The 57,671-nt window shown below is 37.1% G+C and carries 59 protein-coding genes (1 of these 59 running past the window's edge); 31 read left to right on the top strand and 28 right to left on the bottom strand.

Going from position 1 to position 57,671, the window contains the following annotated elements:
• Nucleotides 1-925, bottom strand: partial view of a phosphoenolpyruvate--protein phosphotransferase gene (gene ptsP, locus I5515_RS00295; RefSeq protein ID WP_199964219.1) — the start only. 1,931 nt of this gene lie to the left of the window's left edge; only the first 925 of its 2,856 coding nucleotides appear in the window; the start codon lies at nt 923-925; the stop codon falls past the left edge of the window.
• Between the two features lie 320 nt (nt 926-1,245).
• Nucleotides 1,246-2,106 (bottom strand): alpha/beta fold hydrolase, encoded by an 861-nt coding sequence (locus I5515_RS00290; protein WP_199964218.1) that lies wholly within the window; start codon nt 2,104-2,106, stop codon nt 1,246-1,248.
• 141 nt (nt 2,107-2,247) lie between these two features.
• On the opposite strand from I5515_RS00290, the gene I5515_RS00285 reads away from it, so the two are divergent.
• Complete coding sequence (locus I5515_RS00285; RefSeq protein ID WP_199964217.1) at nt 2,248-2,703, top strand: hypothetical protein; 456 nt, start codon at nt 2,248-2,250, stop codon at nt 2,701-2,703.
• A gap of 39 nt (nt 2,704-2,742) precedes the next feature.
• Here I5515_RS00285 and I5515_RS00280 read toward each other — a convergent pair whose 3' ends face one another.
• From I5515_RS00280 to brnQ, 3 genes are all read right to left on the bottom strand, one after another.
• Nucleotides 2,743-2,985 carry a hypothetical protein gene (locus I5515_RS00280; protein ID WP_016137912.1) on the bottom strand — a complete coding sequence of 81 codons (243 nt, stop codon included), beginning with the start codon at nt 2,983-2,985 and terminating at the stop codon, nt 2,743-2,745.
• A 266-nt stretch (nt 2,986-3,251) separates the two neighbouring features.
• Complete coding sequence (locus tag I5515_RS00275; protein ID WP_199964216.1) at nt 3,252-3,671, bottom strand: GlcG/HbpS family heme-binding protein; 420 nt, start codon at nt 3,669-3,671, stop codon at nt 3,252-3,254.
• A 191-nt stretch (nt 3,672-3,862) separates the two neighbouring features.
• Nucleotides 3,863-5,164: a branched-chain amino acid transport system II carrier protein gene (gene brnQ / locus I5515_RS00270; protein WP_199964215.1), complete on the bottom strand. Its 1,302-nt coding sequence runs from the start codon at nt 5,162-5,164 to the stop codon at nt 3,863-3,865.
• A gap of 351 nt (nt 5,165-5,515) precedes the next feature.
• Between brnQ and map the strand changes: the two genes are divergently transcribed.
• Entirely contained in the window at nt 5,516-6,310 is a 795-nt protein-coding gene (gene map, locus I5515_RS00265) for a type I methionyl aminopeptidase (protein WP_199964214.1), read from the top strand.
• Nucleotides 6,311-6,352: 42 nt separating this feature from the next.
• Here the strand turns inward: map and I5515_RS00260 are convergent, their stop codons facing one another.
• Entirely contained in the window at nt 6,353-7,252 is a 900-nt protein-coding gene (locus tag I5515_RS00260) for a LysR family transcriptional regulator (protein WP_199964213.1), read from the bottom strand.
• Nucleotides 7,253-7,496: 244 nt separating this feature from the next.
• Between I5515_RS00260 and I5515_RS00255 the strand changes: the two genes are divergently transcribed.
• A complete protein-coding gene (locus I5515_RS00255; protein ID WP_199964212.1) occupies nt 7,497-7,820 on the top strand; it encodes a hypothetical protein in 324 nt (107 codons plus the stop codon).
• Between the two features lie 47 nt (nt 7,821-7,867).
• Here the strand turns inward: I5515_RS00255 and grxD are convergent, their stop codons facing one another.
• Complete coding sequence (gene grxD / locus I5515_RS00250) at nt 7,868-8,209, bottom strand: Grx4 family monothiol glutaredoxin (protein ID WP_005306190.1); 342 nt, start codon at nt 8,207-8,209, stop codon at nt 7,868-7,870.
• A gap of 227 nt (nt 8,210-8,436) precedes the next feature.
• On the opposite strand from grxD, the gene I5515_RS00245 reads away from it, so the two are divergent.
• Nucleotides 8,437-9,645 carry an aspartate aminotransferase family protein gene (locus I5515_RS00245; RefSeq protein ID WP_199964211.1) on the top strand — a complete coding sequence of 403 codons (1,209 nt, stop codon included), beginning with the start codon at nt 8,437-8,439 and terminating at the stop codon, nt 9,643-9,645.
• 52 nt (nt 9,646-9,697) lie between these two features.
• Here I5515_RS00245 and I5515_RS00240 read toward each other — a convergent pair whose 3' ends face one another.
• The 3 genes from I5515_RS00240 to I5515_RS00230 form a co-directional block, all read right to left on the bottom strand.
• Nucleotides 9,698-10,129 carry a CBS domain-containing protein gene (locus tag I5515_RS00240; protein WP_004791938.1) on the bottom strand — a complete coding sequence of 144 codons (432 nt, stop codon included), beginning with the start codon at nt 10,127-10,129 and terminating at the stop codon, nt 9,698-9,700.
• Nucleotides 10,130-10,273: 144 nt separating this feature from the next.
• Entirely contained in the window at nt 10,274-10,648 is a 375-nt protein-coding gene (locus tag I5515_RS00235) for a DUF2750 domain-containing protein (RefSeq protein WP_199964210.1), read from the bottom strand.
• Between the two features lie 279 nt (nt 10,649-10,927).
• On the bottom strand, nt 10,928-11,161 hold the full coding sequence (locus I5515_RS00230) for a hypothetical protein (RefSeq protein ID WP_003652111.1): 234 nt from the start codon (nt 11,159-11,161) through the stop codon (nt 10,928-10,930).
• Between the two features lie 216 nt (nt 11,162-11,377).
• Between I5515_RS00230 and I5515_RS00225 the strand changes: the two genes are divergently transcribed.
• The 6 genes from I5515_RS00225 to I5515_RS00200 all read left to right on the top strand — a co-directional run bounded on the left by I5515_RS00225 (nt 11,378) and on the right by I5515_RS00200 (nt 15,669).
• Nucleotides 11,378-11,737: a hypothetical protein gene (locus I5515_RS00225; protein WP_005046658.1), complete on the top strand. Its 360-nt coding sequence runs from the start codon at nt 11,378-11,380 to the stop codon at nt 11,735-11,737.
• A 98-nt stretch (nt 11,738-11,835) separates the two neighbouring features.
• On the top strand, nt 11,836-12,162 hold the full coding sequence (locus tag I5515_RS00220) for a hypothetical protein (protein WP_199964209.1): 327 nt from the start codon (nt 11,836-11,838) through the stop codon (nt 12,160-12,162).
• 120 nt (nt 12,163-12,282) lie between these two features.
• Nucleotides 12,283-13,395 (top strand): signal recognition particle-docking protein FtsY, encoded by a 1,113-nt coding sequence (gene ftsY / locus I5515_RS00215; RefSeq protein WP_199964208.1) that lies wholly within the window; start codon nt 12,283-12,285, stop codon nt 13,393-13,395.
• Nucleotides 13,396-13,583: 188 nt separating this feature from the next.
• A complete protein-coding gene (locus tag I5515_RS00210) occupies nt 13,584-14,180 on the top strand; it encodes a nitroreductase family protein (protein WP_199964207.1) in 597 nt (198 codons plus the stop codon).
• 217 nt (nt 14,181-14,397) lie between these two features.
• Complete coding sequence (locus tag I5515_RS00205) at nt 14,398-15,066, top strand: DUF2057 domain-containing protein (protein ID WP_199964206.1); 669 nt, start codon at nt 14,398-14,400, stop codon at nt 15,064-15,066.
• A gap of 78 nt (nt 15,067-15,144) precedes the next feature.
• Nucleotides 15,145-15,669: a GNAT family N-acetyltransferase gene (locus tag I5515_RS00200; RefSeq protein ID WP_199964205.1), complete on the top strand. Its 525-nt coding sequence runs from the start codon at nt 15,145-15,147 to the stop codon at nt 15,667-15,669.
• An 11-nt stretch (nt 15,670-15,680) separates the two neighbouring features.
• Here the strand turns inward: I5515_RS00200 and I5515_RS00195 are convergent, their stop codons facing one another.
• The 8 genes from I5515_RS00195 to I5515_RS00160 form a co-directional block, all read right to left on the bottom strand.
• Nucleotides 15,681-15,980 carry a cyd operon YbgE family protein gene (locus tag I5515_RS00195; protein WP_199964845.1) on the bottom strand — a complete coding sequence of 100 codons (300 nt, stop codon included), beginning with the start codon at nt 15,978-15,980 and terminating at the stop codon, nt 15,681-15,683.
• Nucleotides 15,981-16,082, bottom strand: a complete 102-nt coding sequence (gene cydX, locus I5515_RS00190; protein WP_000270276.1) for a cytochrome bd-I oxidase subunit CydX — start codon at nt 16,080-16,082, stop codon at nt 15,981-15,983.
• A 10-nt stretch (nt 16,083-16,092) separates the two neighbouring features.
• Nucleotides 16,093-17,238, bottom strand: a complete 1,146-nt coding sequence (gene cydB, locus I5515_RS00185; protein ID WP_199964204.1) for a cytochrome d ubiquinol oxidase subunit II — start codon at nt 17,236-17,238, stop codon at nt 16,093-16,095.
• Nucleotides 17,235-18,821: a cytochrome ubiquinol oxidase subunit I gene (locus I5515_RS00180; RefSeq protein WP_199964203.1), complete on the bottom strand. Its 1,587-nt coding sequence runs from the start codon at nt 18,819-18,821 to the stop codon at nt 17,235-17,237. The genes cydB and I5515_RS00180 overlap by 4 nt, the downstream gene beginning before the upstream one ends.
• Nucleotides 18,821-19,015 (bottom strand): cytochrome oxidase putative small subunit CydP, encoded by a 195-nt coding sequence (gene cydP / locus I5515_RS00175; protein ID WP_199964202.1) that lies wholly within the window; start codon nt 19,013-19,015, stop codon nt 18,821-18,823. The genes I5515_RS00180 and cydP overlap by 1 nt, the downstream gene beginning before the upstream one ends.
• Before the next feature lie 373 nt (nt 19,016-19,388).
• A complete protein-coding gene (locus tag I5515_RS00170; protein WP_005306154.1) occupies nt 19,389-19,997 on the bottom strand; it encodes an OB-fold-containig protein in 609 nt (202 codons plus the stop codon).
• Between the two features lie 25 nt (nt 19,998-20,022).
• A complete protein-coding gene (locus tag I5515_RS00165; protein ID WP_003652095.1) occupies nt 20,023-20,331 on the bottom strand; it encodes a Rieske (2Fe-2S) protein in 309 nt (102 codons plus the stop codon).
• Nucleotides 20,332-20,347: 16 nt separating this feature from the next.
• On the bottom strand, nt 20,348-21,352 hold the full coding sequence (locus I5515_RS00160; protein ID WP_199964201.1) for an adenosine kinase: 1,005 nt from the start codon (nt 21,350-21,352) through the stop codon (nt 20,348-20,350).
• A 404-nt stretch (nt 21,353-21,756) separates the two neighbouring features.
• Between I5515_RS00160 and I5515_RS00155 the strand changes: the two genes are divergently transcribed.
• The 3 genes from I5515_RS00155 (at nt 21,757) to I5515_RS00145 (ending at nt 28,229) form a co-directional block, all read left to right on the top strand.
• Complete coding sequence (locus I5515_RS00155) at nt 21,757-23,865, top strand: TonB-dependent receptor (protein ID WP_199964200.1); 2,109 nt, start codon at nt 21,757-21,759, stop codon at nt 23,863-23,865.
• 252 nt (nt 23,866-24,117) lie between these two features.
• Nucleotides 24,118-27,057 (top strand): insulinase family protein, encoded by a 2,940-nt coding sequence (locus I5515_RS00150; protein WP_199964199.1) that lies wholly within the window; start codon nt 24,118-24,120, stop codon nt 27,055-27,057.
• Between the two features lie 20 nt (nt 27,058-27,077).
• Nucleotides 27,078-28,229 carry a phospholipase A gene (locus I5515_RS00145; RefSeq protein WP_199964198.1) on the top strand — a complete coding sequence of 384 codons (1,152 nt, stop codon included), beginning with the start codon at nt 27,078-27,080 and terminating at the stop codon, nt 28,227-28,229.
• Between the two features lie 38 nt (nt 28,230-28,267).
• Here the strand turns inward: I5515_RS00145 and I5515_RS00140 are convergent, their stop codons facing one another.
• The 3 genes from I5515_RS00140 to ilvA form a co-directional block, all read right to left on the bottom strand.
• Nucleotides 28,268-29,605, bottom strand: coding sequence for a TrkH family potassium uptake protein (locus I5515_RS00140; RefSeq protein WP_199964197.1), 1,338 nt, complete (start codon nt 29,603-29,605; stop codon nt 28,268-28,270).
• A gap of 17 nt (nt 29,606-29,622) precedes the next feature.
• Nucleotides 29,623-30,273: a potassium channel family protein gene (locus tag I5515_RS00135; RefSeq protein WP_199964196.1), complete on the bottom strand. Its 651-nt coding sequence runs from the start codon at nt 30,271-30,273 to the stop codon at nt 29,623-29,625.
• Between the two features lie 145 nt (nt 30,274-30,418).
• Nucleotides 30,419-31,966: a threonine ammonia-lyase, biosynthetic gene (gene ilvA / locus I5515_RS00130; protein WP_199964195.1), complete on the bottom strand. Its 1,548-nt coding sequence runs from the start codon at nt 31,964-31,966 to the stop codon at nt 30,419-30,421.
• 101 nt (nt 31,967-32,067) lie between these two features.
• Between ilvA and rpiA the strand changes: the two genes are divergently transcribed.
• Together rpiA and I5515_RS00120 are read left to right on the top strand one after the other, a co-directional pair.
• Nucleotides 32,068-32,739: a ribose-5-phosphate isomerase RpiA gene (rpiA, locus tag I5515_RS00125; protein ID WP_049836852.1), complete on the top strand. Its 672-nt coding sequence runs from the start codon at nt 32,068-32,070 to the stop codon at nt 32,737-32,739.
• Entirely contained in the window at nt 32,739-33,419 is a 681-nt protein-coding gene (locus I5515_RS00120; RefSeq protein ID WP_199964194.1) for a SprT family zinc-dependent metalloprotease, read from the top strand. Before rpiA ends, I5515_RS00120 begins: the two co-directional genes overlap by 1 nt.
• Here the strand turns inward: I5515_RS00120 and I5515_RS00115 are convergent.
• Nucleotides 33,416-34,939: a hypothetical protein gene (locus tag I5515_RS00115; protein ID WP_199964193.1), complete on the bottom strand. Its 1,524-nt coding sequence runs from the start codon at nt 34,937-34,939 to the stop codon at nt 33,416-33,418. The genes I5515_RS00120 and I5515_RS00115 overlap by 4 nt on opposite strands.
• A 188-nt stretch (nt 34,940-35,127) precedes the next feature.
• Between I5515_RS00115 and argC the strand changes: the two genes are divergently transcribed.
• From argC to I5515_RS00085, 6 genes are all read left to right on the top strand, one after another.
• The gene (gene argC, locus I5515_RS00110) at nt 35,128-36,183 is read left to right on the top strand and encodes an N-acetyl-gamma-glutamyl-phosphate reductase (RefSeq protein ID WP_199964192.1); all 1,056 of its coding nucleotides are present in this window, start codon (nt 35,128-35,130) and stop codon (nt 36,181-36,183) included.
• A gap of 75 nt (nt 36,184-36,258) precedes the next feature.
• Nucleotides 36,259-37,017, top strand: a complete 759-nt coding sequence (locus tag I5515_RS00105) for a DUF6776 family protein (protein WP_199964844.1) — start codon at nt 36,259-36,261, stop codon at nt 37,015-37,017.
• 9 nt (nt 37,018-37,026) lie between these two features.
• Nucleotides 37,027-37,440 (top strand): ATP-dependent Clp protease adapter ClpS, encoded by a 414-nt coding sequence (gene clpS / locus I5515_RS00100; protein ID WP_002121129.1) that lies wholly within the window; start codon nt 37,027-37,029, stop codon nt 37,438-37,440.
• Nucleotides 37,441-37,457: 17 nt separating this feature from the next.
• Complete coding sequence (clpA, locus tag I5515_RS00095) at nt 37,458-39,734, top strand: ATP-dependent Clp protease ATP-binding subunit ClpA (protein ID WP_199964191.1); 2,277 nt, start codon at nt 37,458-37,460, stop codon at nt 39,732-39,734.
• Between the two features lie 3 nt (nt 39,735-39,737).
• Nucleotides 39,738-40,100: a YnfA family protein gene (locus tag I5515_RS00090; RefSeq protein WP_042896083.1), complete on the top strand. Its 363-nt coding sequence runs from the start codon at nt 39,738-39,740 to the stop codon at nt 40,098-40,100.
• A gap of 422 nt (nt 40,101-40,522) precedes the next feature.
• A complete protein-coding gene (locus I5515_RS00085; RefSeq protein ID WP_199964190.1) occupies nt 40,523-41,578 on the top strand; it encodes a 3-deoxy-7-phosphoheptulonate synthase in 1,056 nt (351 codons plus the stop codon).
• 47 nt (nt 41,579-41,625) lie between these two features.
• Here the strand turns inward: I5515_RS00085 and I5515_RS00080 are convergent, their stop codons facing one another.
• Complete coding sequence (locus I5515_RS00080; RefSeq protein ID WP_199964189.1) at nt 41,626-42,543, bottom strand: alpha/beta fold hydrolase; 918 nt, start codon at nt 42,541-42,543, stop codon at nt 41,626-41,628.
• Nucleotides 42,544-42,545: 2 nt separating this feature from the next.
• On the bottom strand, nt 42,546-43,106 hold the full coding sequence (locus I5515_RS00075; RefSeq protein WP_199964843.1) for a PadR family transcriptional regulator: 561 nt from the start codon (nt 43,104-43,106) through the stop codon (nt 42,546-42,548).
• A gap of 135 nt (nt 43,107-43,241) precedes the next feature.
• Here I5515_RS00075 and I5515_RS00070 point away from each other — a divergent pair, with 135 nt between their 5' ends.
• The 4 genes from I5515_RS00070 to I5515_RS00055 all read left to right on the top strand — a co-directional run bounded on the left by I5515_RS00070 (nt 43,242) and on the right by I5515_RS00055 (nt 47,614).
• The gene (locus I5515_RS00070; protein WP_199964188.1) at nt 43,242-45,266 is read left to right on the top strand and encodes an NADPH-dependent 2,4-dienoyl-CoA reductase; all 2,025 of its coding nucleotides are present in this window, start codon (nt 43,242-43,244) and stop codon (nt 45,264-45,266) included.
• Between the two features lie 71 nt (nt 45,267-45,337).
• The gene (locus tag I5515_RS00065) at nt 45,338-45,745 is read left to right on the top strand and encodes a nuclear transport factor 2 family protein (RefSeq protein WP_199964187.1); all 408 of its coding nucleotides are present in this window, start codon (nt 45,338-45,340) and stop codon (nt 45,743-45,745) included.
• A 38-nt stretch (nt 45,746-45,783) separates the two neighbouring features.
• Nucleotides 45,784-46,500: an SGNH/GDSL hydrolase family protein gene (locus I5515_RS00060; protein ID WP_199964186.1), complete on the top strand. Its 717-nt coding sequence runs from the start codon at nt 45,784-45,786 to the stop codon at nt 46,498-46,500.
• Between the two features lie 19 nt (nt 46,501-46,519).
• Nucleotides 46,520-47,614 carry a YheT family hydrolase gene (locus I5515_RS00055; protein ID WP_199964185.1) on the top strand — a complete coding sequence of 365 codons (1,095 nt, stop codon included), beginning with the start codon at nt 46,520-46,522 and terminating at the stop codon, nt 47,612-47,614.
• Between the two features lie 55 nt (nt 47,615-47,669).
• Here I5515_RS00055 and I5515_RS00050 read toward each other — a convergent pair whose 3' ends face one another.
• Both I5515_RS00050 and I5515_RS00045 read right to left on the bottom strand, forming a co-directional pair.
• Nucleotides 47,670-48,515 (bottom strand): metal-dependent hydrolase, encoded by an 846-nt coding sequence (locus I5515_RS00050; protein WP_199964184.1) that lies wholly within the window; start codon nt 48,513-48,515, stop codon nt 47,670-47,672.
• 242 nt (nt 48,516-48,757) lie between these two features.
• Nucleotides 48,758-49,225, bottom strand: a complete 468-nt coding sequence (locus tag I5515_RS00045; RefSeq protein ID WP_199964183.1) for an internalin — start codon at nt 49,223-49,225, stop codon at nt 48,758-48,760.
• Between the two features lie 223 nt (nt 49,226-49,448).
• On the opposite strand from I5515_RS00045, the gene I5515_RS00040 reads away from it, so the two are divergent.
• From I5515_RS00040 to eno, 3 genes are all read left to right on the top strand, one after another.
• Complete coding sequence (locus I5515_RS00040) at nt 49,449-51,086, top strand: CTP synthase (RefSeq protein WP_199964182.1); 1,638 nt, start codon at nt 49,449-49,451, stop codon at nt 51,084-51,086.
• Between the two features lie 30 nt (nt 51,087-51,116).
• Complete coding sequence (kdsA, locus tag I5515_RS00035; protein WP_003652054.1) at nt 51,117-51,974, top strand: 3-deoxy-8-phosphooctulonate synthase; 858 nt, start codon at nt 51,117-51,119, stop codon at nt 51,972-51,974.
• A 61-nt stretch (nt 51,975-52,035) separates the two neighbouring features.
• Nucleotides 52,036-53,325: a phosphopyruvate hydratase gene (gene eno, locus I5515_RS00030; protein WP_199964181.1), complete on the top strand. Its 1,290-nt coding sequence runs from the start codon at nt 52,036-52,038 to the stop codon at nt 53,323-53,325.
• A 194-nt stretch (nt 53,326-53,519) separates the two neighbouring features.
• Here eno and I5515_RS00025 read toward each other — a convergent pair whose 3' ends face one another.
• Complete coding sequence (locus I5515_RS00025; protein WP_199964180.1) at nt 53,520-54,197, bottom strand: DUF421 domain-containing protein; 678 nt, start codon at nt 54,195-54,197, stop codon at nt 53,520-53,522.
• 366 nt (nt 54,198-54,563) lie between these two features.
• Between I5515_RS00025 and I5515_RS00020 the strand changes: the two genes are divergently transcribed.
• The gene (locus I5515_RS00020) at nt 54,564-54,941 is read left to right on the top strand and encodes a hypothetical protein (RefSeq protein ID WP_199964179.1); all 378 of its coding nucleotides are present in this window, start codon (nt 54,564-54,566) and stop codon (nt 54,939-54,941) included.
• 24 nt (nt 54,942-54,965) lie between these two features.
• On the opposite strand, the gene I5515_RS00015 is transcribed toward I5515_RS00020, so the two are convergent.
• Complete coding sequence (locus I5515_RS00015) at nt 54,966-55,646, bottom strand: hypothetical protein (protein WP_199964178.1); 681 nt, start codon at nt 55,644-55,646, stop codon at nt 54,966-54,968.
• A gap of 613 nt (nt 55,647-56,259) precedes the next feature.
• Between I5515_RS00015 and ftsB the strand changes: the two genes are divergently transcribed.
• Together ftsB and ispD are read left to right on the top strand one after the other, a co-directional pair.
• Nucleotides 56,260-56,649, top strand: a complete 390-nt coding sequence (ftsB, locus tag I5515_RS00010; protein ID WP_004643028.1) for a cell division protein FtsB — start codon at nt 56,260-56,262, stop codon at nt 56,647-56,649.
• The gene (gene ispD / locus I5515_RS00005) at nt 56,615-57,331 is read left to right on the top strand and encodes a 2-C-methyl-D-erythritol 4-phosphate cytidylyltransferase (RefSeq protein ID WP_199964177.1); all 717 of its coding nucleotides are present in this window, start codon (nt 56,615-56,617) and stop codon (nt 57,329-57,331) included. Before ftsB ends, ispD begins: the two co-directional genes overlap by 35 nt.
• Nucleotides 57,332-57,671: the final 340 nt, after the last annotated feature.

Below are 57,671 nucleotides of genomic sequence, written 5' to 3'. Positions count from 1 at the left end.
TTTTTGTTAAGTTCACCAAATGAGTCGCTGGTCTAGCATGTAATCCATGTGCATTGGCTAATACAACTGAACGGTGTGGCCAATCTGGAATAACATCTGCACCAATAATTTTAGCAATTTCATTTGGTGCTTGTGTTTGATCTAGTTGTGCAACTTGTTCTGGATTAAATAAAATATCAATAAGTCGGTTAAATCTTTGACTATCTAACTGCTCATTGGCAGCAATACAGACTAATGTATTTAGTTTTTGCCCACCTACATCTAGAGCATGGCGGGGTTTTACAATACTGATTGCTGGTTGTTGAACAAATTTACTGCTAGAAATAGACCAGATCTGGTCTTGTAACTGGATAACTTGATCCGGATCGAGTGAGCTTAGAAAACCACATTTTACGAAATTGTGTTTTTTTAGAATTTGAGAGGCTGACCACAACAAATCTTCAATATCTTGAGATTCAATTTCAGTTTGAATTAAATTTTCGTGCAGAGTTAAAGATAGGGGTTGAGCTTGTAATAGTTCAATAATTTGCTCAGGTTGAGTCGCATTTTTTACCTGTTCACTTACATCCTGCATTAAAGCTCTAGTTAATATTTGTAGTACTTGTAAATGTTCATCAGACTTTGCTGCAATAACAACAGCTAAATAAATCGTGTTTTCCCCATCCCATATTATTCCTTCAGGGAAGTGAGCTAATCGAATACCTGTTTCTAAAATAAATTCACGAGATTGCGGAGTGCCATGTGGAATTGCAATTCCTTGACCTAAATAGGTAGCACTTTGCTGTTCGCGATTGACGAGTCCTGTTATATATTCAGGTGTAACTAACCCATCTTTTACTAATATATCTACTAGACACTGTAATGCATGCTTTTTATCAACAGCATGTTGATTCATATGAATATGTCGAGGCTCTAGTGCTAGCATATTTATCCTTGAACAATTTCTTTGGTTTTAGCTAAAACAGAAAAAAAGAAGCTGTTTGTATTAAAACAGGTTAGTTTCCCCATTTTTAAACAACAGCTTCAGACAAATTACCATAGCAGAACTTTAAGGCTATATCGACGTATTTACGTAAAAAATGCTTATTTTAAATACAAAGGAATCAATACTTAATATATTTTAATTTCTTATGGTAACTATAAATTTAATAAAATAATTTTATAAAAAGGGGGATAACAATAATAAAAAAACCTCTAAACCGGATTACGGGTATAGAGGCAAAAAGTAAATGATAGAATTTAAAATTAGTATTGAATTTCTTGCTCTAAGAATGACCACAGTTTTTGATGTGACTTTTTAAACATTAACATGTGCCCAATTGATTTGTAGCCAAGTTTTATAGGGTTTAGTTCTAGCATTTTAGTAGATGCATTAGGGTATAAACTTAATAAATCTTCAACGTTATGTTGAGTGGCAATTTCATCGTCACTTGCCCAAATAGAAGTAATAGGGCAAATAATTTCAGTATGAAAGTCATGAAAGATAGTTTTACCAATAGCATTTTTCACATAACCTGGATTGCTGCAAAACTCTTTCCATTGTTGTGCGACTTTTTTAGGCAAGTTCTCACCCATGCCAATAAATTGAGTAGCACCATAACCTTTTAAAGTACTAGAAATTGGAAAGATAACGTTAAACATGACAGGGGCCAAAAACTTGGTTTTACCTTTAAGCCCTTTTACATGGCCAGTAGAACCTGCTACCGCAACAACTTTCGCTACTTTATTAAAATTTGGCACAATTCCTAACAGTTGCCCGCCCGCACTATGGCCAAGTAAAGTAACTTTTTCTGCTTGTGTTTTTTCTAATAAAGTATCAATTGCGCAAGGAATATCAAGCATTCCCCAATCATTAATACTTGCATCACTTTGCTTTAAAGGCCCATGCAATGAATCTCCAATTCCACGGAAATCAAAGCTTAATACGTCGTAACCTTCTTGGCTTAACCATGTAGCAAAAGGATGATAAAAATTTTTAGTAATACCCGTGGCGGGGCAAATCAAAACAGGATTTGCCGATTTTTTTGATTGAGTTGGATAAAATTGTGCAGCAAGTTGATAACCATCTTCACAGGTCATCCAAAATGATTCAAAAGTGTTATCCATAATATTACGTAATGATTAGCTTGTTAATAACTTTAATTTACATGAGTTCTAAAATGATACTTGATTAAAATGTGACTATAAAGTCAGGATTTATGCTATACAGCTCGTTAAATTTTAATAAAACGAATAATTGGGAAAAAGATGGATTTACCAAAAGCTGTACAGTTAGCAATTGTATTTAGTAGCATATTTTTATGGATAGGCATGTTAACAGGGGTGTGGAAATATTGGCAAATACGCCGTTCGGACTTACATCGTGCCCACTATTATGTTGACATCGCTCATCGTAGTAGCTTGCTTTATGCAGCTGCTAGCCTAATTCTTGCTGTATTGAGTTATTTTACTGTTTTAAATGAAAATATTGCTTTATGGTGCGTGTTAGCGAATGTTTTGTTTTTCAGTTTTTCAATATTGGTTTATATCGTACATGGGTATTTAAAGGACACGACAAATCAATTCAAAACACCACATCAGTTAGGTAGATTTAACTTACCTTCATGGTTAATGTCTTTAATGATGGTAGCATTAATTATTACTGAATTATTAGCTACAGCTCTTTTAGTTATTGGAACAATTTTTTTATTTCTGGGTATTTAAAAAATGGATGATCACTCATCCATTTTTTAAATCTTACAATTATTGTTGACTAAGACGTCTTTTAGCTAACTTTCGCATCTTATGATCGACAAAGGCCCACAGACAAAATATGAAAGAAACAACCATCGCATACATAAAGTATTCGGGTTTCAGATTTCCTTTAATCATACCTTGAAACAGTAAAGTCAGCATAAGAGCAAGCGGTGTTACTCCATAAACGACTGAATCTTTGCTGTTCAGAGTGTTAATGAAGACTTGTTTGTTGAAATGTATTGATAACATCTCCATCCCTCCTTGTGGTTGCGCTAAAACCTAATGTTTTAGTCAAGAATAAGTTTTAAGCTTAATGTTGTACTTCTATTTTTAATTCAATTCAATAGCGAATAGAAAATTTTTTGAGCAGTTTTATAAAAACCTCCATGTTTATAAATGCTTAAGGTATTAAAAAAGTAAATATTAAATATTTTTGTGTGAAATACTTATACTCTTAGGAAAGAGAAATTATTTAAATGAAAAGTGGAATAATTTCTCTCTCCTGTCATTTTATTTTAGCTATTTTGCTTTTTAAAAAAGGTATCAATCGCATGTTGAGCAATTTCTGCGTCTTCAAAAGACTGAACACCAGATACACCGATAGCACCTAAAATTTGACCTTCATGAATAATCGGTTTTCCACCTTCTAGCATCCCTTGAGCGCTGGGCATACTTAAGAAACCAAGACGGCCACTTTGTAGAAGTTCTTCGTAAAATTTTGATGGTCTACCTGATATTGAAGAGCATTTTGCTTTTTCTAAGCATAAATGTGAACTTAAAGGAGAGGCGCCATCTAAACGTTTCATGAGTAATAAGGAGCTTGTTTCATCAACAATAGCAATGCTGACTTTAAAGTTGTTTTCAATTGCATATTTTTGAGCTTCTTCCATTAAAAACTCTGCATCTGCTAATGTTAAGTAATATTTAGTTTTCATTGTTGCTCTTCTTTCCTGAGTAAGCTAAAAATTATTTTAGTGTAATTTTACAGTAAAAATTGATTATATATATAGTTGATTTGTCATTGAAAGCTAGTATGGAAATAAAATGCCGGTTGGGTAAACACAGCATTCTATTCAATATATAAAATCATGTTTGGATAAAACTCGATTTCAAGAAAGCCACTAGATTAAATGTTTTTGAATTTAACTTTGTCGATAATAACGGTAATTACAAGAACAACTAAAGATGGGATCAACCAAGCTAAGTTTTGTTCATTTAATGGCAAATGTTGAAGAAATTCAGGTAAATAATCACCGAAACCTGCAACTTTAAGACCATCAACAATACCGAAGATTAAAGCAATACTCGTTACTGAACCGACAATAAAAGAAGGTTTGTGCCAAAATTTCCAAAAGAAGCTCAGCATAATCACCACAATTGCAGGTGGATAGATTGCACTTAAAACGGGTACTGATATTGCAATCAGTTTGGTTAAGCCAAGATTAGAAATAATGAAAGAGAAACCAACTAAAATAAATACTAAAAGCTTGTATGGTAATTTAGTTAACTGAGCAAAGTATTCACCACACGCACAAGTTAAGCCAATTGCTGTAACCATACAGGCTAGAAAAATTAGTCCAGTTAAGAATAATGAACCCATATTTCCAAAGGCATGTTGAACATATGCATGTAAAATTACTGCACCATTTGCTGCATTTGGTGCAACTTCATGGCTACCTAAACCTAATTTGAACAAGCTTAAATAGACTAAAGTAAGACCGGCACCTGAAATAAGGCTGGCGATAATTGCATACTTAGTTACTAGCTTTTTATCCGTTACGCCGCGAGAGTAAATAGCTTGAATAATTACAATACCAAATACGAGTGCGCCTAACGTATCCATGGTGAGATAACCATTTACGAAACCTTCCGAAACTGGACTTGTAACGTAATGGTTAATTGGAGCAGGTACGTAACCAGAAGGTATCATAACTGCTGCAATGCCTAAAATTGCTAAAGCAATAATTTTTAGCGGTGCAAGTACATGTCCAACTGTGTCCAATAACTTGTTTGGGTAAAGTGAAACTATAGTTACAAATGAAAAATAAATTGCGCTATAGATTAAAAGACTGCTACTTGATGTTCCAAAATAAGAAGAAAAACCAATTTCATAAGAAACAGTAGCTGTACGTGGGGTAGCAAATAAAGGGCCAACTGATAAATAACAGACAACAGTTAAAATCAGACTTGCTACTCGACCTAAAGGAGAGCTAATAATTTCAATGGAACCCTGCATACGAGAGAGTGCCATGATGGTAATTACGGGTAAACCAACAGCAGTAATCAAAAAGCCCATAGCAGCTAGCCATACATGATCACCAGCTTGCTGAGCGACGATGGGAGGAAAGATAATATTGCCAGCACCAATAAAAAGGGCAAAGGTCATAAAACCTAAGGCAATAATATCTCCAGTACGAAGATGTTGCATAAATTAAATTTAATAAAAAAGAAGGAATTTTAGAGCAAAAGAGAGCATGATCAAGTGGTATTTTAAGTGAAAAAGCTTTTTTTAGGAGCTTAGAAAACTTTAAGAGATATTAAAAATATCAACTGGTTAAGGTATCTAGTTGAAAAGTCATTGAAAGAAATCATGAAATCATTTTTTATATCTGACTTTTAAAAGAAATTATGCAAAAATAAAAATACAAATTTCTATTATGAATGTTGAATATTTGGGCATTTAAAGCTTCCAGCCTATCCCACATCCATTCTAAAATGTTCTAAATTAACTTAAATTTTTGTAGGTACTGTAAAAGCAGTGTCTACGAGGATAAACTGAATGAGAGCTTCTACTGTTACAATAAAAACTGAGCAAGATCTGGAAAAATTAAGAATTTCTGGGCGCTTGGCTGCGCAAGTTTTAGAAATGATAGGGGCCTATATTAAACCAGGCGTATCTACTGAATATTTAGATAACCTCTGTAATGACTATATTGTAAATAATTTAAAAGTTATTCCAGCTAATGTGGGATATCACGGTTTTACAAAAACGATATGCACTTCAGTAAATGAAGTTGTTTGTCATGGAATACCATCGCCGAATAAAATTTTAAAAGATGGCGATATCATTAATATTGATGTCGCAATTATTAAAGATGGCTATTTTGGTGATACGAGTCGCATGTATTTTGTGGGTAATGTAAACCCACAAGCGAAAAAACTAGTTGATACAACTTATGAAGCGATGGTTGCAGGTATTCATACGGTTAAGCCCGGAGCTACATTGGGCGATATTGGTTATGCTATTCAGTCGGTTGCTCATCGAGAAGGCTATAGCATTGTTCGAGAATATTGTGGACATGGGATTGGTAAGGTTTACCATGAACAACCTAATGTTTTGCACTATGGGCAGCGAGGGCAAGGCTTGGTCTTAAAAAAAGGAATGGTCTTTACCATTGAGCCTATGGTGAATGCTGGTAGACCGCAAGTGAAAGAGTTAAATGATGGATGGACCGTCATTACTCAAGATCTTTCGTTATCTGCTCAATGGGAACATATGGTTGCAGTGACAGATACTGGCTTTGAGCTATTAACACCATGGCCTGAAGGTGTAGGAAATTATCCTGCAATTTGAAAAATATAAAAAAAGTTCGATAAATTATCGAACTTTTTTATTTTAACGCTCAGAAAGATGTTCTACTAAATAATCAATAAATACTCGGACAGCAGGTAGTAATCCTCGTCTTGATGGATATACAGCATGTAATATTCCATGAGGTGCTTTCCAGTCTGGTAAGATTTGTAGAAGTTGTCCAGACTTCAGGAAATCTTCTGCTGCAGTCTCTGGCAATAAGGCGATACCACAGTTCTGACTCGCCAATTGAGCCAACATGTGTATGTTTGTGCCCATTACAATAGGGCTGACTTTGACTTTCTTTTGTTGATTGTCTGGTCCATGCAAAATGAATTGTTGATCAAGATGATCTTCAGACAAACTTAAAATGCGGTGTTCACTCAGTTGCTCTGGATTTTTTATATCCCCAAATTCATTTAAATATGCCTGACTTGCGAATAAACTTTGCTCTATAAGGGCAAACTGTCTAAGAACTAAACTTGGATCATCATCGAGTTTCGAGCGAACTCGTAAGGCGATATCAATCCCTTCATTAATAACATCCACTCGACGGTTACTAACCATCAGTTGCAAACGGATTTCTGGATATTTTTTTAAGAACGCAGGTAGGATTTTTGGAAGTTGATTTTGGGCAATATCAACAGGCACACTGACCTTCACCACGCCTCTAGGTTGAATACTTAAATGATCCACCAAATCATGAGCAGCTTGTGCAGCATTCATCATAACTTGAGCATGTCTATAAATATCCATCCCAATATCTGTAACAGCAAAATGACGAGAGCTACGTTGGATTAAGCGAACGCCTAAGTTTTCTTCTAAGCTGTACACACGGCGACTTAATTTTGATTTTGGTATATCCGTTACACGCTCTGCAGCACTAAAGCCACCATGCTCAACAACGAGAGCAAAACAATAAAAATCATCAAGATCAGTGAGCATTAAAATATCCTATTTCTGCAACAACCATGAGTTTACATTATTATTTTTGCAACGATAATTCTTATGCTAAATTTTTTTGTAAGTAGGTGATAAAAGCACTATTTAATTATTAGAGGTGAATTTGAAATTATATTGTAATTACTTTGTAATTTTTATGTACGTATTTTAACTACTTTCCCGATTGTCTATAGAACTATTAATCAATTTCTTCTAAACTATAATTTTTCTCTACTTTTCAAATCTAATGCCATATCAATTAATAGAACTTAACGATGCCTCTGCAAATATTGAGTGTCCCTTTTGCAAACAAGCGATAATTGACTGGGCGCAAGAACAATATGTTCAGCCATGTGAGCATACTTTATTTATTGCTATGGATTTAGGATTCGAATTTGTTGCGGATCGATTTGAAGAGTGTATGAACCAGAGTGTGGATGAGTTACACGAAGATCCAAATATGAATATTTTTGAAGCTCTAACGACAACAAGCTATGAAAATTTGATTGTTTTTAAATCTGATTTAGGTATGGAAGGTTTATTTCGCTATGTTGGAGTGAGCGATCTTTAAAATTGAGAGCATAAAAAAGCCAATCTATTGATTGGCTTTTTTATTATTTACGCTTCTGGTGCTGCGCTATATTGTTCAACTAATGGTTTTAATTCACCATTTTGGAACATTTCAAGCATGATATCGCTACCGCCAATAAGTTCGCCATTTACCCAAAGTTGCGGGAATGTAGGCCAATTCGCAATTGCTGGTAAGGTTGCACGAATATCAGGATTTTCCAAAATATTTACATATGCAAATGGACGACCAATTTGACTGAGCGCCTCTACAGCACGTGCAGAGAAACCACATTGTGGAAACTGTGGAGTGCCTTTCATGTAAAGTAAAACGGGATGCTTCGCAATTTGATCGCGGATTAACGCTTCAGTATCACGTGCTTGTTCAGTCATAAATAGATCCTCAACTAATCTAGCAGCATTATAGGGGGTGTTCATGTTGCTTTGCAAACCACCTGATTACTTAAAGTTGCATTGAATATTCAATATTTTATTGTATAAACCGAAGCGATAGCGAAAAGCGGACGAAATTTTAGATAAATGATTGATGAGACTTTTCATTAGAGCCAGTTTTTGCTTATATAAACCCTTCTTAAAACCTCATACAGACAGAGTTCGTTATGACTGATATTACCCTAGCTCCAATACAACCTGATCAACCATCACACTTAATGGCTACCTATGGTCGCCAAGCGATCAGTTTTGTACGAGGCCGAGGGGCATATCTATATACTGAAGATGGTACAGAATATCTAGATGCCTTAACTGGTATTGCTGTATGTGGTTTGGGGCATGCGCATCCAGTTATTGCAGAAGCAATTGCTGAACAAGCTGCAACACTTGTGCACACAAGTAATTTATTTGAAATTCCTTGGCAAACTGCGGCTGCTCAGAAGCTTGCCGAGGTTTCTGGCATGGAAGAAATCTTCTTTTCAAACAGTGGCGCTGAGTCAAATGAAGGTGCGATTAAGATTGCTCGTAAATTTGGTACCCAACAAGGTGTACGTTTGCCGAAGATTATTGTGGCGGAACAATCATTTCATGGCCGTACTTTGGCAACACTTTCAGCAACTGGTAATAAAAAAGTACAAGATGGATTTGCTCCCTTGGTGAATGATTTTATCCGTGTACCATTTGGTGATGTGGATGCAATTCAGGAAGCTGCATTACAGCATCCAGATATTGTTGCAATTTTGATTGAACCAATTCAAGGCGAGGGTGGTATTAATACTGCGCCTCAGGGCTTTAGCTATCTTGAAGAAGTCCGTCATATTTGTAATCAGCATAACTGGCTAATGATGCTAGATGAAATTCAAACAGGTAATGGACGTACTGGTAAATATTTTGCTTATCAACATACCAATATTGTGCCTGATGTCCTGACGACTGCGAAAGGACTTGGAAATGGCTTTCCAGTCGGGGCAGTAATGACACAAGGTAAGGCTGTTGGTCTATTGGGGCCTGGTAGTCATGGTTCTACCTATGGCGGTACTGTATTGGGTTCGCGTGTGGTTTATACAGTAATTGATACAATTCAAAAAGAGAATGCTGTAGAAAATGCGGCAGTAGTAGGACGCTATATTGTTGATCAACTTCGTGCACAGTTAACGGAAAAGAATGTTCAAGTGCGTGGTTTTGGCATGATGATTGGTATTCAATTGCCTAAAGATTGTGCTGAACTCGTTGCCATTGCTCGGGATCAACATAAGCTTATTATTAACGTTACAGCAGGTTCGGTAGTTCGCCTATTACCACCTATTAATATGACTCAAGCACAGGCTGATGATTTGTTAGAGCGTTTAGTTGCTTTGATTAATAGCTATCTTTAAATTTTAGTATTAAAAAATGGGCATTTATATGCCCATTTTTTATTTCAAATCATTAACCAGAGATATACTGTTTTAACTGTTCAATTAAGTTTTTCTGATCTTCCATTGCTGCTTTTACCAAGTCACCAATAGAGATAAAGCCAACTAATTTTTCATTGTCTAATACAGGTAAATGACGTAAATGGCGATCTGTCATTAGCTGTAAACACTCTTCAACTGTATTGTTTAGGCTTACAGTAAGTACTTTAGATGTCATAATTTCAGCGACTGTAGTGCTATATGAAGAACGCTCCATAAGTGTCACTTTTCGCGTGTAGTCACGTTCAGATAAAATTCCGACAACTTTTTCACCTTCGGCTACAACTAATGCACCAATTCCTTTATCAGCCATGATCTTAATTGCTTCAAGGACAGTGGCTTCCGGAGAAATTGTAAAAATATCTTGCTCTGATTTGTTTTTGATTACTTGTGCAACGATTGTCATTTCTTCTGTCCCGTGTTTTATCATTTTGTTTTAAATTAGCTTGATTTTATAAAAATGCAAAGACTTGATAGTCATTCAAATACAAGTTTTACACTCAAGCGTTCAAAAAGCATTCTAATAGCGGTTAAGAACCTAAAGAAAACTTTAGGCTCTTTGCCAGTGTGGATGTTTAAAAAAGAAATGATGCATTTGCTGAGTAGATAATTTCAACTTCCTATGAGAAGAATTAAATAAAGCAGGTGTAACGTTGAGTCGGGTTAATGTTGGTAATAACGATTCGTGAAAATCTTTGGGGGTAATTCTTCTCGGTTTGTAATGGGGCCAATGTTCTTTTGCGTAGCGGTGAGCTTGCAAGCCATTGAGCCAGAATGGAAAAATAAAGCCTTCCTGATCTGATTTAATTGCCCAACCTTCATGAAATAGTCCCCAAAGAACTCCGCAATACATCATGGTTCTTAAAATATAAATCTGAATCATCAAGTCTTTTGAAACCGGTTGTAGATTGCTTAAACTATTCATTGTCAATTTAATGGTTCTTAACTTGTCTTACTTATTATAGAAAAATTAGATGACATTTCAGTTTAAACAGGTATCAAATCGTAAACAAATATTCCCAGCTAAGAAAAACACGACTTGAGCAAGTCAAAGTGATTAAAGCTTTAGTGGAATACAAGACTAACAAATTGCTTTTAAAAGCCACTTGGGTCATGACTGAATTGGAGAAGTAAGACTGTAGATAAATTGATAACTTTCGGGTTTTTATGGGTATAAAAAAAACGCCACCTAAGTGACGTTTCTTTATGCTTGCATTGTGGCTAACTTTTGCCAATATTGTGCTTTAAGTGAATCACGTTCAACACGGAAACCTTGATAATACAATTCTGCTAAGAATAGAGCGGCTTTACCGTGCCCAGCGCGAGCAACTTCTTCTAACTGTGTAACTGCATCTTGAAAATTCATTTGAGAATGAATTGTGTTTACAGCAGTTGCGTATACATGTTCTAAATCATGATGAGAGATACGTTGAATCATATAAAACTCCTTATTGTAATTATGATTACTTTTTCTAAAGGCCACTGCCTTTAAATTAATTTAACTTAGAATTATTAAACTAATATTACAAATTGATGGATTTGTCAACTATTAGTATATATCACTTAGTTCACTATTAGGATACATGATTAAACATTATTCACAAATAATTTTGATTAAAATCAATATGAGAATAAAAGACAAGGAGAATAAAATATGACAAATACAATCGACGGCTTTGTTTTTGATACTCCGCCTAAAGAGGAACAAATCATAGAACTGGCCCATTATCACCGTAAATTATTAGATGAAGCTATCTTTCATCAGGAAATCCATTTAGGGGATTATTGTCTTGCACAGCGTAAAAGGGTATTTGATTTTGCTGGACATTTGGAACCCACCCAAAAAAACTGGTTTTATCAAGTTTATGATGGGGAGCTTCGAAAAATTGCCGACGAAGATGAATTACATCCAGCAGATGCAGAAGAAGGATTAAGTATTTTTGCGATGTTTTTAGTCCTGGTGATTATTGCAGCAATTTTATACTTTTCTGTCATTCGTTCACTAATAAGTTAAGCATACTATCCAGTAAGGTATGTTTATCAACTTTACTGGATGTTTGATCTTGTGCTTATGAGCATTGAACCCTACACTACACTAATTCGAGGTAGGTCATGCTCATATTCAAACAAAATTTTCTTAAATTAAAGTCTGAGTTAAAAATTGATCAATGTTTTAACCTATTTGTGGTTATTGTCATTAGCTGTATTTTTGTGCTGGCATATTTAGCATTACTTCGGCCGATTAGTCCGGATCAATATCAAAGAATTAAACAACTTTCTCATCAGGCGACTTATCCAAGAACTCAAGATATGGCTGAGTTGCTTATAGCTCAGTCAGAAATTCATCGGGCAGAGTATTTAAAGTTAATGCATGCTTACCAATTTGAAGATGCTCATATTAAGCAATATCCAGCACTCGCTCAGGAAGATACTCAGTAAATGAGTGAATCAGACTAAATCTTGGTTTCCAAAGCTTTTTGAGCACTATTGTGGCAGGCAAAATTTTGAATTTATGCTAAACTTTATCTTTTTAAACACGCTGCTTTTCAAGGAATCCGCATGGAGCAACAATCGAATCTGCAAAATAAATTCTTGATAGATGCTGAGATCGGTGATGACGATGTCACATTACCTAATTTACCTGCTATCGATGTTCCCATCGTTGAATCTCCTGTTAAATCACAAGAAAATATTGAAGTAGCCAAGGTTGAGGTAGCTTCTACAGATACAGCGGTTGAACAACCAAAATCTGGTTTTTTTGGCCGGATGAAAGAGGGTTTAACTAAAACTCGTCGTAATTTCGCTGATGGTATGGTCAATATCTTGATCGGTGGAAAGGAAATTGACGATGAGTTACTGGAAGAAGTCGAAGAGCAATTATTAGTTGCAGACATTGGTGTTGAGGCAACTAAAACGATCATTACCAATTTGACAGAGCGTACAGCTCGTGGTGACTTGATCTATTCCCACTCTCTTTATAAAGCGTTACAAGAAGAGTTGGTCGCTTTGTTGGCTCCACGTGTTAAGCCTTTACACATTGACCCTAACAAGTCGCCTTTTGTCATTTTGATGGTTGGTGTAAATGGCGTTGGTAAAACAACAACTATTGGTAAATTAGCGAAGCGTTTGCAAGGTGAAGGTAAAAAAGTGATGTTAGCTGCTGGGGATACATTCCGTGCGGCAGCAACAGAACAGTTACAGATTTGGGGTGAACGTAACGATATCTCTGTTGTAGCACAAGGTCACGGAGCCGATAGTGCCTCTGTTATTTTTGATGCCTTTGAGAGTGCTCGTGCTAAGGGAATTGATGTATTAATCGCAGATACAGCAGGTCGTTTACATAATAAAAGCAACCTGATGGAAGAACTTAAAAAAGTTAAACGCGTTATGCAAAAAATTGATGCAACTGCACCTCATGAAATTATGTTAGTAGTAGATGCAGGTACAGGTCAAAACGCGATTAACCAAGTGCAAGAGTTTGACCAAGCTGTTGGTTTAACTGGTATTACAATTACTAAGTTGGATGGAACTGCTAAAGGCGGCGTACTCTTTAATATTGCAAGTCGTACCCATGTGCCAATTCGTTTTATTGGTGTTGGTGAAAAAATTGATGATTTAAGACCATTCTCGGCTAAATCATTTGTTGCTGCATTGTTTGAAACTGATAAATAATTAGTTCTCAGCAATAAAAAAGCTTCACTAAATTGTGGAGCTTTTTTATATTTATATCTTCTTTTATTGTTGCGAAAATAAAACGAACTGTCATATTTTTAATGCTGATTATGAAAAATGACTTTAATACACTGTATTCATTCCCAAACAACGGCCCATGGTCAATCAAATAGGTAGGAAATAACAAAATGTCTACTTTCTTAGATAAAATTAAAAACCGTCGTACTATTTATGCAATTGGTAAAAATGTTGCATTAGATCGCACTAAAATTGAAGAAACAATTCGTGAGGCGGTTAAACATAGTCCATCATCATTCAACTCACAATCTTCACGTGTAGTAACCCTTTATGGTGAATCACATGCTAAATTTTGGAATTTAGTTCGTGAAGCATTACGTAAAATTGTTCCTGCAGATTCTTTTGCGGGTACAAATGCAAAAATTGACAGCTTTATTGCAGGTGTCGGTACTGTATTATTTTATGAAGATCAAGCTGTTATTAAAAGCTTGCAAGAGCAATTTGAATTATATGCAGATAACTTCCCAGTTTGGTCTGAGCATTCAACTGCAATTGCTCAGTTTGCGACTTGGACAGCACTTTCAGAACTAGGCTTAGGCGCTTCTTTACAGCACTATAACCCAATTGTTGATGCTGATGCTGCACAAGCATTTGATGTACCAGCAAACTGGAAATTACGTGCTCAATTAGTATTTGGTTCAGTTGAAGCTCCAGCAGGCGAAAAAGCATTCATTAATGATGCTGATCGTTTCAAAACTTTCAATTAATTGAAATTAAAAAAGAGTACCTATTGAGGTACTCTTTTTTTATGTTTTGAGAATTAATGAAAGGACTAAATAAAACAGATACTGATTAAATTCAATAATATATTTAAAAATAATAAATTAGAGAATTAGCGGATCACTGCACTGTCATAAAATAGTCACAATCATATTGCATATTGCTCATGGTTTCATAGCTTATCAAATATAGAGAAAGAGACAGATGACTTTAAGATTAAGTGTTGCTGCAATTGGTTTATTACTCAGCGGTTCAGTATTTTCAGCAGTTACAATTACAGCGCCAGAGGAAATTGTAATCCTTGCTGTGAATGGTCAAGAAGTCAATTCTGGGTTATTTCGTTCATCTAAAAATAATTATAAAGTCGATGCGGGTGAAACTAGCTTAAGTGTGCGCTACCAAGAATATTTTGAACATTTAAATGGTGAGCATGACATTGTTAAATCTGGTGTGGTTACGATTCAAACACCTACATTACAAGATGGGAAAACTTATAAGCTTTCGATGGTAGATGTGCCTAAAGATTATGAAAATGCGAAAAAATATGCTGAACAACCAACAGTTGCTTTGTACAGTGCAAATAATGAATTAATTGTAAAACAAACTGGTGCAAACAATGAAGCAAAACCATGGTTTGCAACTGGTTTGCTGGGTAAAGTAGCGGATTTCACGACTAAATCATCTAAGTCACAGCCTGATGCAGTTTATGCTTCTGCTAAACCCGCATCTACAGTTGCTGTACCAGCTCCGACGTCTATGCCAGTAACGGGTGTAGCACAAACAAATGATCAACGGTTGGTGGAAACTTGGCAGAAAGCTTCTAAAGCTGAACGTCAAAAATTTATGGCATGGTTAGCTGGACAATCAAATTAATCAATTGCTATTTAAAATAAAGCCGATTTAATATCGGCTTTATTTTTAGATTTTTTATAAATAGCCTAAGTATATTTTATGAGTAATTTATTTTTCCGTTTAGCCCAATTTTCTGATATTCCACAACTCGTAGATTTGATTAATAAGTCTTATCGCGAACAACAAGGCAGAAGTTGGACAACTGAGCTTGAGTTTGTAAAAGGGCAACGTATTACAGAGCTTCAATTAAAAGAACAACTACAATGTGCGAATTCGACATTATTGGTAGGGGAAATTCACCCTTCTAAAATTGTTGCATGTATTGGGCTCACATTTGAAAATAATCAGATTGAGATTGGAACATTTTGTACAGATCCTCATGTTCAGAATATGAGAGTTGGTCGCTCTGTTTTGGAATATGCGGAGCAATATGCATTGAGAAAAGTTCCTCATCTGCTTAATGCCGTAATGTATGTGCTAGATGTACGTTCAGAGTTGATTGCTTATTATGAGCGCCGTGGATATGTGAAAACTGGTAATGAACTGCCATATCCACTTGAAGCAGATGTAGGGGTGCCAATTGTACCTATTAAGTTGATTGAAATGAAAAAAGACCTCATTTGAGGTCTTTTTATTTAGGTTAAAAGCCAGATGTAGTAGCCTAAAAACATGAGAGGCCATGCTACCCATGGACTAAATAACCACTTCCATAACCAGAATTTTGGTACAAATCCGACGCCATAAATAAAGCCACCAGAAATACCAATCATCACCAGCATAAGCTGGCTATGATTGTAGTGTCCATTTGCATCTAGCATAAGCGAAGGGTACACCAATAAGATTGCAGCAAGAGGCAATGCCAACAGAAAAGAAAGGGCCATTGCGAATGCTTGAGCTTTTCGATAATTTGATGCTGTCATTGCATTTGCCATGATTTATTCCTCATCTAGATTTTGATGATGTTCGATATACAGCGCACTGAGTACACCTGCAAAACATGCCATCAAAATGCCAAGGATCCATGCGAAATACCACATTTGCTTCTCCTTAATACAAGCTATGCGAGTTTGACTCGATGTGTTTGTTGGTAATGACTCCCCACATTTTGTAATAAGACCAACTGGTATAGATCAAAATGAGTGGTACAAAAATGCCAGCAGCTACAGTCATAACACCTAAAGTAAGATGGCTTGACACAGCATCCCACATCGTCAAGCTAGAATTAGGATTAATACTAGATGGAAGCAAGAATGGAAACAGTGCAAAACCTGCGGTTAAAATTGCCCCTACAATCATTAAACTTGTGCCAGTGAAACTTAAACCTGCTTTTGCTTTTGAAGACGCGAAAACTGAAATGATTGCACCTAATATTGCAAGAATTGGGGCAACTTTAGTAATTGGGTAAGTACTGTAATTGTTCATCCAGCCTGGATTATTATTTGTAACCACTTCTTTAGCTAATGGGTTGAGCGCAGCATTTGGATCAATAGCAACCGCATAGCTATAGCCGGGCACTTGACCAAAATAGAGCCATGCCCCAACAACAAGGAAACAAATCAAAAATATAATTGCCATGATTTGGGTTGCTTTGGCAGAGCGCTGCTTTAAAGTGCTGTCTGTACGTAACATTAACCATGCACCACCATGTGCACAAAGCATCGATAGACTGACAACACCACAAACTAAAGCAAACGGGTTGAGAAGAGCAAAAAAACTACCCGTATATTCAGAACGTAATGTGTTATCTAAACCAAAAGGTAAGCCTAGAAACAAATTACCGAAGGCTACACCGAATACCAAGGCTGGCACGGCCCCTCCAATGCATAGACCCCAGTCCCAAGAATTACGCCATTTGGTGTTTTCAAGTTTTGAACGATAGTCAAAGCCAACTGGTCGCAGGAAAAGTGCAAATAAAACCAACAGCAGTGCCCAATACATCCCAGAGAACGCTACAGCATATACCATTGGCCATGCGGCAAATAATGCACCACCAGCGGTAATAAACCATACTTGATTGCCATCCCAGTGCGGTGCAATCGTATTGATTGCAGCACGGCGTTCATTGTCAGTTTTACCCACAAAAGGCATGAGTGCCATCGAGCCCATATCGAAGCCATCAGTAAGAGCAAAGCCGATAAGCAGTACACCAACTAATACCCACCAGATGATTTTTAAGAGTTCGTATTCAATCATGATAGAACCTCCCCATTAACAGCTGCTTTTGGTTCTTGCTTTTCAAAATGGTATTTACCAGTATGGAGGGAGCTTGGCCCTAAGCGAGCGAATTTAATCATTAAATACATTTCAATAATTAAAAGGACTGTATAGAAGGCAGCTAAAGCAATTATAGAGCCCCATACGTCACCAGTACTTAAGCTGGAAGTAGATAGATGTGTTGGTAATATTTCACCAATAGACCACGGTTGGCGACCACCTTCTGCAACATACCAGCCTGTTTGAGCTGCAATCCACGGAAGTGGTAATGCAAACAAGGCATATTTAAGTAACCAAGGTTTATTCTCTGCATTTCTTTTTGCTACTGCCCAAGTTGCTAAAATGAACAAAAGCAACATTAAGAAACCTGAAGCTACCATTGCACGGAATGAAAAGAAGAGTGCGGTTACATTAGGAATGGTATCTTTTACGGCTGCTTGAATATGCTGTTCACTTGCATCAACTACATTTGGCGCATATTTCTTAAGAAGTAGGCCGTAACCTAAATCTTTTTGATTTTTTTCAAATGAAGCCAATAACTCGGGTGAGCGATCGCCTGCACGAAGTTTTTCAAGCTCAGCGTAAGCCAACATACCGTTACGAATACGAACGTCGTGCTGTTGCATGAGATCTTTAAGGCCAGTAACTTCTTTGGTCGTTGAACGAGTTGCGATTAAACCTAATGCATACGGAATTTTCACTGCATAATCTGTTCGCATCTTTTCATGATTTGGCACACCAAATAATGTAAAGGGAGCGGGGGCAGGATGAGTATCCCATTCAGCTTCAATGGCTGCTAATTTAGTTTTTTGGACATCACCTAACTCATAACCAGATTCATCACCGAGTAAAATCACTGATAGTGTAGATGCAAGACCGAAAATAGCAGCGATAGCAAAAGAACGACGTGCAAAAGGAAGATCACGTTTTTTAAGTAGATAATAGCTTGAGATAGCAAGTACAAAAATTGCACCAGTTACATATCCCGCAGATACCGTATGTACAAACTTAACTTGAGCCACAGGGTTAAAGATAAGAGCGCCAAAATCAACTAACTCCATACGCATAGTTTCAAAGTTGAATGCTGCTCCAACAGGGTTTTGCATCCAACCATTCGCCACTAAAATCCAGAGCGCTGACATGTTAGAACCTAGAGCCACCAACCAAGTCACACCTAAATGTTGTACTTTACTTAAACGGTCCCATCCAAAGAAAAATAGACCAATGAATGTCGACTCGAGGAAGAAGGCCATTAAACCTTCAATGGCTAGAGGAGCGCCAAAGATATCACCAACATAATGTGAGTAATAAGCCCAGTTTGTTCCGAACTGGAACTCCATGGTTAAACCGGTCGTTACCCCTAAAGCAAAGTTAATACCAAATAATTTTCCCCAAAATTTAGTCATATCCTTGTAAATTTCTTTACCAGAAATGACATAGGTCGTTTCCATGATGGCAAGGATAAATGCCAAACCTAAAGTTAAAGGGACGAAAAGAAAGTGATACATTGCGGTCATTGCAAATTGAAACCGCGAAAGATCAACCACGCTTTCAGAAATCATCAACGTGTCTCCTTAATGTGGGAAATGTTATCGCCAGCAATATGCTCGGCGACCTGATTGTCGAAATTTTTGGGGATGGTGGGAGCATCAAACCAAATATGTTTAATCGTTAAAAGAAGCACTATTTTTATTATTAGAATAATAGTGATTTCTTTAATTAAGCGACTATTAAGATTTTGAAAATTAAGGCTCATAAATCAAACCTCATTTGATATTAATTTTATTATTAATCAAAATATAATAAAAATAAACAATAAATATATTTTAAATGAATATTTAAATAATTAGTTTATAAAAAACAAATGCTTATTATTTTAAAATAAATACTTTACTAAAATGGTTTGAATTGATTGTTAATCCCTACTAAAACACTTGTAAATAATGAATATTAAGTTGATTAAAATGGTTTGTTTTAATTTAATACCAACTAAAATGATTGTATATAATAATTTATAATTTTATTTCTAACTAAAATAGTCGGAATAATAATTAATTGAAAATAAAATAATAGGCATGTAGAAACCCCTATTAAAGGCAATAAATAATAGACTATAAAATTATTAAGAATTAATCGGGTGCGAAAAGGTCGTTCGATACAGAGATTTTTTTGGCAACATAATGGCTTTTATGCACTCTGACAAGAATGACTTGAGAATATAATTCGAGTTCACCATATTCTGGTTCTACTTGAACGTAGTGAAGTTGCCCAAATTCATCACGTACGCGTGCTTGAGCAGAAAAGCCAGGTCTGGCATTACCACTGGAAATGGTCGCTAAGCGCCCTAAAAGATTATAGTTTGTATGTGTAAGCTTTGGCTTAATCACTTGGTCAAGGCAGTGAATCATGAACACAGTAAAAAAGATTGCGATCACGAGGGCTGGAACTATTAAATAAAATGGTGAAATAAAATAATGTTGTATTGCGAAGAAAGAGAGTTGTAAAAAGTAGCCTGCATAACTGAAATTGATGAGTAAAAAAACGAAAATTAGAGCTTTGGAAAATTTAACATTGAGTAGCGGTGAATTAGACAGCCAATCTGGTGCAATTTTTTTAAGTAACTGACTTGGACGCAGTCCAATATACATACCAATGGTTTCTACCACGCTGAGCAATATCAAAGCCACTACACTTAAGTGAAATGGCATAAGATAGTAATTGAAAAAGAAATCAGCCATGGCAGAAACTCTAATGTTAATAGTTTCAGTCTACGATATAGATACCGCCATCTGAATGTACTTTAAGCTCAACTTTATTTAAAAAATCACCTAAACATGGACCTGAAATACATTCGCCTGTTTCCACAGTAAATAAAGCACCATGGGTAGAGCATTGAATGTATTCTTGATCTTGGTCAAGAAATTGATTTTCTAAATACTCAAGCTCAGTTTGTAGGTGAGGGCATAAATTCTGATAAGCATAGAATGCGCCGTCACGTTGCGTAACAAAAATAGTAGTTCCTTGTAAAGTGTCAAAAGCCCTAGCTTCACGCTCAGGAACTTCTTCCGTCATACAGATCCTTTCCATTTTAAGCACATTCCTTCTGAAAATTTTCAAGAAGTTTAGCATAATCATTTACAGCTAAACGTGGGCCAAATTGAGAAACTACTTCACTCGAAATTAAGATAGCTAACTGCGCCGCGGCATTCAAATCTTGATGATAATTTAGGGCATAAAGGAATGCGCCTGCAAAAGCATCGCCTGCACCATTTGTATCTACAGCTTCTACATGACGTCCAGCAACATGGAAATGCTGAGTTGGGTTAGAAACCAATGCACCTTTGGCACTTTGTGTAATGACTACGGTATGATTTTTAAAACGTAATTGAGCAAGAGCATCTTCTACAGATGTTGTATTTGTATACATTAAAGCTTCTTGCTCATTACAAAACAGTAAGTCTACGCCATCATCCATGAGCTCTTCCAATCCTTCACGAGCGTATTGCACCATAGCAGGATCGGAAAGAGATAATGCAATTTTAACGCCATTTGCTTTTGCAATTTCTCTTGCTTGTTTCACAGCTTTACGAGCCGTTTCACTTGTAGAAAGATAACCTTCAATATAGAGCCATTTTGCTGTTTTTAGTGATTCAAAGTCGATTTGATCTTGAGACAATTCAGCAGTAATACCCAAATAGGTATGCATGGTGCGTTCAGAGTCCGGGCTAATGAGTACCATGCAGGTACCAGTTACACCTTCACTAATCGATTTTGGTGTGGTTTGAATGCCAGCTTCATTTAGACCTTGTAGGTAAATTTCCCCTAAGTCATCATGACCAACGCGGCAACCGTAAAAAGCGCTTCCGCCTAGTGCACTAAAAGCCACAGTCGTATTTGCCGCAGAACCGCCACTTGCTTGACCTTTATAGTCTTGGTGCTGTTTTAACTCAGAATAAAGAGCAGATTGCGTGTCACCATCGGACAACTGCATTGTGCCTTTTTGCAAGCCTTGTTGACTAAGAAAATCATCAGACACTTTAAATTCTTGGTCGATTAATGCATTACCAATTGCAAAAAGATCTACAGTTGCCATATGTGTTGTCACAAAATAAAAAATCAGGTAGCCAAGTTTACACCATTGCTTGGATTTGCTGTAGTTTGTTGAATAAAATTCAGTTAATTCAAGAATAGTTAGAAAATATTGTTGTTTGATTTGGATGCTTATGTGTAGCCCCTTTATCGACGTTTGGAAACTGAAAGGTGGTTATTGAGTGGAGCCGATACTTTGTATAAAAAATGGGATACCTTGAAATAGCTAGATTCCAAAGTAATTTTGATAAAAAATAAAATGATTCTGTTAACTCAAGTCTGATTTAACAAGGCCATGGAACTCATAATTTTAATAAATATTATCAATTAATAATGATTCTTGCTAATATTTACAAATACAGTGTATTTCATTGAAAATTCGCATGAAATTTTTCGTAGCGAACTTACATGAAGCGTTCTATTTTATTTATTTCATCAGTTGGGGTTATGACAAGCCATGTATATGCCGTAGAGGCAGAGCAACAGGCTGTAACGAACCTTCCAACAATTTCAGTAAAAGCTGAGAAGGAAAAAAGCTTAAAACAAGAAGTGGGAGAAGCATCAACTGCAACTAAAGGACTTATGCAATTAAAAGATGTTCCTCAAATCGTAAATGTGGTGCCTAAACAAGTTTTAAGAGAGCAGACTGTGACTTCTATGCAAGGTGCCTTGCAAAACGTTGCTGGTCTGAGCTTTAGTGTGGGTGATGGGCAACGTGATCAGGTCATGATTCGTGGTTTTTCTGCTATAACAGATAACTATGTAGATGGTATTCGTGATGATGCATTGTATTTTCGCGATATGTCGAATGTTGAGCGTATTGAAGTATTAAAAGGGCCTGCTTCTGTATTATATGGGCGTGGTTCTGCGGGTGGATTAGTTAATAAAATTAATAAAAAACCAATGGATGAGTCTTTGCGTGAAGTGAGCCTTATTGGTGGTACAACAGGGCAACGTCGTGCAGAAGTCGATGTGAATGAAAAAGTAGCAGAGAATGTTAAGGTTCGTTTAACAGGTGCAGTTGAAGATTCAGATGGTTATCGTGATCAGTCTTTTTTAAAACGCCAAGCGGTTGCTCCATCTGTACAGTGGGACATTACTGATAAAACTAAACTGTTAATTCAGGCTGACTATTTGCATGATGACCGTTTGGGAGACCAAGGTTTTCCGACCGATCCAATGACCGGTAAACCAGTTAAAACCAATCCTAAAACTTTTTATGGTGCATTAAACGGTAAAGAAGTGGGGGATGTTGATACTGAAATCTCAAGCCAAACCATAAGTTTGGATCATGAATTTAATGATAAACTCAAATATCACGGGGCAGTGCGCCACTATAACTACTCATTAGACCGTAAATATAGTGTGGTTTCTCATCAAGATCCTAAAAAAAATAAATTACCAGCTGACCAAATTCAATTAAGTCAAAGTAAACGAATACGTAATGAAGATGGAGTGTATGTTCAGCAAGAGTTGAGCGCTTTATTTAATACAGGTTTCTTAAAGCACAACATCTTAATTGGTGCTGAATATAGCAAACAACATAAAGATGAACTTGTCTGGAGTAAATTCCGTCAAATTACGAATATATTTAATCCAGAACTCGAAAATTGGGCACCATTAGATACAAGTGTAGCTGCTGGGACTAACAATACTAATACCTTTGAAAATTATGGCATTTATTTGCAAGATTTAATGACATTGACAGACCAGCTTAAAGTCTTAGTTGGTTTACGTTATGATAATTTATCGCAAGATCGTAATGATAAAACAAGTAATAATTTAGATTTAAGCCGCACTGATAATACTTATTCTCCACGAATTGGGGTGGTTTATCAGCCAGTAAGTAATATTTCACTTTATACTTCTTATAACCGATCTTTCCAACCTTTGGCTGATGCATTTGTTTTTTATAAAAACAGTGATGATTTAAAGCCTACTAAAACTGAAAATATTGAAGTCGGTGCGAAGTGGGATGTAAATGATCAATTGAATGTAACCTTGGCTTTATTTGAAATGAGCCAAACAAATATTCAAAACCAAGATCCAGCTAATCCAAATCAAGCACTATTGGCAGGTGAGCAAAAGACCAAAGGTGTTGAGCTTTCGTTAACTGGTCAATTAACCGATCAATTATCCGTATTGGCAGGCTATTCTTATATGGATGGTAAGATTGAAAAGTCGACTCTTGGGTTTACGGGTAATCACTCCGCGCTTACGCCAAACAACACTGCTAACCTGTGGTTAAAATATCAAATTAATGATCATTGGTATGCGGCTGTAGGTGGTCGTGGGGAATCATCACGTTTTAGTGCGCCAGATAACAAAAATGTTTTACCAGGTTATGCTGTTGTAAATGCAGCGTTAGGTTATCAAAGTGAGCGTTATGATGTGAATTTGAACTTAAATAACCTATTTGATCGCGATTACTTTGTTTCAGGACATAGTGGAGCTAATGATTCAAACATGATGGGTGATCCATTAAATGCTCAAATTGCACTTCGTTATCGTTTTTAACTAAGAAATTTTTATAAAAGCTCATCAACTTGATGGGCTTTTTTATTTATTGGGTAATATATAAATAGAATTAAAAGCTTTTGTTCTGGTAGGATAAAACATTCATGGCTATGTGCTTGATATCAAAGCCGTGCCAATGAAAACTAATACTCAACAAAAACGTAGTATTTTACTTGGCTTTTGTTCGCCAATCTCAAGCTGACTCAGGCTATAATGAGACCTATTCACTTATCCGATATGTTAGGAGATCACATGACTGTAGATGTCACTGAAACCATTTCTCAAACTGTTCACCCTGCGTTTCAGTTGCTACGTCAGCACCATGTAGAAGCATTAGATATTTTAGTGTCTGAATATAAACATAAAGTCACAGGTGCGGTGCATTATCACTTGGCAACTGATTATGATGAAAATGTATTTCTTGTTGCTTTTAGAACACAGCCTATGGACTCTAAAGGCACTGCACATATTTTAGAACATACAGCTTTGTGCGGATCTGAAAAGTTTCCGGTACGTGATCCATTCTTTTTAATGATTCGTCGTTCTTTAAATACTTTTATGAACGCATTTACAGCAGCAGATTGGACAGCATATCCATTTGCTACTCAAAATAAAAAAGATTTCCAAAACTTACTTTCTGTTTATCTTGATGCGGCATTTGCTGCCAACTTGAATCCACTTGATTTTGCTCAAGAAGGTATTCGCATTGAACTTGAAAATGGACAACCTGTTTATAAAGGTGTGGTCTTTAATGAAATGAAAGGTGCCATGAGTGCGCCATCCGACCAACTTTATCATCAGTTGGCTCATCATTTATTTCCTGAAACGACCTATCATTACAACTCAGGCGGCGACCCGAAAGATATTCCTGATTTAACGTATGAGCAGTTAGTCGATTTTTATAAAGTCCATTACCATCCAAGTAATGCTGTATTTATGACCTTTGGGAATCAAACAGCCTACGAGTTGCAAGAGCAATTTGAAAAACTAGCGCTACATAAGTTTTCTGCGGGTACAACTTTATATTCTAAGCATGAAAAACGTTTAGCTGCGCCAATTGAAGTAACAGAAAACTATGGCGTTGATAGTGATGATTTAAAAGATAAAACTTATCATGTCTTATCTTGGTTATTACCAGAAGCAAATGATGTGAAATTGCGATTGGGAATGCGTTTGGTTGAAGGGATTTTGTTAGAAAATTCAGCTTCGCCACTGCGTCATTACCTAGAGACTTGTGGTTATGCTCAATCAACAGGTCCATTAATGGGCGTAGACGACAGTAATTTTGAAATGACTTTCTACTGTGGTGTTCAAGGTTCAAACCCAGAACATGCACAAAGCTTTAGAGAGGGTGTTTTAAATATTCTACGGGATGTGGCTGCAAAACCAATTGATAGTAATTTAGTCGATGCAATTTTGCACCAGATCGAGTTGCATCAGCGTGAAATTAATGGTGATGGTACACCATATGGCTTAAGCCTCATTTTAAATGGCTTAAGCGGTGCGATTCACCATAATGACCCAATTCAAATTTGGGATGTTGACAGCGCAATTGCACAAGTTAAAGAAGAATTGAAAGACCCAATGTGGTTATCAAATCTGATTCAAACACATTTACTAGACAACCCACATCGCGTGCAGATGACCCTAATTCCAGACCCGACCAAGTCTGTAAAAGAGCAAGAGGCAGAAAAAGCACGTTTAGCTGCTATTGGTGAAAAATTAACAGACGCTGATAAGGCTGAAATTATCGCTAATACAAAGGCTCTAGAGGAACGTCAGGATACTCCAGACAACCTTGAACTATTACCAAAAGTAGGCTTGGAAGATGTACCTGCTGACTTGCATATTGTGCAGGGGCAATTGCGCGAAATTCTTTGCAATCGCATGGATACGCCGTTGAATTTGTATCATGCTGGTACGAACGGTATTTACTATCAACAAGTCCTTATTCAAATTCCTGAAGATATTGTAAGGTCACCTTACTTCAATTTGCTTTCTATCTTGATGGGCGAAGTGGGTGCCGGTGAATATGATTATCTTGAACTACAAAACTTACAAACGGCTGTAAGTGGTGGCTTAGGAATGGGCGCTTCATTACGTAGTAAAGTTGACGACAAAGATAAAATTAGTGCTTGGTTAACTTTAACGACTAAATCATTGACTCAGAAGTTTGATGCAATTCATTTATTAAAATTAGCATTTGAACAGCTTCGATTTGATGAAAAAGAGCGAATTATTGAGTTATTGCAACAACGTAAAACACGCTGGCAATCTCGATTATCTGGAGCGGGCCATAGTTACGCAATGCAAATCGCATCACGTAATATGAGTGCATTGGCTCAACGCGACTATCAAAACACTGGTTTAGGTGCATTAAACTGGTTAGGTGAGCTTGTTACTAAGATTACTCAAGACCCTGCTGCATATGATGATTTAATTGCAGAATTAAAGCGTATTCATCGTAAATTATTGCAAGCACCTAAACAGTTCTTGCTTGTATGTGAAGAACACCAGTCTGAACGTTTGGTTGAAGAAATCCAAAATGTTTGGGATAAACTAAACGTTGATACAGCTGCAACAGAGTTAACTCACGTAGAACAAGCAAATGATAATAATCATGAAGCATGGTTAATTCAGGCAAATGTTCAGTTCTGTGCTTCAGCCTATCAGGCAGTGGATGTGTCGCATCCAGATGCAGCTCCCTTAATGGTATTGGCGGCTTATCTACGTAATGGATTCTTACACAGTGCTATTCGTGAGAAAGGCGGTGCGTATGGCGGCGGAGCAAGTTATGATGGAAATGCATGTTCATTCCGTTTCTATAGTTACCGTGACCCACGTTTAGCAGAAACTTTTAAAGACTTTGAAGCAAGTGTGCAATGGTTGTTAAATACGGAGCAACAGCCTCATCAGCTTGAAGAAGCGATTCTTGGACTAGTTGCAAGTATGGATAAACCAGGCTCACCAGCGGGTGAGGCGATTACTGCATGTTATGCATTGTTGCATGCAAGAACACCTACTTTCCGCCGTATCTTACGTGAGAGATTGTTGAATGTAACATTAGATGATTTACAACGCGTTGCTCGTCAATATTTAGTTGAGCAAAACCCTGTAAAAGCTGTAGTTGCACCATTTGCAAAACGTGATGAATTGCAGCAATTAGGTTTTACCATTCAACAAGTTAATTAAAATAAAAATTGGAGATGAACATGGCGTTCAGACAATTTGAACGCACATCTTTACAGCTAAGCATGGGAATCGTGCTTAGCTGTTCGTGTGCGTCTGTGACATATGCTGATAGCTTGGCACCTGTAACTCCTGCGACAGTAGATGCATGTGTTGCTCTTGCTTCGAATGCTGATCGTCTGGCTTGTTATGACTCTGTATTTAAACCATCAGCTTTACCAGTTATTCAAGCTGCTGCTGTACCAGAGCCAGTTAAAAAAATTGATGCACCTGCTGTTCAACCTGAAACCTTTAAAGAAAAGGTGGTGGATACAGTGAGTAATATCAAAATAATTGGTAAAGCACCAAAACTTGAACCTACTACTTCTTTGTTAGATCAACGTTGGGAGTTGTCTGAAAAAAGTAAATTAGGTGTGTGGAACATTCGTGCTTATCAGCCGGTCTATTTACTACCTGTATTCTGGACCAGTGACAAGAATGAATTTCCACATAGTCCTAACCCAAATAATACGGTGACAGAAGATCAAAATCTGAAATCAACAGAAAGTAAATTTCAGATTTCTTTAAAGACCAAAGCTTGGGAAAATATTTTTGGCAATAATGGCGATTTGTGGCTAGGGTATACACAATCTTCACGTTGGCAAACCTTCAATGCTGAAGAGTCTCGTCCTTTCCGTGAAACGAATTATGAGCCTGAAGCAAGTTTAATGTTTAGAACGAACTACGAGCTGCTTGGTTTGGATGGTCGTTTACTCGGAGTGACTTTAAACCATCAATCAAATGGTCGTTCAGATCCGTTATCTCGTAGCTGGAACCGTGTCATCTTTAACGTGGGTCTAGAGCGTGGCAATTTTGCTGTAATGCTTCGTCCTTGGGTGCGTATTAATGAAGCGGCTAAAGATGATAACAACCCTGATATTGAAGATTATATAGGACGTGGCGATTTAACCGCTTTTTATAAGTGGAAAGAGAATGACTTCTCTTTAATGTTACGTCACTCTTTAAAGGGTGGTGATAACTCTCACGGTGCTGTCCAATTCGATTGGGCTTTTCCAATTAGCGGTAAATTGCGTGGACACTTCCAGTTATTTAATGGTTATGGTGAAAGTTTAATTGATTATAACCACCGTGCAACTTATGCAGGTTTGGGTGTTTCACTCTTGAACTGGTACTAAATTGCCATGAAAAAGCCGCTTTAAAAGCGGCTTTTTTATTATCCAATTTGAATATTGGCTTGAGGGTGCTTGAGTCGACTTTTTTTCGGGGTGGCAATTAAATAAGCCAGAGTTAATGGGCCAAGTCGCCCAGCAAACATGAGTAAACTTAAAATGAATAAACTACCATTATGTAACTCTGGCGTGATTCCACGAGAAAGCCCCACAGTACAAGCTGCGGAAACAACCTCAAATAATAAGTTCATAAAGTCTGCTTTAGGTTCTAAAATTAAAAGAACAAAGAACCCAATAAATATGAGAATGCTGGTAATCGCGGTAACGGCCAAGGCCTTATAAGTCGTTTCGTGAGAAACAGAGTGATTGAAGATCCTAATTTCATCGGTACGTCTTAAAAAGGAAAGTACACTTAAAACTAATATAACAAAAGTACCGACTTTGATACCGCCAGCAGTACTTAGTGAACCGCCACCAATAAACATCAGTAACATCATAAGCAAAGAGCTGCTATTGGTCATTGCACCTGTATCAATGGTATTAAACCCTGAAGAACGCGGAACAGTCGCTTGAAACCAAGCATGTAAAGCTTGATCACTTACGTTAAGCATTCCTAGTGTATGAGGGTTTTGTGCTTCCATAGCCCAGATTAAGATAAAGGCTACTAAATTAATAATGGCAATAGTAGTTAGAATGAGTTTGCTGTTTGGGCTTAGTTTTTTCCATTTTTTATTTTGCTTAATGTCCATGAGAACCAAAAAGCCAAGTCCACCTATTGTGTAGAGTAAACTCACTGTAAGGCAGATTATATAATTATTTTGAAAACTCATTAAACTATTATTAAATAATGAAAAACCAGCATTGTTAAATGAGGAGATACTATAAAAAAGCGCATAGTACAATCCGCGTGCAAAGCCGTAAGTGGGTGTAAAAGCAGTAGTGAGAATAATTGTACCAATAAGCTCAAAAATAAGGGTATAGGTCACAACCCCTTTAGCAACAAAAGTAACTTTTGATAGGCTTGTTTGACCGAGACTATCTTGTGCCATCATTTGTTGTTTAAGACCAACTTTAGGTGACAAACTTAATGCAGCCAATATAGCAAAAGTCATAAAGCCCAAACCACCTGATTGAATCAGCAACAAAATAATGGTTTGCCCGAACAGGGTAAAAGACTCATGAATATTTAAAACAGATAAACCAGTAATTGTGACTGCTGATGTGGCTGTAAAGAGTGCATCCATCCAGCTCACATGACCTGTATTGGCAAATGGCAGTTTGAGCAATAAAGTGCCAAAAATAATGAAGCCCAGAAACCCCAGTGCCAAGAGTGAAGGAGGGCTTAAATTTAATGTTTTATGGGGTTTGGGATATATAGACATATTCTAGATTTCGCCTCTTATATGAAGCAATTAGAAAGTTTCTTTAACTGCGGTAAATGACCTTCTAAAATAAGAATATCATGCGTTTGCAAGGTGAAATTTTCTTCGGTTTCAAATAAAATTTGCTGCTGTCTTTTTACCAGCAATGTTTTGATCTGTGGTGCTTGCTGCATAATGCCATATAAGTTAATACCATTAAGTTTTTCAGGAATTTCAATTTTTATAATGTAGTGGTCATCTTCTAAAGACATATAGCGACTCACCATTGGATAGTTTAGCGCCTGAGCAACTCGTACCCCCATATCTTCTTCAGGATGAATAATTTTATTGATATTGAGATGCGACAAAATAGTGTGATGTGCTTTAGTTTTTGCTTTTACCCAAATTTTATCCATACCAAGATTTTTTAAATTCAGTACACACAAAATACTCGCTTCAATATCTTCACCAATTGCCACAACAACTGCATCGCAATTTTGAATATTGAGTTCATCAAGTACATGTTCGTCGGTCGCATCGGCAATGACGGCATGAGTTAAAACGTCGGCAAGATTTTCAACATTCTTTTTTACCGTATCAATGCCAATAACATCATGATTTAATTTTGTGAGCTCTTGAGCAACCGTTGCTCCGAAGCTCCCTAAGCCAATGACTGCAAACTGTGCCATATTGGTCCTTGTTTCCTGATTAGATGTTTATTTTTAAGGATATTTTCTTTGAGATAAAGAGAGGCAATGTAAATATGATGGGAATATTAGAATAATGATATAAATAAGCCGACAAATTCGTCGGCCTATTCATCAAAATCGAAAATTATTTCAAGAAACGCTTATAGCCAACATTATTCGTAATTTCTGCATACGGATAACTAATCTGTTCAAGAGTTTCAATTAAACCATCAGGATTTTGTTTTGCATCTGTCGCTTGTAAGCCTACTAAAACACGTCCTTCTGCCGCACCATGATTACGGTAATGGAATAACGTAATATTATGGGTTGGTCCTAAACGAGTTAAGAAGGTTAAGAGGGCACCTGGGCGTTCAGGGAACTCAACACGGAACAATCTTTCATCATCTAAATTTGCATGGCCACCAATTAAATAACGAATATGTAGTTTGGCAACTTCATCATCAGACAGGTCATCTACCACATAATTTTGTTGCTTTAATTGTTCCAAAATTTCATGACGCTCTGCATCACCACCTTTTAAGCTAATACCGACAAATACTTGTGCTTCATCTGTATTATTTGCTCGGTAGTTAAACTCGGTAATGTTGCGTCCTTGTAAAGCACGACAGAAACCTAAGAATGCGCCTTTTTCTTCAGATAGTGTCACTGCATAAATAGCTTCACGCTGTTCGCCTAGCTCAGTACGTTCAGCAATATAACGTAGGCGATCAAAGTTCATGTTGGCACCGCATACAATCGACACCATATTCTTATTGCTGATTTTGTGTTCGTGAATATACTTTTTAATACCAGCTAAAGCCATTGCACCAGAAGGTTCAACAATGCTGCGGTTTTCGTCAAATGTATCTTTAATTGCTGCACAGATTTCATCTGTGTTTACCGTCACAATATCTGGTTCAACAATAGGACCAGAGTTATCAGACTTGCGTAGACGAATAATATCAAATGGTAAAGCACCAATTTGAGCAACCGCTGTACCATCTGCAAACAAGCCCACATGTGGCAAGATTACGCGCTCATTTGCTTCTAAGGCTGCTTTTAAACAAGCAGATTCTTCATATTCAACGCCAATAATTTTTACATGAGGTGCAACTTCACCAAGGTAAGCTGCTACGCCTGAAATAAGGCCGCCACCACCTACAGCAACAAACACATATTCGACATCACGCCATTGACGTAATATTTCATTGGCAATGGTACCTTGACCAGCAATGACAAGTTCATCGTCATAGGGTGGAATAAATACAAGGCCTTCAACTTCGGCACGTTGTTGTGCATATTTATTTGCGATATCAAAGCTATCGCCATGTAACACGACTTGGCCGCCTAAGCGTTTAACTGCCTGAACTTTAATGTCAGGAGTCGTGCTTGGCATAACAATAATGGCTGGAATTCCTAAGCGTTGACCAGACAATGCTACACCTTGAGCATGGTTACCAGCAGAGGCACAAATTACCCCACGTTCGAGTTGTTCTTTGGGTAATTGGCTAATTCGGTTATAGGCGCCACGTAATTTAAAAGAAAAAACAGGCTGTAAATCTTCACGCTTAAAACGAATTGTATTATTTAATTTTTGACTAATTCGTGGAGCTGCTTCGAGAGGCGTTTCAATTGCAACATCATAAACCGTTGCTTGTAAAATTTGTCGTACCACACGAGACAGCATGTTCATCTTCCCTATAACAGTTTAAAATAGGAAATTATTGTAGCAAACCCTTGCGCATTTGCGCCGATTATTGGTGCATAAATGTCAAAAAATAGTTGAGTGATGTCATGAGTCTATATGCAACCCAAGATGAAAAGAAACAAGCTGCTGCGAAAGCTGCTTTAAAACACTTACCCAAAGGTGGCATTTTGGGGGTTGGGACTGGAAGTACAGTAAACTTTCTAATTGATTTACTGCCTGAATTACAATTAGAAGCTGCTGTGGCAAGTTCTCAAGCAACTGCTGATCGTCTTAAAAAATTAGGTATCGAAGTTGTAGATATGAACCATGTGGGTGGTTTAGATGCCTATGTTGATGGTGCAGATGAAATTGACCGCCATATGCATATGATTAAAGGTGGTGGTGCTGCGTTAACACGCGAAAAAATTGTAGCTTCAATTGCTAAGAAATTTGTTTGTATTGTTGATGATTCAAAATGGGTTGATCAACTCGGACGTGACTTTCCACTTCCAGTAGAAGTTATTCCAATGGCTCGTTCTGCTGTGGCTCGTAAGTTGGTAAGTTTAGGTGGTGACCCAGTTTATCGCGAAGGTGTAGTAACAGATAACGGTAATGTGATTTTAGATGTATTTAATCTTAATATTTTAAATGCACTTGATTTGGAAAAAACCATTAACAATATTCCAGGCGTTGTGACTAATGGTATTTTCGCTCTAAACCCAGCAACGATTGCAATTGTTGCCACAAATAATGGTATTGAAGAGCGTACCGCACAGTAATGTCTGCAAACATGCCAGAAATTAAAATCGTTCGACACGTAAGAGCAAGAAAATTGCGCTTACGTGTTGAGCCAGCTTCAATACGCCTCACCGTGCCTTTGTTTTGCAGTAAGAATCAAATTCAGCTTTTTTTGGAGCAGTCTGAGCAATGGCTGATAGAGACGTGGAAAAAGCAACAACACGTTCAATCTAGTTCACTTGAAATTCCTTCAGAAATTTATTTTTTTAATAAAGAGCAACCAGTTCAGGTCATTGTTCAAAAACAGCATCGTGTTTTTCAATTTGATTGGGAAAGCAGTTGTTTATTTATTAAAGATACCCAGCCATATTTGGCATTACAAAGTGCAGTTATTGCCTTTGCAAAACAAGAATTACCAAAGCTTTTAATAGAGTTAAGTAAGCACACTCATTTGGCTTATAGCGATTGTGCAATTCGCCGTCCCAAAACTCGTTGGGGAAGTTGTAGCAGTCAGCATAATATTATGCTACATGCAGGATTGGTGCTCATGCCACACGAGATTGCTCGCTATGTCGCTATTCATGAGTTGGCTCATACTAAACATTTTGACCATAGTCCGGCTTTTTGGGCAGAAGTTGAAAAATACGATCCATATTTTCAAAAACACCGCAGACAACTTAAATCTAATCCATTGCCTGCATGGTGGTATGTTTCAACTTAACTAAAACTACATTCTAATTGTGGTGTTTGTAAGTTATCTGGTGCTTTTCGGCTATCTAAACCAGCTTTAGCACTCACGATTTTATTTGCTTTAATCGATAATTGTATAAAGTTGTATTGCTGCGTTGAGTTATTGGGTTCGGCTGAACTTGAGTTGAGTAAATAACTTGAGCTTGCAGCATCTGTTTGCAATAAATTGTCTGTACTATCCGCACTTAAAGCAGAGCGATAAGTCTGTGATCCTTTAATAAGTTCGATTTGACCATTTGCACGGAAATTAAGCTGGCAACCTGTTGATGTATCGTCATAGTGACCAATTAAATAGTCCGTAGCAGGTAGTTTTGGGTCAGAAAGATTAATGCTCGTTAAACCTTGTTTACAAGGATATGCAGAACCGTTACAGGTCGCTGTAATACCGCTAAAACCTACAGCACGACGATAATCACCAGCACCGTCTATACGGACAAAGTCAGTTGTATTTCCAGCAGGTACGATCCCTGAATATAGTTTCTTTTGTAGTAGATCATAACCTGTTTGGTCTAAACTGGATTGGCTTTGAGCATCTGCTAATTTAAAAGTAGCGGTTTTTAAATTGGTTGCAAAATTATCGCGTGTTGCTTTTTGGTTAGCCGCGATATCTAACAGTGTATTTTTAACTGGATCAATATTATCAGGAGCGGGTGTAAAAATAGGAGTGAATGTTGTTTGATCGCCATTAAGTTTTTTACCATCTAAAAAGCCATCTTTTAAATCGGTTGCCAAACTTTTAATGAGTTCTTGATATGTGTTTGTTCCCCCATGAAAAGTTGACCAATATTGTAAGTAGCCAAAGCTAAGGTAGCTATCTACATATGTACTAGGTTTTGTAGTTGAATACCGCAATATAGTTAAAAAAGTGAGAGGATTGGCAGGACTTAAACTTGGAATGTCGGCATCTTTGAACGCATTAAGCAGAGATCTATAAACGTCTTGAGAAGCTAAATCTACATGTAATTGTTCAACGCGGGTTGGGTCAATTGTCTCTTGAGGGAGTTGCCCTGAACGTATCACAGCTCGTTGGTAAACTGCTTCACTGCTTGGACTTATAGATAGAGTTCTGCCACTTACGCTGCTTGGTGTAATAAATGCATGATAAATACCAGAGAAATTTTGGTATGTTGAAGTAATTGGATCAAATACTTGAGATGAATCTTGAGTCGTAATTTCTACGCGATATAAACGATTTAATTTAGCGGTAGGAATTTTGACATTAAAGCTGTTTAAACTTGCAATTGAAGTATCTACTAAAACAGAGTTAGTGGTGTTGTCATATACTTTTAGTTGGATGTTACGTATTTCCACAGGAGATTTAACAGTAACATCAGTCGTTGCCTCAGGAGTAGGATCAACGGGTGTTGGAGTGCTTGGTGAGTTGCCACTACTACTGCCTCCACCTCCACAACCTACAAGTGCAGCACTTAAAATTAATGTACTCAAGCCGAGGTAAGTGTGTAATTTTGTTTCTTTTGATTGATGAAGCATCCTAGCTCTCCAAAATTAAATCTGATATTTATTTGCTTGCTGATATTTGTTTAGTTATGACAGTTGAATAAGTGCTATCTAATTGTCACTAAAATTAAAAAAATTAAAATTACTAAGCATGAAATGGTTTTGTAAGCTTGGACATCCTGTCATACTACTGCACAAGTATAGATTCAAAAATTGAGGTAATGCACGTGATTTCTGTCGGAATTGTTGGTGGAACGGGTTATACAGGCGTTGAACTATTACGTATTTTATTACGACATCCTAAAGCGCAAGTTCGAGTTCTTACTTCACGTACAGAAGCGGGTAAACCAGTTGCAGATATGTTCCCTAATTTACGTGGACATACTGATCTTCAATTTTCAGATTTAAACATTGATGATTTAAAAAAGTGTGATGTTGTATTTTTCGCTACACCTCATGGTGTTGCGATGCAGCATGCAAAAGAATTGATTGCAGCTGGCACTAAAGTGATTGATTTGGCTGCTGATTTTCGTTTGCAAAATCTTGAGCAGTTTGAGAAGTGGTATGGCATGGAGCATGCATGCCCAGACGTTCTGGAAAGCTCAGTATATGGCTTGGCTGAACTAAACCGCGAAAAAATTAAACAGGCGCAAGTTATTGGTAACCCAGGTTGCTATCCAACCACTGTTCAATTGGGATTAGCTCCACTTTTGAAATCAGCACAAGCATTGATTGAAACAAAAAATATTATTATTGATGCGAAATCAGGCGTTTCAGGAGCAGGTCGTAAAGCAAGCTTAGGCATGATCTATAGTGAAAATGCTGATAACTTCAAAGCTTATGGAGTTGCAGGTCACCGTCACCATCCGGAAATTGTTGAAGCATTAGAAAATATTTCTGGACAAAAAGGTGGTTTTGAAGGGCTCCTGTTTGTTCCTCATTTAGTTCCAATGATTCGCGGTATGCTCAGCACAATTTATGTTGATTTGACAGAAGCTGGTAAACAAACTGATATTCAGGCATTGTATGAGCGCTTTTATGCAAATGAAAAATTTGTTGATGTGATGCCTGCTAACAGTTCGCCTGAAACACGTAGTGTGCGCGGTGCGAATGAGCTTCGTATTGCTTTATATAAGCCGCAGCCGAATAAACTTATTATTCTTGCGGTACAAGATAACCTTGTGAAGGGTGCATCTGGTCAAGCTGTACAAAATATGAACCTTATGTTCGGCTTTGATGAAGATGAAGGCTTACAAGGGATTGGTTTATTACCATAAAAAACTCTTTTTTGCTTCACACACATTTAAATTTCGATTTAAATGTGTGTCTTGACTCTGATCTTAAACACTGAGATGACGATGCAAAACTCTGGACAGACGACTTCGGCAGAAAGTTCGTTGCAAAAGAAAAAATTTTTAAATACCAATAAACCTTTGTTTATTGGCGCGGCTATTTTAATGAGTGGTTGTCTTGCGCTCGGCTATACAATTGGTCACCGTCAAGGTCTGACTGTTGTAGGTTACGATGCAGATGCAGAGCAATTGGTTGATGTCGTGCAAAAGCAAAAAACAGCTTTAGATGCAGTTAATAAAAGCCTGAATGCTGCGGTACAAGAGCGTGATGTTGCTGTAACAAATGCAAATGATCTGTTTAAAGCCCTTAATCAGGCGAATGCTGATAAAACGCAACAAGAAGGTATGAGTAATATCTACCGTGATATCTTGAGGCAGCGTGGTGGTTTAAGCTTGACGATTCAAAACTTGGCGATCAAACCTTTACCTGAAAATGCTTATGAATATCAATTAGATTTAGTGCAGGTGAGCCCAAGTAAGCGCCGTGCTTCAGGATCTATTGAGATAAGACTCATTAAAGATACAGAAGTTTTGGTTGTACCACTTGAAGCTAAAAACTTTAACTTTACTGATTTTGAGCGTTTAACAGGTCGTTGGACAATGCCTAAAGGTTTTATACCTCAATTTATTGAGGTGCGTTTAACAGGCGGTTCTGATACACCAGTTATTAAACGTTTTAGTTGGCAGCGCGGTAAACCTGTCGAAACATCTTCTGCTTTTGTGGCAGAAATTCCTCAAGCTGAACCAAATTCACAATAGTAACATCCTATGCGAACAAATAAGCGTCAAACAAACTTAAAAGATATCAAAGCTTCTTTTCAGCAGTCTGGATATGTCGATTGGCACTTCCATCCACGCTTAAGTGATTCGCAAAACGAAGATCATGACGGAGAGGTTGTTGTACAAACAGCACCTCCTGAACTCAAGCGTCCGCCATTATATGCAGTCGTATTAATGAATGACGATTACACGCCAATGGACTTTGTAATTGAAATTTTACAACAATACTTTGCAATGAATCTTGACCAAGCAACTCAAGTAATGCTAACAGTACACTATGAAGGTAAAGGTATTGCTGGGGTATATCCAAGAGACATCGCGGAAACCAAGGCAAACCTTGTTAATAATTACGCTCGATCGCAAGGTCATCCATTACTTTGCCAGATTGAGCCTAAAGCATAAAAGCATAAGGGGGTTACATGCTCAGTCGTCAATTAGAAGTATCATTACGTTTGGCTGTTAGCATGGCTCGTCAAAAGAGACATGAGTTTCTTACAGTTGAACACTTATTATTAGCACTACTCGACAACGATTCGGCCGTGAATGCATTAAAAGCATGTGGGGCTGATATAGTTTCTTTACGTAAAGAATTAGAAGAATATGTAGAACAACATACTCCTAAGCTTGGCGAAAATAGCGAGCAGGCGCCTCATCCAACAGAAAGTTTTGACCGCATTTTGCAACGTGCTATTTTCCATGTGCAATCAAGTGGTGGCGATCGTACTGTTGAAGGTGCGGATGTTTTGGTCGCAATGTATTCAGAGCGTGATTCTTTTGCTGTGTATTTGCTTAAACGTCATCAAATCAATCGTTTGACCTTGACTCAATACTTGTCTCATGGAACACGTAAAGATGAAGTGCAAGTTGAAGAAGAAGTTGAAGATATTGAGGGTGAAACGAGTACGGGCAATGCAGGACCATTAGAGCTTTATACGCTGAACTTAAACGTTGAAGCGCAAAAAGGCAAAACTGATCCACTTATTGGTCGTGAAAAGGAAATTGAGCGTACAGCACAAATTCTGTGCCGCCGTCGCAAAAATAATCCATTACTTGTAGGTGATCCGGGCGTTGGTAAAACCTCGATTGCTGAAGGTTTGGCATGGTTAATTGTGAATGGTAAGGCACCTAAACCTTTGAGTCAGGCTGAAGTCTATAGTTTAGATATTGGTGCATTAGTTGCTGGAACCAAATATCGCGGTGACTTTGAAAAACGTTTAAAACAATTGCTTAATGCTTTGAAGAAAAATCCAAATGCGATTTTATTCATTGACGAAATTCATATGATCATTGGCGCGGGCTCAAGTATGGGCAGCACAATGGATGCTTCGAATTTGATTAAACCCGCATTGGCTAATGGTACTTTACGTTGTATTGGTTCAACGACGTTCCAAGAATATCGTCAGGTTTTTGAAAAAGACCATGCGTTATCACGTCGTTTCCAGAAAATTGATGTCAATGAGCCAAGTATTTCTGAAACAATTGATATTTTGCGTGGCTTAAAATCTAAATTTGAAGATTTTCACCACGTACAATATGACGATAAGGCATTAGTATCAGCTGTAGAGCTTTCAGCTAAATTCATTAATGATCGTTTCTTGCCAGATAAGGCGATTGATGTGATTGACGAAGCTGGTGCTCAGCGTCGTTTGAAAGCTGAAACTGATGATAGCTTGATTACTGTAGAGAATATCGAAGATATCGTTTCTAAGATTGCTCGTATTCCACCTAAAACTGTTTCTAAAGATGATAAGTCAGTGCTTGAAAATCTTGAGCGTGATTTAAAACGTGTCGTGTTTGGTCAAGATGAAGCGATTACTGCATTAGGTTCAGCGATCAAATTATCTCGTGCTGGGTTGAAATCACCAGATAAGCCAGTAGGTAGTTTTGTTTTTGCTGGCCCAACAGGGGTTGGTAAAACAGAAGTGACTAAACAGCTAGCAAAATTGTTAGGTGTAGAGCTTGTTCGTTTCGATATGTCTGAATATATGGAACGTCATGCAGTTTCACGTTTGATTGGTGCACCTCCGGGTTATGTGGGTTATGACCAAGGTGGGTTGTTAACTGATGCGATCCATAAGAACCCGCACTGTGTTTTATTGCTAGATGAAATTGAGAAAGCACATCCAGATGTGTTTAATCTCTTGCTACAAATCATGGATCATGGTGCTTTAACGGATAACAACGGACGTAAGTCAGACTTTAGAAACGTTATTATTGTTTTGACTACAAATATTGGCGCAGAAAGTATTTCTCGTGCGAGTATTGGTTTTACTGAACAAGATCATAGTTCTGATAACCAAGAAGCGATGAAGCGTGCTTTCTCACCAGAGTTTCGTAACCGTCTAGACAGTGTTATTCAATTCAAGTCGTTACCAACAACTGTTATTGAGTCTGTGGTTGATAAATTCTTGACAGAATTACAAGCTCAACTGGATGACAAACAAGTTGTACTTGATGTCGATCAAAGTGCTCGTGATTGGTTGGCAACAAACGGTTATGACCGCTTGATGGGTGCACGTCCAATGCAACGCCTCATTCAAGAACACTTGAAGAAACCATTAGCTGAAATGATCCTGTTTGGTGAACTTGCAGATCATGGTGGTAATGTGGCTGTTTCAGTGAAGAATGAAGATGGCAAAGCTGTCGGCTTGAAACTTGAAGTTTTTGAAGATCATCATACGGCAGAACCAGCATAACTTATGTTAATTGATAGTCTTACTATAACCCGAATACTGAGTGTGTTCGGGTTATTTATTATCACAGCAATTGCTGAAATTCTTGGTTGTTATTTCCCTTATTTGATTTTAAGAGAAGGCAAGTCCGCTTGGCTGTGGCTACCTACAGTTTTGAGCTTGGCTGTCTTTGTATGGCTGCTGACCCTACATCCAGCGGCTTCTGGGCGCATTTATGCTGCATATGGCGGTATTTATATTTTTACTGCATTAATGTGGCTGCGTTTTGTTGATCAGGTGGGATTAACAAGATGGGATATATTGGGTGGCCTAATTGTGCTTTGTGGAGCAGGCTTAATTATTTTACAGCCTCAAGGGTTGATTCGTTAATATAATGAGTGAATCGAATCTTAAGCGTGAAAATAAGAAGTTTTTTAAAAAAAAGACTTGTCAAAGCCCTCAACAATGCGTATTTTAGATTTTAGGAACATTTTTTTATATTTGAGATAAAGATGTTAAATCTATCTGTGAACACAAACGCATATTATTATTTTTGGCAATTTAGATAGTTGCCTGAGCGTATTCGGGCATGAGAAAGTTGCCCATCACAGTTAATACCTGATCGGCAACCCCGATCAGGTTTTTTTATGCTTTATCTTTTTGAATCGAGGAACTTAAAATGAACAACATGACTTATTCGTATTTTAGCAACTTTTATTGGTTTTACTTTTGCTTACCTTTACCAACGAATAGATCCAAAACGCTCAAATAAATGATCGGACTGAATAGATTGCAGTCCCAAGGAAAAACCAATGAATGCCCTAAATACTTTATTGACACAAAGCAATACAAAAGAAACACCAGTTAGTTTACCTATCCAGTTAAAAGCAAAATATCCGCTTGCACACTCTTTCGTGCGTCAAATTGCCGAACACCGTCAAACTATTCAAAATATTCTTAACGGCAAAGATTCTCGGTTAATGGTAATTACAGGGCCTTGTTCCATTCATGATCCGGTTGCAGTACTTGAATACGCTGAAAGATTGCAGAAATTACAAGAAAAAGTAAAAGATCAGATTTTTATCGTGATGCGTGCATACATTGAAAAACCGCGTACAACTGTAGGTTGGAAGGGTTTTATGTACGATCCAAATTTAGATGGCTCATCAAATTTACAACTTGGTTTAGAGAAGTCTCGTGAACTTTACCTTCAAATTATTGAAAAGGGGTTGCCAATTGCGAGTGAAATTTTAAGTCCAATGGCAACTGGTTATTTTGATGATTTATTGGCTTGGGGGGCAATTGGTGCTCGTACAAGTGAGTCTCAAATTCATCGTGAAATCTCAAGCCACATGCCATACAGTATTGGTTTTAAAAATGGTACTGACGGCTCAATTCAGATTGCATTAGATGCAATTCAGTCAGCACAAAATGAACATCAATTTCTAGGAATGAATCAGCAAGGTTTACCTTCAGTGATTCAGAGTGCCGGTAACCTATTACCACACTTGATTTTACGTGGAGCAAATCATGGACCAAATTATGATTTAGCTTCAATTCAGGCAATACGAGAAAAACACAAACAAAATCTTCCTCCATTGGTGATTGACTGTAGTCATGGCAATAGTAGTAAAGATCCGTTACGTCAGCCAGAAGTGTTACAGCAAATCGTTGCTGAGCGTTTAAAAACACAAGTAAGGGGTGTCATGATTGAAAGTCATTTGGTTGATGGTAGCCAAAAGATTTCTTGTGATATGACTTATGGTCAGTCAGTAACTGATGGTTGTTTGGGATGGGAAAAAACAGAGCAACTTTTATTAAGTGTTTCTGAGCAATTAAAAGTGAAAGAGTTAGCTCATTCAGCTTAATCATTTATTGATTTAAAAGGGATCTGCGAACAGGTCCCTTTACTTTTTTAAGAAGCATGTTTTAAGTTTGATAAGAATGTCGTGATTTCATGCCCAAATTTTTTCGGCTCAGTTAATAACGGTGTATGGCCTGATCGTTCAAAATATATTGCTTTTGCATGCTCGATACTATGTGCAATAAGTGTCTGTCCAGTTTCTGGATAAAGTGTCGAATTACGACCAATAAAGAAAGTTGTTGGGCATTGTAATTGTGAAAGGGCATCACGATAATCTTCATTGTGATAAAGATAGTTTTCGACATACCAAAATAAATAATCTAGACGCTGAATTGGTAATAAATATTTTTGTAGAAAAGGTTGCTTTAGGGCTGTTTTAAAAACTAAAGGGCTAAATGGGTTGCTACTTTGTAACTCAATAAAATCTACCCAAAGACGAACCAATTCTTGTCGATCTGGAAGCAATAATTCATATAGGTATTTGGCATTTTTATGCTTTAATAATAATTGATAGATATCATTTAATAATTGTTTGAACTGGGGGTGGAGCGGGCCAAATAGACCATATTCCCATGTTGAATCGACAGATATTTTTGGTGTTTGGTCGATATGTAAATAGGCTTTTAATTGCTGTGCTAGATGAGCATGTTTCATACCATGCATGGCCGTTGTAGCACCCATTGAATAACCCATCAAGATAAAGTTATCGAGTTTTAATTGTTCTATTAAATGTGCAACATCTTGCCAATGGCTAGAAATTGCATCTTGCTCAGGGATTGCACAATTTTTTGAACCACCGAACCCCCGCCAGTCGGGAATAATAAACTCATATTCTTTACGATTTGCATAGATGAAGGGTAGCCATTGCCAGCTCTGCATCCCTAAGCCGGATAATACTAATACTGGTTCACCACGACCAACACGGCGTACAAATAAATTTTCCTGATCGGGCATGGTGTAATACGGCATGACTATTCTCCGGATACGCTATCTTGGGTAAAGCGTTTTAATTGAGGGATGACTTGTTCCAACCACTTGATCCATTCACTTTCCATTGTAATCCCAAGTTCTAAGATCATTTTGTGAATGTACAACACACGGTTATCTAGATCATCGCTATCTTTAAAATCTTTATCGTAAATACTTTGATAAAGTTTCAGCTTCTCTTGATGTAAACCAAGATGCCTTAACAGTTCAGGTAATATCTGATTATTGCTCAATTGTGCTTCAGCACGCAATCTAACCATTAAATCATCACGAAGTTGTGCAGGTTCACTTTGTTGCGTCATCCATGAAGCTAGTTCAATACGCCCTAATTGTTCAACTTGATAGGTTTTTTTTCGACTATTTTCCATTTCATTTTCTAACGTTGAAACCCAACCTTTTTTGAGCATGTGGTTGAGTTCACGATAAATTTGCTGATGAGTGGCATTCCAGAAAAAACCGATTGAGCGATCAAAGCGGCGGGCAAGTTCGAACCCTGTGCTTGGTCGTTCAAGTAAGCTGGTCAATAAAACATGAGGAAGTGACATGGCAATCCGGTTTGTAAGCAAAAGTAAAGTGTGACTCATGAGATTATGCAACATGTTGCATAAAAGTCAAAATTTGATTATAAATTAATGCAACAAGTTGCATTAGCAAGCTAATTGCTAGCCAAAGGAGAAAATATGTCAGCTTATCCACATTTATTAAAGCCACTTGATTTAGGCTTTACTACTTTAAAAAACCGTGTGCTTATGGGGTCTATGCATATTGGGTTAGAAGAAGCACCGCAGGGATATGAGCGCATGGCTGCATTTTATGCTGAGCGTGCAAAAGGTGATGTGGGGCTGATTGTAACTGGCGGTGTTTCTCCGAATGATGATGGTGTTGTATTTAGCCATGGTACGAAGTTAGATACGGTTGAAGAAGCTGAAAAGCATAAAGTGATTACCCAAGCTGTTCATGAAGCTGGGGGTAAAATTGCTATGCAGATTTTACATACTGGGCGTTATTCTTATCAGGCAAATAACGTTGCACCTTCAGCAATTCAAGCACCGATTAACCCGATTAAGCCAAAAGCTTTAAGTTCTGCCGAAGTACAGCAGACTATTGATGACTTTGCAAACTGCGCCAAACTTGCTCAGTATGCGGGTTATGATGGTGTGGAAATCATGGGTTCTGAAGGTTATTTAATCAATGAGTTTATTGCCGCACGTACGAATCATCGTGATGATGAATGGGGCGGTAGTTACGAAAACCGTATTCGTTTTCCTATTGAAATTGTAAAACGTACACGTGCTTTAGTGGGTGAAAACTTTATCATTATTTATCGTCTATCGATGCTTGATTTAGTTGAAGGTGGTTCAAGTATTGAAGAAGTGATTCAGCTTGCAAAAGAAATTGAGAAAGCAGGTGCAACTATTATCAATACAGGGATTGGTTGGCATGAAGCTCGTATTCCAACAATTGCGACCAAAGTTCCTCGTGCCGCGTTTACGTGGGTTACTGAAAAACTTAAAGGTGAAGTCTCTATTCCTTTAGTTACTTCTAACCGAATTAATACGCCAGAAATGGCTGAGCATGTATTGGCATCTGGTCATGCTGATATGGTGTCTATGGCACGCCCAATGCTCGCTGATGCTGAGTTTGTCTTAAAGGCAAGTGAAGGGCGTAGTGATGAAATTAATACATGTATTGGCTGTAACCAAGCTTGTTTAGACCATATTTTCTCAATGAAAATCGCAACTTGTTTAGTGAATCCGCGTGCATGTTATGAAACTGAACTTATTTTTAAAGATGCACAAGTTCAAAAGAATATTGCCGTTATTGGGGCGGGACCTGCGGGTTTAAGTTTTGCTGTATATGCAGCTGACCGTGGACATCAAGTTAAAATTTTTGAGGCAAGTCATCAAATTGGTGGGCAGTTTAATATTGCAAAGACTGTTCCTGGCAAAGAAGAGTTTTATGAAACCTTACGCTACTTTGGTCGCCAAATTGAGTTACGACCAAATATTGAGTTAATTTTGAATCATAAAGCAACTTATGAAGAATTGAGCCAAGCAAATTTTGATGAAATTGTAGTTGCAACTGGTGTAACGCCTCGTCAATTACAATTTGAAGGCATTGATCATCCTAAAGTACTCAGCTACTTACAAGTTTTAAAAGAACATGTGCCAGTGGGCCAGCGTGTTGCCATTATTGGGGCAGGCGGTATTGGCTTTGATACGGCTGAATATCTCACTCATGAAGGTGAAAGTGGCAGTTTAAACCCAGAAAAGTTCTATGAAGAGTGGGGAATTGATACTCAATATGAGCATGTAGGCGGTTTAAAACAGCCAAAAGTTGAGACCTCTGAACGAGAAATTTATTTATTGCAACGTAAGACCGCTGTTGTAGGTGGTGGTTTGGGTAAAACTACAGGATGGATTCATCGCGCAGGCCTTAAAAATCGCCAAGTTAAAATGCTTGCAGGAGTGCAATACGACAAAGTAGATGATCAGGGCTTACATATCACTATAGATGGGCAGCCAAGTGTACTTGAAGTCGATCATGTTGTGATTTGTGCTGGTCAAGAATCTTTCACTGCAATGTATGACCAATTAAAAACAGAAGGTAAAAATGTTCATCTAATTGGTGGTGCTAAAGAAGCGGGTGAATTAGATGCAAAACGTGCAATACGTCAAGGTGCTGAACTAGCAGCGGTACTATAAATTTTATGGGACATTCCTTTTATACGGAAGTGTCCCTAACTTCATTGGTTAAATTATAGGATAGAACAACAATGACACTTCAAACAACAAAACAGTCATTAGAAAAATGGCATCAAATGATTCAGGCAGGTAACTTGTCCGATCTAAATGATTTACTGGCAGATGACGTGGTTTTTCGTTCACCAGTTGCCTATAAACCTTACGAAGGAAAGCAGGTCGTTTTCTTCATTCTTACCAATGTCATTCAAGTGTTCGAAAACTTTACATATCATCGTGAGTTTTATACAGAAGATGGCGAAAATGTAGTGCTTGAGTTTAGTGCCAATGTCAGTGGAAAGTCATTAAAAGGTATTGATATGATCCGTTTTAATGAACAAGGCAAAATTATTGATTTTGAAGTAATGATTCGCCCAATGAGCGGTTTAGCTGCACTGGCTGAACAAATGGGTATAAGAATTGCCAAGTTTCAACCGCAATAATTTTACTAAATAGCCTAAGCAACACAGAGATCATTAGAATGTGGTTAAAACTTTCAACTTTAGCATTGTTGCCTGTACTTTTTGTGCAGGGAACAAAGGTTCGTAAGAATACACCACGCTTGCTAGAAGCCAGTGGTGAAAGAGAAGGCATTGTTGGCCAAGGCAGACCTTTGTCATTACTTATTTTAGGAGACTCTGCCGCAGCTGGTGTTGGTGTTGAAACACAAAAAGATGCTTTATCTGGCGCAATTATTTCTGAGTTACAAGATGAATATTTGATAAGTTGGAAGCTTCATGCAAAAACAGGCGATACCACCAAGCAGGTTTTTCAAGCTTTACAGCATTTAGAACAGCAAAATTATGATGTTGTTGTTACCTCTATTGGCGTTAACGATGTGACAAAATTAACGTCAGCAGACTTATGGATAAAACAACAAAAGCAATTATTTCAACATATACAGGCACGTTTTCAGCCTAAGTTAATTATTGTTTCTGGCGTTCCGCCAATGCAACATTTTCCAGCTTTACCAAATCCATTGGCTTGGTTGTTTGGAAAATATGCGGAGCAAATGAATCAAGTGTTATATAAATGGTTAGAATCACAAAACCAATTTAGATTCATTCAATATGATATTGAAAGTTTTCAAGCGATGAATCTGCCTATGGCAAGTGATGGTTTTCATCCGGGCAAAGAAATTTATGCAATTTGGGGGCAGCAGATTGCAGCATTAGTGCGGCAATCATTTAACTCATAATCAGAGGTCGTGATTGGATATGGGCATATCTACTTTAAATAAAATTAAAGCTTTCGGTTCAGAATTATTTGATTCGGTACTAGGTGCTGAACAGCCAAAAGTCTATTATGACCCACAAGGGAAAATTAAAGATGTCTTGGATAAATTGCCTCAACTAAAGCAAAAATATCGTCCTACGCCATGGTTAAGTAATAATCATGTTCATCTTTTATATTTCGATATTATTAGAAAAAAAACCATTAAGCTTGAATATGACCGTATTGACCAGCTCAGCATGAAAGATGGTGGGGTAACTGCGATCGCATGGTATGGCTATAATCTTCCCAAAGATACTCCTACGATTGTCATCATGCATACCATTACAGGCACCCCTGAAAGTATGCGTGAATTGGTAAAAGACTTACATCAATATACAGGTTGGAGAATAGCGCTATGCTTACGCCGTGGTCATGCTGGTTTACCTATGCCTGTACCGCAGATTTCGCTTTTTGGATCAACGAGTGACCTTAAAGAGCAGCTTACGCATATTCAAAATCTATTTCCTCAATCGGATTTGTATGCTGTTGGTTCCTCTGCGGGAACAGGACTGTTGGTTCGTTATTTAGGCGAACAAGGGGAGAATACTCCTTTTAAAGCTGCATTTGCGATGTGCCCTGGTTACAACACAGAAATTGGTTTTAAGAATGTTCATCCGTTCTATAGCAAAATGATGACCAAAAAGTTATTCAAATATTTTATCCATCCTTACCAAAGTACATGGAGCCAGATTCGTTCTCTAGAAAAAGTTCTATCAACGACAAGTCTGGAAGAATTTGAAAAAGAATATTTTGAGATGGCTGGTTTTCAGGATTATCAAAGTTATTGTCAAGCCATTAACCCAATTTATGTATTTGAGAATGTCAAAATTCCATTAATGATTCTTAATGCTGAAGATGATCCAGTATGTTCTATTAAAAATTTAGAGCCTTATAAAGAAACCATCCAGCAAATGAGTAATATTGCAGTGGTCACCACAAAAAAAGGAAGTCATTGTGGTTTTTACGAAGGTTGGAAAAGTACCTCATGGGCTGCGCGTCTTATGTCTAATTATTTTTTAATTGAACGTACTAAGTAAATAATGATTGTTCTAAAAATAAAGCCCAAGTGATTGGGCTTTATTTTTAATGGCTTTAAGATAACAGAGCTGGGGTATCCTTTATGCCAAGTTTTACTTTAGTGGCAGCAACTAAATCTCTTTCATTGGTCTGATTTGGGTGAAAGTCATAGCGATAGTATTCAAAAAATTTAGGAATTAATGTTCTATATTGTTTACCTGCAAAACTAAAGAAATTACGCCAAGATCTAAAGTTAGATAATTGTTTATCTCTTTTCATAAGGACAATTTGATAAATTGTTGAAAACCCCGTAATAAGAATTAAACTCAATGTAAAAACTGAAATACGCGGCAAATAAGCACTTAATCCATTGCCATATAAATATTCATATAAATCGAAAGCTACCGCTTTATGCTCGGTCTCTTCCACACTGTGCCATAACCACAAATCTCGGATAGTTGTATCTGTCATAAGTTCATTGACAGACTGCATCATGCTCACCACAAGTACGGCTGTGTAATGTTCTAGACCGACTGTGACTAATAGATTCCATTTTTTACTAAAAACTTTTTCAATGCCTTTTAGGATAATACCTGTAGCTTTTTCTAATGATTCTGGATCAAGACCATATTGTTGAGCACTCACATGAAAAGCGTGGTGTTCTTTAGAGTGCATGGCTTCTTGTCCGATAAATGCTCCGATTTCACGATCTAAAAGCCCATTCTGTTTAGCTTTTCCTCGTAAAGCCCGCACAGAGCGAACGAAATAAGATTCGCCTTCAGGGAATAAAGCTGATAGCCCTGTAAAGTAATGTGTGAGTGAAGGGTCATTGTTACACCAATAACGGGGTATGTTTCCAAAATTATAGTCCATACGACGAACTGGAAATGAGGCTGGTACGCGACTTGATACAGTATTCATTTTAGGCTCCAATCTTCTTTTAATTAAGGTTCCAAAAAGGAACTTGATTAAAAACTACAGATCAGCCAAAGAGACGTCAATGTTTTTTGGGCAGGAATAAATAGATTGTCCTAAATTGATATTTAGAGGAACTTTAAAGATAAAAAATAGATGAAAGTAATATTTATTATTGGACTGAAAGTTTTAATTGATCAAAAAGCCCAAACCAAAAAAGTTCAATTTGGGCATATTTGTACTGAAACTTAGTTCTTAAGCGCTGGCGTAGCAGCAGCAATTGCAGCAGCTACAGCATCATCTTCAGTTTGAGAAGGTTCAGCTGGCTTAGCAGGTTTTGATTGAACTTTTTCAGGCTTCGGCTCTGCTTTTGGCTCAGGTTTAGGTTCTGGCTTAGGCTTCGGTTCTACTTTAGGTTGTTCAGAAACAGTTGTTTGTGAATTTTGCTCAGAGTGGGCAGGACGAGTTTCACGGCGAATTTCAGTTGTAGTATTCGCTGTTTCTTCGTGATGAACTTCAACTTGCGTTGGTTCCTGAGTTTGAGCTTCTTCAGTTTTAACACTTTCTAAAGACTCAAATTTTGCAGGTTTAGATTCTGAAACAGAAGTTTCAACCTTCTCTTGCTCTTCTTCTTTAGGTGTTTCTTTTTTGACGCATGCGGTTAACAATAGTCCAGCTGCAATTGCAGCACAGATTAAAAGTTTTTTATTTGCCATTGTCCTAAACAACATTTAATTGAGGAGCTCGCATTATAACAGTAAAAGAGAATGAAAAAATCATGTGAGATTAGCCTAATTTTTTATTAAAAATGCTGATAGAATAGCCAGTTGTTTAATGATCTTTGAATTGGTGCGGTTTGACTTTGCTTTATAGGGGCAGAGTACAGTAAAATTGCCCAACATTGTAGGCCGATTTCGGCTTGATTGTACGAGAAACTTAATGACCCATTTTATTTTTGTTACTGGTGGTGTGGTTTCATCGCTAGGTAAAGGTATTTCTGCTGCTTCAGTTGCTGCACTTTTGGAAGCCCGTGGCTTAAAAGTCACAATGGTTAAAATGGATCCTTACATTAATGTCGATCCAGGGACAATGAGTCCTTTCCAACATGGTGAAGTTTTTGTCACAGAGGATGGTGCCGAAACTGATCTAGACTTGGGTTATTACGAACGTTTCTTACGTCGTGCGAAAATGACCAAACTTAATAACTTTACTAGTGGTCGTGTATATCAGGACGTTTTAAATAAGGAACGTCGTGGTGACTATCTAGGTGGTACAGTTCAAGTTATTCCTCATATTACTGACAATATTAAAGAACGTGTACTTCGCGCAGGTGAAGGTTACGATGTTGCTATCGTAGAAATTGGCGGTACGGTGGGTGATATCGAATCTCTACCGTTCATGGAATCGGTACGTCAATTAATGGTTGAGCTTGGTCACAAAAGAACCATGCTTATGCATTTAACTTTACTGCCATATATTAAATCAGCAGCAGAGTTAAAAACTAAACCAACTCAACATTCTGTAAAAGAGTTACTTTCAATTGGTATTCAGCCAGATATCCTTATCTGTCGTACTGAATATGATGTAGATGTTGATACTAAACGTAAAATTGCATTGTTCACTAACGTAGAAGCACGTGCTGTAGTGGTATGTAAAGATGCGAAAACCATTTATCAAATTCCACGTACATTCTATGAACAAAACGTTGATGACTTGATTTGTGAACGTTTTGGATTTAATGATCTTCCTGAAGCAAATCTAGAAGATTGGGACAATGTAGTCGAAGCGTTATTGAACCCTGAGTACACTTTACGTGTAGCTATGGTTGGTAAATATGTTGAATTACCAGATGCTTATAAGTCTGTTAATGAAGCATTGTTGCATGCAGGCATCAAAAACCGTGTGAAAGTACAGATTGACTATGTCAATGCTGAAGAACTCGAAAGCCAAGATGTTTCTATTTTAGACACAGCTGATGCAATCTTAGTTCCAGGTGGTTTTGGTGAGCGTGGTACTGAAGGCAAGATGAAAGCTATTCAATACGCACGTGAAAACAAGATTCCTTTCTTGGGTATTTGTTTAGGTATGCAATTGGCAGTTATTGAATATGCCCGCCATGTTGCAGCTATGCCAGAAGCATCTTCTACAGAATTTAATCGTTCTACAAAATATCCATTGATTGGTTTAATTACCGAATGGTTAGATGAGCGTGGCGAATTACAGCAACGCAGCGTAGAGTCTGATTTAGGTGGAACTATGCGTTTAGGTGCACAAAAATCAGAATTGGTTGAAGGCACAAAAACACGTGAAGTCTATGGTAAAGCAGAAATCACTGAGCGTCATCGCCACCGTTATGAAATGAATAACCGTTTCATTGAGTCGATTGAACAAGCTGGTATGAAGATTTCAGGCTACTCTTCGGCACAACATTTGGTTGAAACTGTAGAAATTCCTGAACATCCTTGGTTTATTGCTGTACAATTCCACCCGGAATTTACAAGTTCACCACGTGATGGACATCCATTATTTGCTAGTTTTATTGACGCTGCGAAAACTCAGCATCAAAAAAGTAAATAATGCGATTTTAAATAAACTGGGAAAGTTTAAATGTCACAATTAAAACCACAAGAAGTTGTACGTTTAGGCGATATACAAATGGCAAATCATTTGCCATTTGTATTATTTGGCGGAATGAACGTACTAGAATCAAAAGATTTAGCTTTCGAAATTGCAGAAACGTATGTGGATATTTGCAAACGCTTAGATATTCCTTATGTATTTAAAGCGAGTTTCGATAAAGCAAATCGTTCTAGTCTGCATTCATTCCGTGGCCCTGGACTTGAAAAAGGTATTGAATGGTTAGGCGATATTAAAAAACATTTTAATGTACCTATCATTACTGATGTTCATGAGCCACATCAAGCGGAAGCAGTTGCAGAAGTAGCTGATATTATTCAGTTACCTGCTTTCTTAAGTCGCCAAACTGATCTTGTTGAAGCGATGGCGAAAACACAGGCTATTATTAACATTAAGAAAGCTCAGTTTTTAGCACCTCATGAAATGCGTCATATCCTGAATAAATGTTTAGAAGCAGGAAACGATAAACTTATTCTTTGTGAGCGTGGTTCAGCATTTGGCTATAACAATCTTGTTGTAGATATGCTTGGCTTTGACATCATGAAAGAAATGAATGTACCAGTTTTCTTTGATGTAACACATGCGTTGCAAACTCCTGGTGGTCGTGCTGACTCAGCAGGTGGTCGTCGTGCCCAAATTACAACTTTAGCACGCGCTGGAATGGCAACTGGTTTGGCCGGATTGTTCTTGGAAGGTCATCCGGACCCAGAACATGCGAAATGTGATGGACCTTGTGCATTACGTATGTCGCAGCTTGAGCCGTTCTTGGCACAAATAAAAGAATTGGATACTTTGGTTAAAGGATTCAAAAAGTTAGACACTCATTGAGTTTTTACTTACTTACGCTGCTTTAATCGCAGCTCATATTCATTCAACAGAGGAATTGTTCATGAGCCAAATCGTTGACATCCGTGCACGTGAAATTTTGGACTCTCGTGGTAACCCGACCATCGAAGCAGACGTAATTTTAGAATCTGGGGTTGTGGGTCGTGCATGTGCACCATCTGGTGCTTCAACTGGTTCTCGTGAAGCTTTAGAACTACGTGACGGTGATAAATCACGTTACTTAGGTAAGGGCGTTAAAACTGCGGTTAACAACGTAAACACGATTATCCGTGACGCTTTAGTGGGCAAATCAGTATTTGAACAAAAAGACATCGATAATACGATGATCGAACTTGATGGTACTGAAAACAAAGAAAAATTGGGTGCAAACGCAACTTTAGCTGTGTCATTAGCTGCTGCACGTGCTGCTGCTGATGAAAAGAAAATTCCTCTTTTCCAATACATCGCTGACTTACGTGGTCAAAAGATTTTGACTATGCCTGTACCAATGATGAACATCATCAATGGTGGTTCGCATGCAGACAACAACGTTGATATTCAAGAGTTTATGATTGAGCCAGTAGGCTTCACTTCATTTGCTGAAGCATTACGTGCAGGTGCTGAAATCTTCCATTCTCTAAAATCAGTTTTAAACAAAAAAGGTTTAAACACTGCTGTAGGTGATGAAGGTGGTTTTGCACCAAACTTGCGTTCAAATGAAGAAGCAATCACTGTTATTCTTGAAGCTATTGGTCAAACAGGTTACAAAGCTGGTTCTGACATTATGTTGGCGCTTGACTGTGCATCTTCAGAATTCTACAAAAATGGTCAATACATCCTTGCAGGTGAAGGCAATAAAGCATTCACAAGCAATCAGTTCTCTGACTATTTAGCTGGTCTTGTAAGCCAATATCCAATTATCTCAATTGAAGATGGTTTAGATGAGTCAGATTGGGAAGGTTGGTCTTACTTGACGTCTATCCTTGGTGACAAAATCCAATTGGTGGGTGATGACTTGTTCGTTACAAACCCTAAGATTTTACAACGTGGTATTAATGAGAAAGTAGGTAACTCTATCTTAATTAAATACAACCAAATTGGTACGTTGACTGAAACTTTAGATGCAATCTATCTTGCTAAAGAAAATGGTTATACAACTGTAATTTCTCACCGTTCTGGTGAAACAGAAGACTCGACTATTGCTGATTTGGCAGTAGGTACAGCGGCTGGCCAAATTAAGACTGGTTCACTTTGCCGTTCTGACCGCGTTTCTAAGTATAACCAATTACTTCGTATTGAAGAGTTGACTAAAGCTGCTTACCGCGGTAAAGCTGAGTTTAAAGGTTTAAACTAATCTTTAAATAAAAAGTTAAAATTAGCTTTTAACATTTTAGGGTGCTATTTTTAATATGAAATAGCACCTTTTTTAATTCATAAAAATAAGTTACTTTCTAATAATTCTTTTGTGATATTTCAAAGTGAAAAACTCTAGCTATTAAAGTTTTTCAAAAACAACATAGCTAACATTTATAATACTTAATTCTTGTATTATCCTAATCTGCGGGTTTTTAAAGACTCAGCCCAACTATGATGTTTGCAACGAGTGCACTCTTGATTGATTTTATTTAGAATTTTAGTTTCACCACATTTCATGCATGAATAAAAACTATTGATTTTAAACACGTCAGCTCTGTAATAGGCATCAGGAAATATTGGTAACCCCCATTTTACCTCTTCATCTTCATAGTACAGTAAACTAAGAATCCCGTCAGATTCTAGTAAAGCTGTTCTCACTTGACCTAAATGTTCAACATTTTGTTGGCGCATCTCTGAGAAAAACTCATCATGTGAATATGATTGTTTCTGGAAATCTTTGTAGACTAAAAGTCCATCTTTGACCACACAAAGTGCTTTTCCTTCTAATAGGTCTTCAATTTTTTTATTTTTCACCATGGCCCAAGTTACAAGACGATAGAGAGAAAGGATAACGATAAATACGACTAAAGCATGTGAGATAGGTACGTCCTTGGTAAACATAGGGTCACCCGCAGCGGAACCTAAACATAAAATAATCGCGAGTTCAAAAAGAGAGAGTTGGCGAATACCGCGTTTACCTGATAGTCTTAGAAAACTAATAATAATGATAAACATGACAAAACATCGAACCAAAATTTCCAGAATAAAGGTCCAAGTAGTGTCACCTATGAAAATATTAAAAAAATCCATTTTTTCTCCTTTCTGGATAAGTGGAAGAAATCTTTATAAAATTCTTAGCAAATTGAAAAGAGAAAAAATATACTTTTTAAGTATTTGTTGGTTAAAAAATCGGAAATTATGTGATTTTGTATGAATTTTACTATTCAGCTTGTTCATTAGATTAAATATATTTTAGGTTTTAATTCTAGATAGACGTTAAGATAGAATAATTGTTGGTGTTGTTAAATAAGATAAAAGTATCATTTATTGGATTGTGATTTTTAAATGTCTTTTATATATTGATTGGAATTTACATCACTCTATTTTTATAATATCTAATCTTAATATATATATGATATATTTTAATGTTTTTTGATTTTATGAGAATTTTATATCATGAGAAAGCAATATCATTTTAGGAAAATTGAAAATGATACATATATTTGGGATGTCGATAATTTAATAGCATTAACTAGAGATTTTAAAGTAAAAGAAATTTTACTATTAGAAATAAAAGAATTAAATGAACCGTATTGGTATCCAGATTCTCATCCTACAACTCAAGACATAATTAATCATATGCTACTCATTCAAGAGGCAGATTTGACTTATCCAATAATAATATGTTCACAGGGTAGAGTAATGGATGGCATGCATCGGGTAGGAAAAGCAAGAATTTTAGGTAATGTTAAAATACGTGCTGTACAATTTGATAAAGATCCTCAACCAGATTATATCAATGTTGATGAAAATGATCTTATCTATGATGATTAATTCTATAACAATTGCTAATAGGTTTTACTGACAATCGGGGGTGTAGGGAATAGCATCTAAACGTTTTCTAAACACAATGGGATTCAGTATATTTTCATACATTTGTTGATATGTTCTTTTATGATCCTCCATATTGTGATAATCAACGATTTCTTGAAGTTTATCCTTATATTCGATATTACCAGCATGAAACATTGCTGCATGATGGCCCCATAATGCATATTGATATCGTAATGCTGCCTTTGGAATTAAATTTATTTCCTTTAAATAACTATGAGCAGTTTTTTCATAACATTCTTTTATTTCATGAGCATTTCTTCCCATTTTTATTAAGAAGATGCATTGTACTTCTTGCAGCTTAGAGTTATTTGTTTTAGCTAATATTTTTTCAGTAAAAGCATATGCTTCTTTAAGGCAACCTAAGTGAATAAGTACCTTGCGTTTGGTTTTTAAAATATCTAAATTATTATCGCTAGATGGCATCTTGTTTAATAAGTTTTTAAATTTTAAATGGACTGTATTTGGGGATTGTCCAGATTTTAGACTGTATACAATGTCGTTATATTCAAATATATAGGGGTTGGCTGATATATGTTGTGTCTGATTACTCTCCATATTAATTATTTTTGAAGGTCTATCATCAGTAGGGTTGTTACAAGCGCTTAAACCTAAGCTTACTAAAGAAAATGCTAAAATTTTATGCACTACAGTTTATACCTTTATTCTCTTTCATGAGATTTATGAGGAATAATAAAATATAAAAGAAAATACTGTGTAGTTTTTTTATTTCTCTTGTTCTTATGTGGTTCAATAGTCAATATTAATTTGAAAGTTGGTTTATATATTTTTGTGATCAAAAACAATTGTCAGCTGTTCAATTGTGGACTTTTAGCAGCCTTAGTGCTGCAAGAAAACTTTATGAAAATTTTGGTTTTAAATTGATCGATGAATGGGAAGGAGAACAGTGGGGTAGAGCTATGCTAGAGCAACAATTTACACAGGTAAGTAATTAAGATTAAAGAATGTTAATTGGTTTGACTATGACTCTACGGCTAAGGTAAAGACTTTGGGCTTGGGGTGTAATTTAAAAATGTGTTTGTAGGTTCGATTGATTTATAAGCAGTTGTACTTATAAATATTATTTCCCTTTCAAATTCCATTCATTTTTGACAAAATGAAACATGTCACAATGGTCAGTTAAAGTAATATGCCCATTAATAATTTTGCTTAAATTTTTGCAGGAATTGTGCATGTTACTTGTTAATTACTCTACAATACAAACTCTTAACGAAAGTTTTTAATTAAAAATCTTAATGATATGTTAGAAGTATTTCGATCCACTTCAAGCAAACTGATATTGCTACTTGTTATTGTCTTAGTAGCTATACTGCAATATCAATTTTGGTTAGGTGAGGGTGGTTATATCCCTCATCAAGCTCTCATGCAACAAATTCAGCAACAAGCTGAAGTAAATGAAGAGCTTAAAGAACGAAACCGAATTTTGGCGGCAGAAGTTTTTGACCTTAAAAATGGTACAGAAGCCATAGAAGAACATGCTCGTCTTGATCTTGGTTTAGTAAAACCACATGAAACGTTTGTTCAAATGAGTACGATCAGTACCCATTACAAGCCTATTTATATTGACCCGAACGCCAAAGTAGATTTAGAAACGAATGAGACCCCTGCATCCCCAGATATCCCAGACTAAATTGTGGGCGGTTATTCCCGCCGCAGGATCAGGAAGTCGATTTTCTAAAACTGAGTTGAAACAGTATCAATATATTCAAAATACGACTGTTTTAGAACATACTGTTCGTCGCATCAGCCAACTGCCTTTAAATGGGTATGTCTTGGCAATTGGTATGCAAGATACCTTTGCTCAGACTTTACCATTTCAAAATATAGATAAGGCGCATTTTTGCATTGGTGGGGCTGAGCGAGTCTATTCTGTGTTAAATGCGTTAAATCATCTTTTAAATTTTGCCGATGAGAATGACTGGGTACTGGTGCATGATGCAGCACGCCCTTGCGTTACCTTGGATTGTTTAAATGCTCTTGTTGAAAAGGCAATTGAATCAAATGAGAGTGCTATTTTAGCAATTCCGGTTCGTGATACTTTAAAGCAGGTTAAATCAGGCAATCAAATTGATAAAACAGTCAGTCGAGATTTCTTATGGCAAGCTCAAACGCCTCAAATTACTAAAATCGGTAAACTAAAAAAAGCAATTGAACATGCTTTAGAAAATAACGTCACTATTACCGATGAGGCAAGTGCACTCGAATATATGGGTGAAACTGTACAGGTCGTAATGGGGCGTTCTGACAATATAAAAATTACTTATCCCGATGATTTAGAACTTGCACGTTTGATTCTGCAATCTCAGTCTTAATTCTATTATTTTTAACTTGCTTGGATGATTTGCTCATCTAAGCAAGCTTTCTACATATCTATTTATAACCACTTATACTCTTTTACATTGATAAGTTTTAGGATTTATCAAGATCGGACAACTACATTAGATAATGTTCGATCATCGAACAAAAAGTATTTATACCGAACAAAACCATGGTTTGATAACTAGATCAAATTACAAAAATTATCAAGAATGTTTAAAAGGAAATCTAAGGGAAACACTCGGGATTGAGTGAAATATCTATCTGTTCATTCTGCCTCTGTGTGCCTAAATCTCTTATTTATTCCTTCCTGAATGAGCACAATGGAGTTGTCTA

It is taken from the genome of Acinetobacter calcoaceticus, from assembly GCF_016508255.1.
Lineage (GTDB): Bacteria > Pseudomonadota > Gammaproteobacteria > Pseudomonadales > Moraxellaceae > Acinetobacter > Acinetobacter calcoaceticus_E.
The sequence above is the reverse complement of the archived record's forward strand: the minus strand, read 5'-3'. Positions and strand labels throughout refer to the sequence as shown.

Coding starts and splice junctions, on each gene's coding strand:
- I5515_RS00290 (WP_199964218.1), bottom strand. CDS start 2,106: ATGGATAACACTTTTGAATCATTTTGGATGACCTGTGAAGATGGTTAT.
- I5515_RS00285 (WP_199964217.1), top strand. CDS start 2,248: ATGGATTTACCAAAAGCTGTACAGTTAGCAATTGTATTTAGTAGCATA.
- I5515_RS00280 (WP_016137912.1), bottom strand. CDS start 2,985: ATGTTATCAATACATTTCAACAAACAAGTCTTCATTAACACTCTGAAC.
- I5515_RS00275 (WP_199964216.1), bottom strand. CDS start 3,671: ATGAAAACTAAATATTACTTAACATTAGCAGATGCAGAGTTTTTAATG.
- brnQ (WP_199964215.1), bottom strand. CDS start 5,164: ATGCAACATCTTCGTACTGGAGATATTATTGCCTTAGGTTTTATGACC.
- map (WP_199964214.1), top strand. CDS start 5,516: ATGAGAGCTTCTACTGTTACAATAAAAACTGAGCAAGATCTGGAAAAA.
- I5515_RS00260 (WP_199964213.1), bottom strand. CDS start 7,252: ATGCTCACTGATCTTGATGATTTTTATTGTTTTGCTCTCGTTGTTGAG.
- I5515_RS00255 (WP_199964212.1), top strand. CDS start 7,497: ATGCCATATCAATTAATAGAACTTAACGATGCCTCTGCAAATATTGAG.
- grxD (WP_005306190.1), bottom strand. CDS start 8,209: ATGACTGAACAAGCACGTGATACTGAAGCGTTAATCCGCGATCAAATT.
- I5515_RS00245 (WP_199964211.1), top strand. CDS start 8,437: ATGACTGATATTACCCTAGCTCCAATACAACCTGATCAACCATCACAC.
- I5515_RS00240 (WP_004791938.1), bottom strand. CDS start 10,129: ATGACAATCGTTGCACAAGTAATCAAAAACAAATCAGAGCAAGATATT.
- I5515_RS00235 (WP_199964210.1), bottom strand. CDS start 10,648: ATGAATAGTTTAAGCAATCTACAACCGGTTTCAAAAGACTTGATGATT.
- I5515_RS00230 (WP_003652111.1), bottom strand. CDS start 11,161: ATGATTCAACGTATCTCTCATCATGATTTAGAACATGTATACGCAACT.
- I5515_RS00225 (WP_005046658.1), top strand. CDS start 11,378: ATGACAAATACAATCGACGGCTTTGTTTTTGATACTCCGCCTAAAGAG.
- I5515_RS00220 (WP_199964209.1), top strand. CDS start 11,836: ATGCTCATATTCAAACAAAATTTTCTTAAATTAAAGTCTGAGTTAAAA.
- ftsY (WP_199964208.1), top strand. CDS start 12,283: ATGGAGCAACAATCGAATCTGCAAAATAAATTCTTGATAGATGCTGAG.
- I5515_RS00210 (WP_199964207.1), top strand. CDS start 13,584: ATGTCTACTTTCTTAGATAAAATTAAAAACCGTCGTACTATTTATGCA.
- I5515_RS00205 (WP_199964206.1), top strand. CDS start 14,398: ATGACTTTAAGATTAAGTGTTGCTGCAATTGGTTTATTACTCAGCGGT.
- I5515_RS00200 (WP_199964205.1), top strand. CDS start 15,145: ATGAGTAATTTATTTTTCCGTTTAGCCCAATTTTCTGATATTCCACAA.
- cydX (WP_000270276.1), bottom strand. CDS start 16,082: ATGTGGTATTTCGCATGGATCCTTGGCATTTTGATGGCATGTTTTGCA.
- cydB (WP_199964204.1), bottom strand. CDS start 17,238: ATGATTGAATACGAACTCTTAAAAATCATCTGGTGGGTATTAGTTGGT.
- I5515_RS00180 (WP_199964203.1), bottom strand. CDS start 18,821: ATGATTTCTGAAAGCGTGGTTGATCTTTCGCGGTTTCAATTTGCAATG.
- cydP (WP_199964202.1), bottom strand. CDS start 19,015: ATGAGCCTTAATTTTCAAAATCTTAATAGTCGCTTAATTAAAGAAATC.
- I5515_RS00170 (WP_005306154.1), bottom strand. CDS start 19,997: ATGGCTGATTTCTTTTTCAATTACTATCTTATGCCATTTCACTTAAGT.
- I5515_RS00165 (WP_003652095.1), bottom strand. CDS start 20,331: ATGACGGAAGAAGTTCCTGAGCGTGAAGCTAGGGCTTTTGACACTTTA.
- I5515_RS00160 (WP_199964201.1), bottom strand. CDS start 21,352: ATGGCAACTGTAGATCTTTTTGCAATTGGTAATGCATTAATCGACCAA.
- I5515_RS00155 (WP_199964200.1), top strand. CDS start 21,757: ATGAAGCGTTCTATTTTATTTATTTCATCAGTTGGGGTTATGACAAGC.
- I5515_RS00150 (WP_199964199.1), top strand. CDS start 24,118: ATGACTGTAGATGTCACTGAAACCATTTCTCAAACTGTTCACCCTGCG.
- I5515_RS00145 (WP_199964198.1), top strand. CDS start 27,078: ATGGCGTTCAGACAATTTGAACGCACATCTTTACAGCTAAGCATGGGA.
- I5515_RS00140 (WP_199964197.1), bottom strand. CDS start 29,605: ATGTCTATATATCCCAAACCCCATAAAACATTAAATTTAAGCCCTCCT.
- I5515_RS00135 (WP_199964196.1), bottom strand. CDS start 30,273: ATGGCACAGTTTGCAGTCATTGGCTTAGGGAGCTTCGGAGCAACGGTT.
- ilvA (WP_199964195.1), bottom strand. CDS start 31,966: ATGAACATGCTGTCTCGTGTGGTACGACAAATTTTACAAGCAACGGTT.
- rpiA (WP_049836852.1), top strand. CDS start 32,068: ATGAGTCTATATGCAACCCAAGATGAAAAGAAACAAGCTGCTGCGAAA.
- I5515_RS00120 (WP_199964194.1), top strand. CDS start 32,739: ATGTCTGCAAACATGCCAGAAATTAAAATCGTTCGACACGTAAGAGCA.
- I5515_RS00115 (WP_199964193.1), bottom strand. CDS start 34,939: ATGCTTCATCAATCAAAAGAAACAAAATTACACACTTACCTCGGCTTG.
- argC (WP_199964192.1), top strand. CDS start 35,128: ATGCACGTGATTTCTGTCGGAATTGTTGGTGGAACGGGTTATACAGGC.
- I5515_RS00105 (WP_199964844.1), top strand. CDS start 36,259: ATGACGATGCAAAACTCTGGACAGACGACTTCGGCAGAAAGTTCGTTG.
- clpS (WP_002121129.1), top strand. CDS start 37,027: ATGCGAACAAATAAGCGTCAAACAAACTTAAAAGATATCAAAGCTTCT.
- clpA (WP_199964191.1), top strand. CDS start 37,458: ATGCTCAGTCGTCAATTAGAAGTATCATTACGTTTGGCTGTTAGCATG.
- I5515_RS00090 (WP_042896083.1), top strand. CDS start 39,738: ATGTTAATTGATAGTCTTACTATAACCCGAATACTGAGTGTGTTCGGG.
- I5515_RS00085 (WP_199964190.1), top strand. CDS start 40,523: ATGAATGCCCTAAATACTTTATTGACACAAAGCAATACAAAAGAAACA.
- I5515_RS00080 (WP_199964189.1), bottom strand. CDS start 42,543: ATGCCGTATTACACCATGCCCGATCAGGAAAATTTATTTGTACGCCGT.
- I5515_RS00075 (WP_199964843.1), bottom strand. CDS start 43,106: ATGTCACTTCCTCATGTTTTATTGACCAGCTTACTTGAACGACCAAGC.
- I5515_RS00070 (WP_199964188.1), top strand. CDS start 43,242: ATGTCAGCTTATCCACATTTATTAAAGCCACTTGATTTAGGCTTTACT.
- I5515_RS00065 (WP_199964187.1), top strand. CDS start 45,338: ATGACACTTCAAACAACAAAACAGTCATTAGAAAAATGGCATCAAATG.
- I5515_RS00060 (WP_199964186.1), top strand. CDS start 45,784: ATGTGGTTAAAACTTTCAACTTTAGCATTGTTGCCTGTACTTTTTGTG.
- I5515_RS00055 (WP_199964185.1), top strand. CDS start 46,520: ATGGGCATATCTACTTTAAATAAAATTAAAGCTTTCGGTTCAGAATTA.
- I5515_RS00050 (WP_199964184.1), bottom strand. CDS start 48,515: ATGAATACTGTATCAAGTCGCGTACCAGCCTCATTTCCAGTTCGTCGT.
- I5515_RS00045 (WP_199964183.1), bottom strand. CDS start 49,225: ATGGCAAATAAAAAACTTTTAATCTGTGCTGCAATTGCAGCTGGACTA.
- I5515_RS00040 (WP_199964182.1), top strand. CDS start 49,449: ATGACCCATTTTATTTTTGTTACTGGTGGTGTGGTTTCATCGCTAGGT.
- kdsA (WP_003652054.1), top strand. CDS start 51,117: ATGTCACAATTAAAACCACAAGAAGTTGTACGTTTAGGCGATATACAA.
- eno (WP_199964181.1), top strand. CDS start 52,036: ATGAGCCAAATCGTTGACATCCGTGCACGTGAAATTTTGGACTCTCGT.
- I5515_RS00025 (WP_199964180.1), bottom strand. CDS start 54,197: ATGGATTTTTTTAATATTTTCATAGGTGACACTACTTGGACCTTTATT.
- I5515_RS00020 (WP_199964179.1), top strand. CDS start 54,564: ATGAGAAAGCAATATCATTTTAGGAAAATTGAAAATGATACATATATT.
- ftsB (WP_004643028.1), top strand. CDS start 56,260: ATGTTAGAAGTATTTCGATCCACTTCAAGCAAACTGATATTGCTACTT.
- ispD (WP_199964177.1), top strand. CDS start 56,615: ATGAGACCCCTGCATCCCCAGATATCCCAGACTAAATTGTGGGCGGTT.